The organism is Streptomyces sp. NPDC030995, assembly GCF_055571215.1.
Genome location: NZ_JBVIFS010000018.1, coordinates 61453 through 116576, shown reverse-complemented (window position 1 = coordinate 116576; position 55124 = coordinate 61453). Strand labels below are relative to the sequence as shown.

53 protein-coding genes and 11 pseudogenes (2 of these 64 only partly in view) are annotated in these 55124 nt (G+C 69.7%); 31 read left to right on the top strand and 33 right to left on the bottom strand.

The window, feature by feature from the left end; translation table 11 throughout:
- Both ACZ45T_RS25315 and ACZ45T_RS25310 read right to left on the bottom strand, forming a co-directional pair.
- Window positions 1-210, bottom strand: the 5' end (the start) of a protein-coding gene (locus tag ACZ45T_RS25315; protein ID WP_468444974.1) for a class I SAM-dependent methyltransferase. 420 nt of this gene lie to the left of the window's left edge; only the first 210 of its 630 coding nucleotides appear in the window; the start codon lies at window positions 208-210; its stop codon lies beyond the left edge, outside the window.
- A 303-nt stretch (window positions 211-513) separates the two neighbouring features.
- Window positions 514-903 (bottom strand): hypothetical protein, encoded by a 390-nt coding sequence (locus ACZ45T_RS25310; RefSeq protein ID WP_468444972.1) that lies wholly within the window; start codon window positions 901-903, stop codon window positions 514-516.
- A gap of 243 nt (window positions 904-1146) precedes the next feature.
- Between ACZ45T_RS25310 and ACZ45T_RS25305 the strand changes: the two genes are divergently transcribed.
- The 3 genes from ACZ45T_RS25305 (at window position 1147) to ACZ45T_RS25295 (ending at window position 2368) form a co-directional block, all read left to right on the top strand.
- Window positions 1147-1335 carry a DUF6381 family protein gene (locus ACZ45T_RS25305; protein WP_468444970.1) on the top strand — a complete coding sequence of 63 codons (189 nt, stop codon included), beginning with the start codon at window positions 1147-1149 and terminating at the stop codon, window positions 1333-1335.
- Between the two features lie 403 nt (window positions 1336-1738).
- On the top strand, window positions 1739-2158 hold the full coding sequence (locus tag ACZ45T_RS25300) for a hypothetical protein (protein WP_468444968.1): 420 nt from the start codon (window positions 1739-1741) through the stop codon (window positions 2156-2158).
- A 27-nt stretch (window positions 2159-2185) separates the two neighbouring features.
- A complete protein-coding gene (locus ACZ45T_RS25295) occupies window positions 2186-2368 on the top strand; it encodes a hypothetical protein (protein ID WP_468444966.1) in 183 nt (60 codons plus the stop codon).
- A gap of 86 nt (window positions 2369-2454) precedes the next feature.
- On the opposite strand, the gene ACZ45T_RS25290 is transcribed toward ACZ45T_RS25295, so the two are convergent.
- Window positions 2455-2685 (bottom strand): DUF6479 family protein, encoded by a 231-nt coding sequence (locus tag ACZ45T_RS25290; RefSeq protein WP_468444964.1) that lies wholly within the window; start codon window positions 2683-2685, stop codon window positions 2455-2457.
- Window positions 2686-2972: 287 nt separating this feature from the next.
- Window positions 2973-3968 (bottom strand): magnesium and cobalt transport protein CorA, encoded by a 996-nt coding sequence (locus ACZ45T_RS25285; RefSeq protein ID WP_468444962.1) that lies wholly within the window; start codon window positions 3966-3968, stop codon window positions 2973-2975.
- A 133-nt stretch (window positions 3969-4101) separates the two neighbouring features.
- On the opposite strand from ACZ45T_RS25285, the gene ACZ45T_RS25280 reads away from it, so the two are divergent.
- The 5 genes and pseudogenes from ACZ45T_RS25280 (at window position 4102) to ACZ45T_RS25260 (ending at window position 9029) form a co-directional block, all read left to right on the top strand.
- The gene (locus tag ACZ45T_RS25280; RefSeq protein ID WP_468444960.1) at window positions 4102-4863 is read left to right on the top strand and encodes a DUF1622 domain-containing protein; all 762 of its coding nucleotides are present in this window, start codon (window positions 4102-4104) and stop codon (window positions 4861-4863) included.
- The gene (locus ACZ45T_RS25275; RefSeq protein WP_468444958.1) at window positions 4749-5321 is read left to right on the top strand and encodes a flavodoxin family protein; all 573 of its coding nucleotides are present in this window, start codon (window positions 4749-4751) and stop codon (window positions 5319-5321) included. Before ACZ45T_RS25280 ends, ACZ45T_RS25275 begins: the two co-directional genes overlap by 115 nt.
- Window positions 5322-5369: 48 nt before the next feature.
- Window positions 5370-5942, top strand: a pseudogene (locus tag ACZ45T_RS25270) (SDR family NAD(P)-dependent oxidoreductase); the annotation flags it as partial.
- A gap of 154 nt (window positions 5943-6096) precedes the next feature.
- Window positions 6097-8331 carry a catalase gene (locus tag ACZ45T_RS25265; RefSeq protein WP_468444956.1) on the top strand — a complete coding sequence of 745 codons (2235 nt, stop codon included), beginning with the start codon at window positions 6097-6099 and terminating at the stop codon, window positions 8329-8331.
- Window positions 8332-8660: 329 nt separating this feature from the next.
- Complete coding sequence (locus ACZ45T_RS25260; protein ID WP_468444954.1) at window positions 8661-9029, top strand: PRC-barrel domain-containing protein; 369 nt, start codon at window positions 8661-8663, stop codon at window positions 9027-9029.
- Here the strand turns inward: ACZ45T_RS25260 and ACZ45T_RS25255 are convergent.
- From ACZ45T_RS25255 to ACZ45T_RS25240, 4 genes and pseudogenes are all read right to left on the bottom strand, one after another.
- Window positions 8990-9532: pseudogene (locus ACZ45T_RS25255) on the bottom strand (sigma factor); the annotation flags it as partial. The gene ACZ45T_RS25260 and the pseudogene ACZ45T_RS25255 overlap by 40 nt on opposite strands.
- 34 nt (window positions 9533-9566) lie before the next feature.
- A pseudogene (locus tag ACZ45T_RS25250) lies at window positions 9567-10562 on the bottom strand (pectate lyase family protein); the annotation flags it as partial.
- A 180-nt stretch (window positions 10563-10742) separates the two neighbouring features.
- Entirely contained in the window at window positions 10743-12503 is a 1761-nt protein-coding gene (locus ACZ45T_RS25245) for a glycoside hydrolase family 6 protein (protein ID WP_468444952.1), read from the bottom strand.
- Between the two features lie 15 nt (window positions 12504-12518).
- Window positions 12519-14042 carry a cellulase family glycosylhydrolase gene (locus ACZ45T_RS25240; protein WP_468444950.1) on the bottom strand — a complete coding sequence of 508 codons (1524 nt, stop codon included), beginning with the start codon at window positions 14040-14042 and terminating at the stop codon, window positions 12519-12521.
- Window positions 14043-14332: 290 nt separating this feature from the next.
- Between ACZ45T_RS25240 and ACZ45T_RS25235 the strand changes: the two are divergent.
- Window positions 14333-14623 (top strand): annotated as a pseudogene (locus tag ACZ45T_RS25235) (IS110 family transposase); the annotation flags it as partial.
- Between the two features lie 122 nt (window positions 14624-14745).
- Here the strand turns inward: ACZ45T_RS25235 and ACZ45T_RS25230 are convergent.
- Complete coding sequence (locus tag ACZ45T_RS25230; RefSeq protein ID WP_468445067.1) at window positions 14746-15561, bottom strand: Imm32 family immunity protein; 816 nt, start codon at window positions 15559-15561, stop codon at window positions 14746-14748.
- Between ACZ45T_RS25230 and ACZ45T_RS25225 the strand changes: the two genes are divergently transcribed.
- The 3 genes from ACZ45T_RS25225 (at window position 15556) to ACZ45T_RS25215 (ending at window position 19424) form a co-directional block, all read left to right on the top strand.
- Window positions 15556-17268, top strand: a complete 1713-nt coding sequence (locus ACZ45T_RS25225) for a hypothetical protein (RefSeq protein WP_468444948.1) — start codon at window positions 15556-15558, stop codon at window positions 17266-17268. The genes ACZ45T_RS25230 and ACZ45T_RS25225 overlap by 6 nt on opposite strands.
- Before the next feature lie 123 nt (window positions 17269-17391).
- Window positions 17392-18399 carry a helix-turn-helix transcriptional regulator gene (locus ACZ45T_RS25220; protein ID WP_468444944.1) on the top strand — a complete coding sequence of 336 codons (1008 nt, stop codon included), beginning with the start codon at window positions 17392-17394 and terminating at the stop codon, window positions 18397-18399.
- Between the two features lie 284 nt (window positions 18400-18683).
- Window positions 18684-19424, top strand: coding sequence for a class I SAM-dependent DNA methyltransferase (locus ACZ45T_RS25215; protein WP_468444942.1), 741 nt, complete (start codon window positions 18684-18686; stop codon window positions 19422-19424).
- A gap of 201 nt (window positions 19425-19625) precedes the next feature.
- On the opposite strand, the gene ACZ45T_RS25210 is transcribed toward ACZ45T_RS25215, so the two are convergent.
- Window positions 19626-20048 carry a DUF6223 family protein gene (locus ACZ45T_RS25210; RefSeq protein ID WP_468444940.1) on the bottom strand — a complete coding sequence of 141 codons (423 nt, stop codon included), beginning with the start codon at window positions 20046-20048 and terminating at the stop codon, window positions 19626-19628.
- Between the two features lie 197 nt (window positions 20049-20245).
- On the opposite strand from ACZ45T_RS25210, the gene ACZ45T_RS25205 reads away from it, so the two are divergent.
- A complete protein-coding gene (locus ACZ45T_RS25205) occupies window positions 20246-21373 on the top strand; it encodes a sensor histidine kinase (protein ID WP_468444938.1) in 1128 nt (375 codons plus the stop codon).
- The gene (locus ACZ45T_RS25200) at window positions 21370-22053 is read left to right on the top strand and encodes a response regulator (RefSeq protein ID WP_468444936.1); all 684 of its coding nucleotides are present in this window, start codon (window positions 21370-21372) and stop codon (window positions 22051-22053) included. The genes ACZ45T_RS25205 and ACZ45T_RS25200 overlap by 4 nt, the downstream gene beginning before the upstream one ends.
- Window positions 22054-22369: 316 nt before the next feature.
- Here ACZ45T_RS25200 and ACZ45T_RS25195 read toward each other — a convergent pair whose 3' ends face one another.
- Window positions 22370-22966, bottom strand: coding sequence for a hypothetical protein (locus ACZ45T_RS25195; protein WP_468444934.1), 597 nt, complete (start codon window positions 22964-22966; stop codon window positions 22370-22372).
- A gap of 10 nt (window positions 22967-22976) precedes the next feature.
- Between ACZ45T_RS25195 and ACZ45T_RS25190 the strand changes: the two genes are divergently transcribed.
- From ACZ45T_RS25190 to ACZ45T_RS25175, 4 genes and pseudogenes are all read left to right on the top strand, one after another.
- The gene (locus tag ACZ45T_RS25190) at window positions 22977-23162 is read left to right on the top strand and encodes a hypothetical protein (protein ID WP_468444932.1); all 186 of its coding nucleotides are present in this window, start codon (window positions 22977-22979) and stop codon (window positions 23160-23162) included.
- Between the two features lie 436 nt (window positions 23163-23598).
- Window positions 23599-23754, top strand: a pseudogene (locus ACZ45T_RS25185) (N-6 DNA methylase); the annotation flags it as partial.
- 25 nt (window positions 23755-23779) lie between these two features.
- The gene (locus ACZ45T_RS25180; RefSeq protein WP_468445071.1) at window positions 23780-24418 is read left to right on the top strand and encodes a hypothetical protein; all 639 of its coding nucleotides are present in this window, start codon (window positions 23780-23782) and stop codon (window positions 24416-24418) included.
- A gap of 475 nt (window positions 24419-24893) precedes the next feature.
- A complete protein-coding gene (locus tag ACZ45T_RS25175; protein WP_468444930.1) occupies window positions 24894-28865 on the top strand; it encodes an AAA domain-containing protein in 3972 nt (1323 codons plus the stop codon).
- 119 nt (window positions 28866-28984) lie between these two features.
- Here ACZ45T_RS25175 and ACZ45T_RS25170 read toward each other — a convergent pair whose 3' ends face one another.
- Together ACZ45T_RS25170 and ACZ45T_RS25165 are read right to left on the bottom strand one after the other, a co-directional pair.
- Complete coding sequence (locus ACZ45T_RS25170; RefSeq protein ID WP_468444928.1) at window positions 28985-29143, bottom strand: hypothetical protein; 159 nt, start codon at window positions 29141-29143, stop codon at window positions 28985-28987.
- A gap of 371 nt (window positions 29144-29514) precedes the next feature.
- Window positions 29515-30771 carry an esterase/lipase family protein gene (locus ACZ45T_RS25165; RefSeq protein WP_468444926.1) on the bottom strand — a complete coding sequence of 419 codons (1257 nt, stop codon included), beginning with the start codon at window positions 30769-30771 and terminating at the stop codon, window positions 29515-29517.
- 249 nt (window positions 30772-31020) lie between these two features.
- Here ACZ45T_RS25165 and ACZ45T_RS25160 point away from each other — a divergent pair.
- Together ACZ45T_RS25160 and ACZ45T_RS25155 are read left to right on the top strand one after the other, a co-directional pair.
- Window positions 31021-31299: pseudogene (locus ACZ45T_RS25160) on the top strand (transposase); the annotation flags it as partial.
- Between the two features lie 119 nt (window positions 31300-31418).
- A complete protein-coding gene (locus ACZ45T_RS25155; RefSeq protein WP_468444924.1) occupies window positions 31419-32027 on the top strand; it encodes a hypothetical protein in 609 nt (202 codons plus the stop codon).
- A gap of 17 nt (window positions 32028-32044) precedes the next feature.
- Here the strand turns inward: ACZ45T_RS25155 and ACZ45T_RS25150 are convergent, their stop codons facing one another.
- The 3 genes from ACZ45T_RS25150 to ACZ45T_RS25140 form a co-directional block, all read right to left on the bottom strand.
- Window positions 32045-32281 (bottom strand): ATP-binding protein, encoded by a 237-nt coding sequence (locus ACZ45T_RS25150; protein WP_468444922.1) that lies wholly within the window; start codon window positions 32279-32281, stop codon window positions 32045-32047.
- Window positions 32223-33473, bottom strand: coding sequence for an ISL3 family transposase (locus tag ACZ45T_RS25145; protein WP_468445065.1), 1251 nt, complete (start codon window positions 33471-33473; stop codon window positions 32223-32225). The genes ACZ45T_RS25150 and ACZ45T_RS25145 overlap by 59 nt, the downstream gene beginning before the upstream one ends.
- A gap of 230 nt (window positions 33474-33703) precedes the next feature.
- Window positions 33704-34261, bottom strand: a complete 558-nt coding sequence (locus ACZ45T_RS25140) for a dihydrofolate reductase family protein (RefSeq protein ID WP_468444920.1) — start codon at window positions 34259-34261, stop codon at window positions 33704-33706.
- Between the two features lie 174 nt (window positions 34262-34435).
- Here ACZ45T_RS25140 and ACZ45T_RS25135 point away from each other — a divergent pair, with 174 nt between their 5' ends.
- Both ACZ45T_RS25135 and ACZ45T_RS25130 read left to right on the top strand, forming a co-directional pair.
- Complete coding sequence (locus ACZ45T_RS25135) at window positions 34436-35350, top strand: LysR family transcriptional regulator (RefSeq protein ID WP_468444918.1); 915 nt, start codon at window positions 34436-34438, stop codon at window positions 35348-35350.
- Window positions 35351-35627: 277 nt separating this feature from the next.
- Window positions 35628-35819, top strand: coding sequence for a Tn3 family transposase (locus ACZ45T_RS25130; protein ID WP_468444916.1), 192 nt, complete (start codon window positions 35628-35630; stop codon window positions 35817-35819).
- A 139-nt stretch (window positions 35820-35958) separates the two neighbouring features.
- Here the strand turns inward: ACZ45T_RS25130 and ACZ45T_RS25125 are convergent, their stop codons facing one another.
- Window positions 35959-36534 carry a TetR/AcrR family transcriptional regulator gene (locus ACZ45T_RS25125; RefSeq protein ID WP_468444914.1) on the bottom strand — a complete coding sequence of 192 codons (576 nt, stop codon included), beginning with the start codon at window positions 36532-36534 and terminating at the stop codon, window positions 35959-35961.
- A gap of 176 nt (window positions 36535-36710) precedes the next feature.
- Here ACZ45T_RS25125 and ACZ45T_RS25120 point away from each other — a divergent pair, with 176 nt between their 5' ends.
- Entirely contained in the window at window positions 36711-37859 is a 1149-nt protein-coding gene (locus tag ACZ45T_RS25120; protein WP_468444912.1) for an FAD-dependent oxidoreductase, read from the top strand.
- A 121-nt stretch (window positions 37860-37980) separates the two neighbouring features.
- On the top strand, window positions 37981-38127 hold the full coding sequence (locus tag ACZ45T_RS25115) for a hypothetical protein (RefSeq protein WP_468444910.1): 147 nt from the start codon (window positions 37981-37983) through the stop codon (window positions 38125-38127).
- 271 nt (window positions 38128-38398) lie between these two features.
- On the opposite strand, the gene ACZ45T_RS25110 is transcribed toward ACZ45T_RS25115, so the two are convergent.
- On the bottom strand, window positions 38399-39130 hold the full coding sequence (locus tag ACZ45T_RS25110) for an SDR family NAD(P)-dependent oxidoreductase (protein ID WP_468444908.1): 732 nt from the start codon (window positions 39128-39130) through the stop codon (window positions 38399-38401).
- A gap of 95 nt (window positions 39131-39225) precedes the next feature.
- On the opposite strand from ACZ45T_RS25110, the gene ACZ45T_RS25105 reads away from it, so the two are divergent.
- Both ACZ45T_RS25105 and ACZ45T_RS25100 read left to right on the top strand, forming a co-directional pair.
- Window positions 39226-40074, top strand: a complete 849-nt coding sequence (locus tag ACZ45T_RS25105) for a LysR family transcriptional regulator (protein ID WP_468444906.1) — start codon at window positions 39226-39228, stop codon at window positions 40072-40074.
- A 33-nt stretch (window positions 40075-40107) separates the two neighbouring features.
- Window positions 40108-40521 (top strand): annotated as a pseudogene (locus ACZ45T_RS25100) (alpha/beta fold hydrolase); the annotation flags it as partial.
- Window positions 40522-40700: 179 nt separating this feature from the next.
- Here ACZ45T_RS25100 and ACZ45T_RS25095 read toward each other — a convergent pair.
- Window positions 40701-41108 (bottom strand): RidA family protein, encoded by a 408-nt coding sequence (locus ACZ45T_RS25095; RefSeq protein WP_468444904.1) that lies wholly within the window; start codon window positions 41106-41108, stop codon window positions 40701-40703.
- A 143-nt stretch (window positions 41109-41251) separates the two neighbouring features.
- Between ACZ45T_RS25095 and ACZ45T_RS25090 the strand changes: the two genes are divergently transcribed.
- Window positions 41252-41632 carry a winged helix-turn-helix transcriptional regulator gene (locus ACZ45T_RS25090; protein ID WP_468444902.1) on the top strand — a complete coding sequence of 127 codons (381 nt, stop codon included), beginning with the start codon at window positions 41252-41254 and terminating at the stop codon, window positions 41630-41632.
- Between the two features lie 116 nt (window positions 41633-41748).
- On the opposite strand, the gene ACZ45T_RS25085 is transcribed toward ACZ45T_RS25090, so the two are convergent.
- Window positions 41749-41955 (bottom strand): YozE family protein, encoded by a 207-nt coding sequence (locus ACZ45T_RS25085; RefSeq protein ID WP_468444900.1) that lies wholly within the window; start codon window positions 41953-41955, stop codon window positions 41749-41751.
- Window positions 41956-42349: 394 nt separating this feature from the next.
- Between ACZ45T_RS25085 and ACZ45T_RS25080 the strand changes: the two genes are divergently transcribed.
- Window positions 42350-42565 (top strand): three-helix bundle dimerization domain-containing protein, encoded by a 216-nt coding sequence (locus tag ACZ45T_RS25080; RefSeq protein WP_468444898.1) that lies wholly within the window; start codon window positions 42350-42352, stop codon window positions 42563-42565.
- Window positions 42566-42622: 57 nt separating this feature from the next.
- Here ACZ45T_RS25080 and ACZ45T_RS25075 read toward each other — a convergent pair.
- The 3 genes and pseudogenes from ACZ45T_RS25075 to ACZ45T_RS25065 all read right to left on the bottom strand — a co-directional run.
- Window positions 42623-42814 (bottom strand): annotated as a pseudogene (locus tag ACZ45T_RS25075) (SbtR family transcriptional regulator); the annotation flags it as partial.
- Window positions 42815-42923: 109 nt separating this feature from the next.
- Window positions 42924-43874: an EF-hand domain-containing protein gene (locus ACZ45T_RS25070; protein WP_468444896.1), complete on the bottom strand. Its 951-nt coding sequence runs from the start codon at window positions 43872-43874 to the stop codon at window positions 42924-42926.
- Window positions 43875-44018 (bottom strand): hypothetical protein, encoded by a 144-nt coding sequence (locus tag ACZ45T_RS25065; RefSeq protein WP_468444894.1) that lies wholly within the window; start codon window positions 44016-44018, stop codon window positions 43875-43877.
- Window positions 44019-44337: 319 nt separating this feature from the next.
- Between ACZ45T_RS25065 and ACZ45T_RS25060 the strand changes: the two genes are divergently transcribed.
- Window positions 44338-45090 (top strand): ASCH domain-containing protein, encoded by a 753-nt coding sequence (locus ACZ45T_RS25060; RefSeq protein WP_327180600.1) that lies wholly within the window; start codon window positions 44338-44340, stop codon window positions 45088-45090.
- Window positions 45091-45129: 39 nt separating this feature from the next.
- Here ACZ45T_RS25060 and ACZ45T_RS25055 read toward each other — a convergent pair.
- The 5 genes and pseudogenes from ACZ45T_RS25055 to ACZ45T_RS25035 form a co-directional block, all read right to left on the bottom strand.
- Window positions 45130-45740, bottom strand: a pseudogene (locus ACZ45T_RS25055) (transposase); the annotation flags it as partial.
- A gap of 242 nt (window positions 45741-45982) precedes the next feature.
- Window positions 45983-46294, bottom strand: coding sequence for a hypothetical protein (locus tag ACZ45T_RS25050; RefSeq protein ID WP_468444892.1), 312 nt, complete (start codon window positions 46292-46294; stop codon window positions 45983-45985).
- Complete coding sequence (locus ACZ45T_RS25045) at window positions 46291-46620, bottom strand: hypothetical protein (protein WP_468444890.1); 330 nt, start codon at window positions 46618-46620, stop codon at window positions 46291-46293. Before ACZ45T_RS25045 ends, ACZ45T_RS25050 begins: the two co-directional genes overlap by 4 nt.
- 327 nt (window positions 46621-46947) lie before the next feature.
- Complete coding sequence (locus ACZ45T_RS25040; protein ID WP_468444888.1) at window positions 46948-48024, bottom strand: tetratricopeptide repeat protein; 1077 nt, start codon at window positions 48022-48024, stop codon at window positions 46948-46950.
- Window positions 48021-49448, bottom strand: coding sequence for an ATP-binding protein (locus ACZ45T_RS25035; RefSeq protein ID WP_468444886.1), 1428 nt, complete (start codon window positions 49446-49448; stop codon window positions 48021-48023). Before ACZ45T_RS25035 ends, ACZ45T_RS25040 begins: the two co-directional genes overlap by 4 nt.
- 533 nt (window positions 49449-49981) lie before the next feature.
- Between ACZ45T_RS25035 and ACZ45T_RS25030 the strand changes: the two genes are divergently transcribed.
- Window positions 49982-50257 (top strand): hypothetical protein, encoded by a 276-nt coding sequence (locus ACZ45T_RS25030; protein WP_468444884.1) that lies wholly within the window; start codon window positions 49982-49984, stop codon window positions 50255-50257.
- A gap of 205 nt (window positions 50258-50462) precedes the next feature.
- Here ACZ45T_RS25030 and ACZ45T_RS25025 read toward each other — a convergent pair whose 3' ends face one another.
- From ACZ45T_RS25025 to ACZ45T_RS25010, 4 genes and pseudogenes are all read right to left on the bottom strand, one after another.
- Window positions 50463-51035 carry a YceI family protein gene (locus tag ACZ45T_RS25025; RefSeq protein ID WP_468444882.1) on the bottom strand — a complete coding sequence of 191 codons (573 nt, stop codon included), beginning with the start codon at window positions 51033-51035 and terminating at the stop codon, window positions 50463-50465.
- 94 nt (window positions 51036-51129) lie between these two features.
- The gene (locus tag ACZ45T_RS25020) at window positions 51130-51564 is read right to left on the bottom strand and encodes a hypothetical protein (protein WP_468444880.1); all 435 of its coding nucleotides are present in this window, start codon (window positions 51562-51564) and stop codon (window positions 51130-51132) included.
- A gap of 107 nt (window positions 51565-51671) precedes the next feature.
- Window positions 51672-52031: a UBP-type zinc finger domain-containing protein gene (locus tag ACZ45T_RS25015; protein WP_468444878.1), complete on the bottom strand. Its 360-nt coding sequence runs from the start codon at window positions 52029-52031 to the stop codon at window positions 51672-51674.
- A gap of 824 nt (window positions 52032-52855) precedes the next feature.
- A pseudogene (locus ACZ45T_RS25010) lies at window positions 52856-53017 on the bottom strand (pirin family protein); the annotation flags it as partial.
- Window positions 53018-53659: 642 nt separating this feature from the next.
- Here ACZ45T_RS25010 and ACZ45T_RS25005 point away from each other — a divergent pair.
- Window positions 53660-54082: pseudogene (locus tag ACZ45T_RS25005) on the top strand (response regulator); the annotation flags it as partial.
- 60 nt (window positions 54083-54142) lie between these two features.
- Here ACZ45T_RS25005 and ACZ45T_RS25000 read toward each other — a convergent pair.
- Window positions 54143-55124 carry the 3' portion of a glycoside hydrolase family 27 protein gene (locus tag ACZ45T_RS25000; protein ID WP_468444876.1) on the bottom strand. It continues 650 nt past the right edge of the window, so the window shows 982 of its 1632 coding nt (coding positions 651-1632); its start codon lies off the right edge, out of view; the stop codon is at window positions 54143-54145.

The following is a 55124-nucleotide window of genomic DNA, read 5'->3' as shown; positions in this document are numbered from 1 at the left end:
CCCCAGGTCGTGCAGCATGGCCGTCAGATGTCCGGGCCCGCACCCGACGTCGGCTGCCCGCAGGATCCCCGTCCCGCGCACCAGCTCGGCGAAGGTGCCGATCATGGCACGCGCGAACGGCTGCGTCTCCAGACGATCGGCGAACATCGACGCATACAGTTCGACGATCCCGTCGTAGGCCGCCCTGGTCTCGTCCTGGTGCTCCGCCACGGGAGAGAAGCTAACATCCGGGATTGACTGTCCCGTCACGTAGCTCGGGCCACATGGCGGTAACCCGATGACGGCGTCCAAGTACCGCTGCACCGGCTCGAAGAGCCCGTACGGGATGTACCCCGGAAGCTCTGCAAGGGTCACCCAGGCAACCTCGGCCATCTCAGCCGGGGCGGCGGCACGTGCGGAACCAGCCACAACATCGCATGCGGCGTACGACATCAGGCGTCCGGCGAGAGGTTCCCCTCCGCCACTCGACGCCGCACCAGAAAAGACCGCACGCCCAGGCTGCGCTACCCGCCGCTACCCGCCGCTGCGCTTGCCGGGCGGGTCCTGGGGGTCCACGCCCGTCGAGGCGGAAGCATCCTTCGTTCCGCTGGGACGCTGCGACCGGCCCCTGGGGCCCAGGTCGTGCATGCCCTTCTCCCCAGAGCCCTTGCTCTGGTCCTCCCCGCGTGTGCCCCTGCTCTTCACCGGTTTGCCGTGGGGGTTTCCGGCCTCTTCCTTGGAAACCGTCCGGCCGGGCCCCTTGTCCGGGGCGTACTGGTCCGGGTGGAAGGAACGGTGGGCGCTCGGGTTGTCCTGCTGACGGGTCTCGTCCACGTCCGGCGACCAGCCGTGCTGCTTGGTGCCCTCGTAGCGACTCGGACCCTTGCCGTGGGTGGGCTGGGACGGCTTCGGCTGCTTCGTCATGGCCTGGCCTGCTGTCTGTCTCGGGATGGGCGCACAGGTACGAGCGCCCTCTACCGATGGTCCTGCCATCGTCCCACCGTTCGCCCGAGTGGTCGCGTCGGCTCCGGAGGCCTCAAGTGCGTTACTCGAGTCTGGGCACGGCCTTCGGGTCGCCAGAACGTGCCGGACCGGAAGGCTGCGGTGGCGCGTCAGCCCTCCCGCTGTTTGCCTGGGGAGACTTGCACCCCGACCCGAGGAGTGATCATGAGCGGCGACAGCAGGCCGAGCGAGCGTGCCCAGCAGATGCGCGACAAGGCTCAAGAGCTGGAGCAGGCGGCACAGCACGCCACCGATCCGGCAGAGCGGCAGCGGCTGAAGGACAGGGCCATGCGCATCCGGGAAAAGACCGAGCAGGAGTACGGCAGGGGCAGCGGAACCATGGACCCCATGTAGACCAAGCCCACGGGCGATCTGCTCCTGTCCGGAGGCGGGCAGGTCGGGCGGCGGCCGCCCCGTCGAAGAGGGGCCCGGCGCGAGGGCCTGACCGCGCCCGGCACCCCGACGTGGATGTGGCAGCCGCGCACCATCCCATCGTGCGAACCGACCGAGGAGTGCCACGGGCGGCCATCCACCCGTAACGCTCTCCCTGGGTCACGGTCGGCGGACTCCCCTGTGGGATCCGGCCGCCGACGGCGTCACCGGCCGCTCCCAGGATCCAGAGAGCGGCCCCGATGACGAGGAGAATGACGCCGAGGACAAGCATGACGTCCTCCGTATTGGCTTGACGGTTCACCACCGGGGTAGGCGCCAGCCGTGTCCGGCCGCAATTCCGGGCGCGGATCCAAGGAGAAGTTCCATGATTCTCATCCTCGGTCTCATCATTCTGATCGCCGCTATCGTTGTCGGCTTGGCCGGAATATTCGGCAATACCGGTGCGGGGCACGATCTCGGCGTCGGCGGCGATTTCTCGATTTTCGGCTACCACGCAACTGGTTCGACCGGATCTCTCTTTCTGAGCGGGATCATCGTGGGAGCCGTAGCCCTCTTGGGCTTGACTCTGGTCATGATGGGCGCCCGCCGTTCGGCCCGTCGCTCGGCGCAGGCCCGACGGGAACTCGGCACATCACGCCATGAAGCCGCCGCCGTCGACCGCGAGCACGAGCGCGACGATCTGATCGAGCAACGTGACGACGCCCGCGCCGACACCGGTGCTCCAGTGGCGGACGCCCCCCGCAGGCGAGGCCACTGGTTCGGCCACCGAGCCGCGCCCCGCTGAAAACAGCGCTGCCCTGGGGGGACGCCAGTGTCCGGAGTCGTCGAGGCGGACTCGGGTCTGATCCGGCTCCTCGTGCAGGCGCATCACCGGCTCCCCAGGTTCACGGTGGCGGGCCCTCTTCCGCCTCAGCTGCGCCGATTCCTGGAGCTCAGCGGCGCGGCGGGGAGCCTGCGCATCACGCCGGACGTCGAAGCGGCGCGCCGGGTCTGAGGGCGACGCCCCGCTCGCCGTGGCCGGGGGCCCGTCCGCACCTCACAGCCCCCGCAGGGGCGACTGCCGGATCGCACCGGGCAGGCTCACGCGCGGGGCCCTTGGCCACTGTCGTTGTCGTCCGGCGTCTGCCAGGAGTCCTCGCGCCGCTGTGCCGCGGGATTCTGCTCGGCCGACCGGGCAGGGGCCAGGCGCCGCGCGCTACGTCGGCTGCCGTACCAGAAGGCACCGATCAACAGGGCGACCAGCACGACGCCGGCGACCAGGAGGAAGAGTGCTCCTTGGCCTTCGGCCGCAAGAATTTCAGTAGGCATCATGGCTGGCGTCTACCCGCATTCTGCGGGCTTACGAGAAATCCCCGTAATGCCGCTCTCCAGGAGCGTGCGGGCAGGTCCGAAAGCTGATCCGGCGCCCGCTCCTCGCCCAGATCGCTCGGGCCGGCGACGGCGTTCCGCTCGGTGTCGGCACGCTCACGGTCGCTGCCACGGCCTCGGTTCGGTCGGGGCGTCATACGCAGCGGCTTTCCACCACAGCGCCACTCATGCCCGTACATCACTCGGAAACGGATTTCCTCGCGCGGCGCGCGGCTCCCGGATCCGGATCTCTACAGCCAGCCGTTGCGGCGGAATGAACGGTAGAGGAGGCCTGACGCCACCGCCATGACGCCGACGGCGAGTGGGTAGCCGTAGCTCCAGCCGAGCTCCGGCATGTGCTCGAAGTTCATTCCGTAGACACCGGCGACCATGGTGGGGACCGCGAAAATCGCCGCCCAGGCCGAGATGCGCCGCATGTCGTCGTTCTGCCAGGTGCCCACCCGGGCCTGCTGGGCATCGAGAACCGAATTCAGCAGCTCATCGAGAGTCCGTACCTCGGTGTCGGTGCGGTGCAGGTGATCGGCCACGTCGCGGAAGTAGGGCAGGACCTTCGCCCGATGCTCGTCCTCGGCCAGGCCGCTCAGCAGGCCGGGTAGGACCGGGACCAGTGGTTGCACGGCGTCCCGGAACTCGCGAACCTCTCGCTTCAGCGAGTAGATGTCCTCGGTGTGGTCGACGCGAGAGGACGAGAAGACGTGGTCCTCCAGCCGGTCGAGTGCGGTGCGCACTGTCTCCGCGGCCTCGCCGTAGGCGTCGACGACGACGTCCAGGACGGCGTGCAGAACCGACAGGGGGCCGAAGCGCAGCATCGACGGGTCGGCTTCCAGCCGGCGGGCCGCCTCGGCTGCCGGATCCACCTCGCCGTGTCGGACGGTGAGTACGAAGCGGGGGCCGACGAAGAGCATCAACTCGCCGGTCTCCACCGCCGTTTCCTCCTCGACGTACCAGAGGGTCTTCAGCGCGACGGCCAGTACGTCACCGAAGCGCTCTCTCTTCGGCCGCTGGCGCGCCTGAACCGCGTCCTCGACGGCCAGGGGGTGCAGGCCCAGATCCTCGGCCAACTGCACGAGCTCGCCCTCGGCCGGGTCTACCAGACGTACCCAGCCGAATTCGCCGCCTCCCAGCCCGCGCAACCGTTTCAGCACCAGTCGGCAGGCCTCGTCGTCAAGGCCGCACTCGACCGTCTCCGAGCGGCCCGACCGCTCCTCGTACACCACGCATTCCATACGCCACGCATGCCTCGGAACCCTGATTTCATGCGCCCCTGCGGGCCGCGCGCGGTCATGCTTCCAGCTTCGACGTCTCCTCTCCGGGCCAGGATCCGCCCATGTAACGGCTGCAGGCGGGTATGCGGGCCGAATGACACTGTCAGGGGAAGTTCTGTCCGAGTCTGCGGTGCGGGAGGCGATCGGGTGGCTCGTACATGCCATCGAGGCAGCCGGCGCGCTGATCATTTTCGCGGGCGCCGTCTGGGCGTTCGCGCGATTCGCCACGACCGGAATCCGCAGGCGATCGCTCATCGGTGAGTTCAACAAGATCCGACTCAGCCTCGGCCGCTTCCTCGTCCTCGGCCTGGAATTCCAGCTCGCGGGCGATGTCCTGCGCACAGCGGTCGCGCCCAGCTTCACAGAGATCGGACAGCTGGCAGCCATCGCCGCCATCCGCACCATCCTGAACTTCTTCCTCACCCGGGAGATCGCGCAGGAGCGTGCAGAGATCGAGCGCGACCAGCGCGACCAGAAGGTGCCCGTACCGCGCTCCGCCGACGCCTTGAACCGTCTCGTTTCGGCGTCCCCGCAGCGCCGGCCGCCGGAGAAGGCGGACGCCGTCCCCGCGGTCGAGTGGCAGCACGGAGTGGGCCGTGCCACCCGTACTGCGTCTTCGCGGAATGAGCCAAAGGGGATGAATCGGATCGCTTGCGACATCAAAGAGGGGTATCCGGGTAGCCGGACACCATGGACCCCAACAATCACACCCCGCTCCGCGCTGTCGCGCTCGTCTGCACCTTGTCCCCCTCCCCCGCTCCGTCGAGCTCCCACCTGCTGGCCGAGCAGACCATGGCCGCCCTCTCCGAGCACGGCGTCACCGGGAAGACCATCCGGATCGCCGACCACGACGTGAAGCCTGGTGTGAAAACCGACATGGGCGACGGAGACGCCTGGCCGGAGATCCGGGACACGATCCTGGGCTGCGACATTCTGGTCCTGTCGACGCCGATCTGGCTCGGGCACCCGTCCAGCATCGCCCAGCGGATCCTGGAGCGCCTGGACGCGGAGATCTCCGAGACGGACGACGAGGGCCGCATGCTCACCTACGGCAAGGTCGCCGCGGTCTGTGTCGTCGGCAACGAGGACGGCGCGCACAAGGTCAGCGCCGACCTCTTCCAGGGTCTGAACGACGTCGGCTTCTCCCTCGCCCCGAACGCCGTCACCTACTGGGTCGGCGAAGCCATGCAGGGCACCGACTACCAGGACCTCGACAAGACCCCCGAGAAGACGGCCGGCACGACGGCCACCCTCGCCGCGAACACGGCCCACCTCGCGCGCCGCCTCAAGGCCGCGCCGTACCCGGCGAGCTGACCTGCCGCTTCGCCCCTCCGTACAGCGCATCCCGGACCGGAGAAGTGAATGTCACCCCAGGAAGCACCCCGCGTTCCCGACCCAGTCACCCGCTGCCCTCGCCCGCCGTTCCCTGATCAGCAACAGGGGCATCCCGGCTCGACCGAGGAGATGGATCCTCGGCCGGACCACGGTGAGCGCTCCCATCAGGGCCACGACGTACTCCTCGACCGGGCGGCCCTGGTCACAGGAGGCGATTCCGGGATCGGCCGGGCCGTATGTCTGGCCTTCGCCCGGGAGGGTGCGGACATCGTCTTCACCCATCTGCCCCAAGAGGCGGACGAGGGGGACGAGACCGCGCGCCTGGTCCCCGAGGCAGGACGTAGGGCCCTACCCGTCCCATGCGACATCCGTGACGAAGCCCAGTGCGCATCTCTCATCGACCGGACCGTGGGCGAGCTGGGGCACGTCGACATCCTCGTCAACAACGCCGCGTACCAGATGTCCCAGCCCGACGGGATCGAGGCGATCACCACGGAGCAGTTCGACCGCGTGATGAAGACCAACCTGTACGGGATGTTCTGGCTGACCCGTAAGGCCCTGGCACACATGCCGCGCGGCGGGTCGATCATCAACGCCACCGGAGGTACACCCCTGCCGTGAGCCGTGGCGATCGGTTGCGCGCACCCGATCCGATCCCATCAGCACCTATCGCAGGGGGCGGGAACGAGAGGTCAACGGGCCCCATCGAGGCACCGCCTTACCGCCCCCCTCGGCGGCCCTAAGGAGAACGACCATGACGAAGCGACGACCAGCAACCGACACCGCCAAGAACGAGCTGCCAGGTAAGCCCGGCCCGGAGTCACCGCCTCTGATCGAGCCGACGGAGCCCACGGAACCCCTTCCCCCCAAGCCCGACCAGGACGGACCCGAGACGGTGGGTCCGACCGGGCAGGCGACGGGGGTGGAGCAGGCGCGCGTGGCGCAGAGCGGGGCGTATCTGACGACGGCCCAGGGGACACGTCTGCCCGACAGCGATCACTCCTTGAAGGCCGGAGCGCGCGGTCCGGTCCTCCTACAGGACCACCATCTGCGCGAGAAAATCACCCACTTCGACCACGAGCGGATCCCCGAGCGGGTCGTCCACGCGCGCGGCGCCGCCGCGCACGGCGTCTTCCAGGGCTACGGCACGGCCGGTGAGGTGTCCAAGGCCGCATTTCTCGCCAAGGACGCGGAGACTCCCGTATTCGTACGGTTCTCCACCGTCCTCGGTTCGCGCGGCTCGGCGGACACGGTGCGCGACACCCGTGGCTTCGCCACGAAGTTCTACACGGACGAGGGCACCTTCGACCTGGTCGGGAACAACATCCCGGTGTTCTTCATCCAGGACGCCGTCAAGTTCCCCGACATCATCCACGCCGGCAAGCCCCACCCGGACCGGGAGATCCCGCAAGCGCAGAGCGCCCACGACACGTTCTGGGACTTCGTCTCCCTGCACACCGAGGCCACCCACCACACGCTGTGGAACATGTCCGACCGGGGCATCCCGCGGTCCTACCGGATGATGGAGGGCTTCGGGGTCCACACGTTCCGCCTGGTCAACACGGCCGGTGACACCGCCCTGGTGAAGTTCCACTGGAAGCCGAAGCTGGGCGTGCACTCCCTCGTGTGGGAGGAGGCTCAGATGATCAGCGGGATGGATCCCGACTTCCACCGCCGGGACCTCTTCGACGCCATCGAATCCGGCGCCTTCCCGCAATGGGAGCTGGGTATCCAGGTCTTCCCCGACACCCCGGACCAGACGTTCGAGGGCATCGACCTCCTCGACCCCACCAAGATCGTGCCGGAGGAGCGCTCGCCGGTGCAGCCGATCGGGCTGATGACCCTGAACGCCAACACCAAGAACTACTTCGCCGAGACCGAGCAGGTCGCCTTCCACCCCGGCCACCTCGTCCCGGGCATCGACGTCACCGACGACCCGCTGCTCGCCGGCCGGCTCTTCTCCTACCTCGATACGCAGATCAGCCGACTCGGCGGCCCCAACTTCGGCCAGATCCCCATCAACAGGCCGCACGCCCCCGTCAACGACATGCTCCGCGACGGCATGCACCAGAGCGCCGTGCACACCGGTGTGGCCCCCTACCGGCCCAACAGCCTCGACGGCGGCTGCCCGTTCCTCGCGGGAGCCGACACGAGCGCCTTCATCGAGACACCCGTCACCGTCCCCGAGGCGAGAAAGGTCCGTGAGGCCCCGGCCTCCTTCTCGGACCACTTCACCCAGCCCCGCCTCTTCTGGCTCAGCATGACCCCGCCCGAACGCGAACACATCATCGCCGCCTACACCTTCGAACTGAACAAGTGCTACGAGCAGGCCATCAAGGAACGCACCCTGAAGGTCCTGGCGAACATCGACCCGCAGCTGTGCGAGCAGGTCGCCACGGGCCTCGGACTGCCGGTCCCCGCGGCCACCGTGCCGCTCGTCGCGGCCGACCCCAGCCCCGCCCTCTCCCAACTGGGAGGGACCTGGCCCACCGACGGCCGCGTGATCGGCATCGTCGCCGACTCCGCGGCCGACCTGGAGGGCGTACGGACCGCTCGCCAGGCGATCTCGGCCGCCGGCATGGTGCCCCTCGTCGTCGCCCCGACCGGCGGCACCCTCGACGGCGACGGCGACTCGATCACCATTCAGCGAACCTTCGCCACCGCCCGCTCCGTCGAATTCGACGCCCTCCTGCTTGCCGGCGCACCGGAGGCCGGCGCGGACGCGTATGGTGCCCGCGACGCCAAGGCCGGCACGGCCCGGCCGCCGGAGGCCCCCGACCCGCGCGTACTGCTGCTCGTCACGGAGGCCTACCGGCACGGCAAGGCCATCGGCGGCTGGAACGGCGCAGAGCGGCTCCTCGAGACCGCCGGCATCACAGCAGACGAACCAGGCATCGCCGTCGCGGACAGCGGTACCGCGGTCGTGGACGCACTCGCGACGGCGCTGGGCGGGCACCGATCCTGGGAGCGGTTCCCCGCCGACCTCTGACCAGTGCCGAACCGGCCCGCGCCGGGGCCGGTTCGCCCCGATAGGCCGGAGAAGCGTCAGCGTTCGGCGTAGGCAAGGTCGCCTGTACGAGGCACCCCGCCCGCAGAACAAGAGTGCACTTCAGGCAGTGCATGGCGGTGGCTTGCTCACCTCCACGATCGACGGCCGTCCCGGCCCCACATATCGACCGGGTGCGTGAAGCAGTGAAAGCGGGGCAGGCGAAGTCCAGGCGGAAACGCAGGACCCGCCGCGCATGACGTACGGAACAAGAAGGATCGACGGAGAAGCATTTCCCCGCCGTCCCCAATTGACCGAGGAGTTGTTTTCGCGTGACTGAACATGTGTGGAGTTACCAGCCGACCGCGGGCCACCTGGCCGGTACGGACCTGACCGGCTACAAGGTCGAGGCCACCGACGGCAGCATCGGCAAGGTCGACAAGCACTCCGACGAGGTCGGTGACGCCTACCTGGTCGTGGACACCGGCGTATGGATCTTCGGCAAGGAGGTCCTGCTGCCGGCGAGCACGGTCGTCAGGATCGACCCGGAGGACAAGAAGGTGCTCGTCGACCGCACCAAGGAACAGATCAAGGCCGCCCCCGAGTTCCACCGGGAGAAGCACCTCGGCGACGCCGGCTACCGGGAAGAGCTGGGCACCTACTACGGCCCCGGCGGCCCCTTCGGCGGCCGCCCCGTCTGATCACGTTCCCCGCATGACGACGCCGGTCCCGGCACCCCCTGGGTGCCGGGACCGGCGTCGCTGCCTGTTCGCCACCCAACCCGAACCCCGGGCCGGGGGGTGCTCATCCACGGGCACGACTGCCCACGCGCGGCCGGCTGCCCGGTGCCGACCGATGTCCCCGGGGCGAGTGCGGTGTCCTTCTCCGACAGGTCCAGTGCGTGGCGCAGTACGACGCACGCGCGTTTGCGGAAAGGCGGTCGCGCCAGCGCGCGGCGCACGTCCATGACGGCATCCACGTCGGGGTGCTGCGCGCGGCCCGGGAGGGCCGTCCAGAAGAGGTGGATGCGGCGCCGTTCGCGGGTGAGAGCGCGGATGCGGGCGCGGGCCATGTTGGTGACCACGCCGCGGGCGTACGCCACCGGGTGGTCGGCGTGCTGGACGCGGTCCCAACGGTGCCAGAGCGCCACGAAGGCGTCGGCGGCCAGGTCGTCGGCGGTGTCCGCCTCGCCGGTGCCCGGGCGGGGCAGGCGCGCCCGCGGGCACCGGGACGGTGGATCACTTCAGGACGCCCGCGCCCGCACGGCGGGCGAGGGACGTGGGCAGGCTCGCAGCAGAGGACTCCAGTCCCCTGGCGAGGGCGGGCTTCCACGCCGCCTCGGGCTTGATCTTCTTCTTGTTCGCGGCGTTGTGGGCGGCGACGAGGTCGGTGACCGTGCCGTTGACCATGTTCCCGCTGCCGGCGAAAGCGCCCGTGCCGTCGCCCGACAGGAGTTGGGACGTCTTGCGGTCGGAGGAGAGCGTCCAGTGGTTGTTCTGCGCCACGATCTGGACGCCGGCACGCGCGTTCACGCTGTAGCTGTGGGTGTAGCCGTAGCGCGGGGTGGTGTCGAAGGCTCCGTCGTGGACCTGGTATTCGCGGCCGAAGTGGCGGGGGTTCGAGGCGTCGAAGTGGGGGCTGTCGGTGAACGAGTTGTGGTCGGCCCACACGTGCGTCGCCCCCCGCAGGGTGACGGCATCGTACGCGGAGTTCCAGTTGCCCTCGGAGCCGTCCGTGGGGTCCCACTGGGGGAAGCAGTCACGGGTGTCGGCGAAGGTCAGGTTGCGGATGATGACGTTGTCAGCCTTCTGCACCAGAAGACTGCCTCCGTTGATGCCCGCGTCGGTGCCGGGCACGCCGATGATGGTGGTGTTCGACGGCACGGCGATGCCCACCCGCTCGGCCTGCTTCGCCTGCGCCGCCGCCCGCGCGGACTCCTGCGCGCCGGACGGCAGCTTGGACCGTCCCCATACCGCGGGGTCGTAGGCCTTGAGGTAGGCGGCGAGCGTGTAGCCCGTGCCCTTCGCGTAGTCGGCGCAGGTCAACGGGCGGCCCTGATCGTCGGTGTTGGCGTCGATCCGGCCCTTCACCCGGATGATCCTCGGAACGCCGGACGGGCCTGCGCGGAGTGCCTTGACCAGTTCGGCCCGTGTGGTGACGGTGATGTCGTGCTCGGCGTCGGCGGCCTGTCCGCCGGTGGTGCCGGAGCCGCTCGACGAGTACTGCTCTGTCGCCCTTCAGTTGCCGCCGTACCCGCCGAAGTTGCCGGGGACGGGAAGAACGTCGTGCGATGTGCGTCGCACGGCTGACCGGGGCTCCTCCTGCACGAACGAGGAACGCCTGGACGCTGCGGAGTGCGTGAACCGTACGGAACCAGGAGGTTCCGTACGGCTCCCGTCCTCATGGGCGGTGCGTCACAGCGCCGGGTGGGCGTTCTTCAGGAGCTCCTGGAACTGGGCCGAGAACCACTGGCCCGAGAGCGGCGCGTTCGGGAGGGACCCCGACATGCTGTTGCCGTTGCGGGCGTTGCCCGTGTACGTCGGGTCGCACATCCGGTCGAAACCCTTGCCCTCGTTGTTCGGGATCTCCTTGCTCGCCCCGTCAGACTCGCCCGGCGGCTTGATCCACACGTACGCGTCGATGCCCGCAGCCGGTGCCGCCTGCGGCCTCTCGCCGAGCCCGGCGCCCGACTGGTTGCACCAGTTGCCGAGGTGGATGCGCCGGTCGTAGCGGCCGCCGTTGACGTACGTGTCGACGTTGGTCAGCGCGCCGGGTCCGGTCGGCCTGGCCGTGCCGCCCCAGCCGTTGCGGGAGGTGTCGATCAGCATGCCGAGGTTCGCGTCGAAGCCCAGGGAGACCAGCTTGGCCCGCATGGCCTGGGCGTACGACAACTCGTCGGTGTACCGGTTCCAGTCGACCCATTTCGACTGGCGTACGGACGTGCCGTTGACGGAGTCTTCGATCTTGAAGTGGTCTTCCTTCAGGGCGCTGTAGTTGGCCGTGTTCACGATGAAGCCGTGCACCTTGGAGACCGTGGAGCCCTCGGCGGTGGCCGCCTGCTTGAAGATCTCCGCAGAGGCGCCGAAGTTGTCGTCCCAGCCGAGCCAGCCGTGGTGGCCCGCGTCCACGTAGTTGTAGACGTTGGCGATCGAGCCCAGCTTGTTCAGCGCGTAGCCGACGCCCTTGATGTAGTTGCCGTTGTTCTTCATCACATCGCAGTTGGCGGTGGCCGTCGGGCGACCGGAGACGTTGGTGACCAGGTTCGGCAGCGAGTCGATCTCGACCGTGGTGACGATCCGCAGCCCCGCGTACTTGGCGTCGGCGAGGATCGCGGCGATGGGATCGACGTACTGCGTCTTGTACTTGTCGATCTCGGTGGGTCCCAGCTCGCCGTTGGAGGCGAGTGCGGCGCAGTCCCGTCCTGGCAGGTTGTAGATCACCAGTTGCACGACGAGCTCGCCGCTGCCCTTCTGTGCCAGAGCCGCGTCCAGGTGGGCGCGCAGACCCATCCCGCCGTTCACACCCTGGATGGCGGCGGTGCGGTCCAGCCAGACGCCGGTGGGCTGGTTCGACACCTTGGTGCCGCCCGGCTCGGCGGCCGCCTTCGCGGACCACTCGGGGTTCACGTACACCTTGGCGCCTGCGTACGGGTTGTCGGCCTTGCTGCCGGAGGGCGGCGGGGTCGTGGGTGGCGTCGTCGGCGGAGTGGTCGGCGGCTCCGTCGGCACGGTGGTGCCGTTGCAGGTGACGCCGTTGAGCTTGAAGGTCGCGGGGACGGTGTTCGTGCCGCTGTACGAGCCGTTGAAGCCGAAGGACGTCGAAGCGCCCGTGGCTAAGGACCCGTTGTAGGAGACGTTCCTGGCGCTCACGGCCGTACCGGACTGGGTGATGGTGGCGTTCCAGCCCTGGGTGACCCTCTGGTCGCCCCCGTAGGACCATTCCAGGGTCCAGGCGGCGACCGGGTCGCCGGTGTTGGTGACGCTCACATTGGCACCGAACCCGGTGTTCCACTGGCTGGTGACCTGGTACTCGACCTTGCAGCCGGCGGTGGCGGCGCCGGCGGCGGTGCCGAACACGGTGGCGGTGGCGCCGGCGGCCGTGACGAGGCCGATGGCCGCCAGCAGGGCGGTGCTGCTGGTTGTGCGGCTGGTCGTGCGTGGGGCTGTGCGGCTCATTTCGTGGGGTGCCTTTCAGTTCAGGGCGCGCAGGTGGTCGCGCAGCCCGGTGCCGAATGCGGTGGGGGTGCCGTCGTACGAGGTGATCAGGGCCGGACCGGAGTTGCAGTTCCAGGTGTTCCAGGTCCAGCCGAGATACGAGAGCGAGCGGTCGTCGAACCACTTCATGACGTGGTCGATGAACGCGTGTCCGCAGGTGTTCTCACCGATCTCGCCCGCCACCAGGGGGACCCGGGCGGCGACCGGGGCGAGGGTGGACTGCCAACATGCCTCGTTGGAACAGGTGTTGAAGTTGTAGACGTGCCAGGCCGCGGCCAGATTGCCCGTCGGGTCGACCGGGGAGTGGGTGAGCCACTCGCTCAGGTCATTGGAGTACGCGATGCCGGGCACAAGGACGAGATTGCGGGCCCCGGTCGCACGGACCGCGTCCACCAGGTCTTGCATGCCGGCGACCTCGTATCCGATGCCCGGGCACGTGCCGCCGTCGCGCCAGCAGGACCAGGCCTGCCCGGTGGTGGGGGTCGCCCGGTCGGGGTACGGCTCGTTGAACAGGTCGAAGACGACCCGCCGGTCGTTCTTGAAGGCGTTCGCCACCGAGGTCCAGAACGCCGGGGTGTACTGGGCGTCCGGCATCGGCTTCTGGCAGGAGGCGTGGACGTCCGAGCACCCTGAGGAGTTGCCGGTGTACTGGCCGTACGTCCAGTGCAGTTCGACGACCGGAGTCATGCCGTGTGCGAGGACCCGGCTGACCAGGCCCCTGACGGCATCGACGTAATTCTTGCCCCGGTACTCGGGCTTGATGTTGTCGAGGCCGAGCCAGCACTCCTCGTTGAGGGGAATGCGGACGGTGTTGGCCTCCCAGTCGGCGATGGCGCGCACCGAGGCGTCGTCGACGGGACCGTCGAAGATGCCGTGGCCTTGGATGCACATGAACTCGGCCCCGGACCGGTTGACGCCGAGGAGGCGACGGGTGGCGCCATTCTGGTCGGTGAGGCGGTTTCCGGTGACGCTCAGTTCGGGCGCCCCGGAGACCGGGTCGGGGGGATCGGTCGGGCCGGTGGATGTCGGCGTGGGTGCGGGGGGCGGGGTCGGGGTCGGGGCCGGGTTGGTGGGGCCTGGCACGGCGCTGCAGGCCGCGCCGTCGAGCGTGAACGTGGTGGGCGCACTGTTGGAGCCTGACCAGGAGGCGATGAAGCCGACGGCGACGCTGGCGCCCGTGCCGACCGTCCCGTTCCAGCTCTCGTTCACGGCTGTGGCGCTCGCCCCGGACTGGGACCACTTGGCACCCCAGCCCTGACTGATCTCCTGACCGCCGGAGAAGTCGAAGCCGAGGCTCCAACCGTGCAACGTCGCACTGTTGTTGGTGACGGTGACGGACCCTTGGAAACCGCCGGCCCAGGAGCCGACGACGGAGTACTCAACGGTGCAGAGGGGTGCGGCCGCTGCTCCTGAGGCCGTACCAGCCACGGCGAGAGCGGTGCTCGCCAAGGTGAGCACCGCTCCGCCGAGCAACGCGGACAGACGCGGGGGGTGTCGCATGAGCGACTCCTTGCAGCGAGGGCGCGCTCTGACGGCGCGCCGACTGACGGAATCGCTCCCACTGGTTGGGGCCAGACCGTAGCGGCAACTGACGCCCCGCGAAAGAGGAGTTGTCGAAATTCCTCAGGGGCATGCCTTCGTTTCTTCGCGCGTCTTGACGTCGTTGCCCCGGGTCCGCACAGTGGGAGCGCTCCCACTGGTTCAAAGCTTGTGCTCACGCTCTTCGCACGCCCCGCACTTTCCCGAGTCGCGAGGAGAACGATCCGCATGCGCCAAACACCCGCCGCCCGGACGAGCCGATCGGCGCCCTGCCGCTGGTGGTCGCCCGGGACGTGGGCTGCCCGCTCCCCTACCTGCCGGTGCTGACGATGCGGCGGATCGCCGACCTCTACCCAGGTGAGGCCAAGACCGACGCGAAGGACGCGTTCGTCATCGCCGACGCCGCCCGCTCAATGCCCCACACGCTGCGGGCCATCGATGGCGAGGACGAGACGATCGCCGAGCTGGAGATGATCGTGGGCTTCGACGGCGACCTGGCCGGCGAGGCCACCCGGGTCGCCAACCGGCTCCACGGCCTGGTGCCCAGGGCATCCACCCCGCCCAGGCCCTGCCATGCCTCGCCCGCCGCCGGGCCGAAGTCCTCCTCGCGATGCTCCGCGACGGCACCTTCTACGAACGCCGGCCGGCGATTGCCATCGGTCGTTCAGCGAGTCGGCATACCCCCATGAGGGCTGTTCACCACCAAGGCCATTGATCCAGCGGCAAGGTAGTAGTGACCTGGGTAGTACTCGATGTGCTGGTGACCGCCGTCGTCCATCTCCGCTATCGACCGCAGTTCGTCAGCGAGTGCGCTCAAGCCCGTTCGGTCGCCCTCGATCAGTAGAGCGCGGTGTGCCGAGTCAACTCCGATACGGACACCCAGTCCGCTGCGGACCAGTACCTCGACTGACGCCAGTTCAGTACCACCGAAGCTGGGTTCAGCCGAAGCTGAAGTCTCCGTGATGCCCGTTCCCGTGCTGAGAGCGAGGGCCAAGCCGACGAGCTCCGTCGCGCCGCCGGAGAGGTCTACTCCCCCTTCGTCGGGGCGGCTGCTTGACCGACCACGGCGCGGGCCAGCAGCTGACGGTCGTCGCCTGCGCCTCGGGGAAGAAGGCCCAGCAGTGGCGGGTCCCGTAGCGCCGTGACGGAGGCGCGCCGTGACCGTGGCGTCGTGCCTTTGGCGCCCGGGCGGCCTGGTGCGGCGCTTCGCCCCGGGTGCGCCGGTCCGCTTGTCATGGCCCTCGGTGGTGCGCCCGAAAGCGGTCGCCGCGGCCGCTGTTGCCGCGGGGCGCGCCGCAGCACCCCGGGGGCCCTCCGCTGATACGTGGTTCCACAGCCGCGCCAACCAAGTTGGCGTGCTTGCGACTTGCGGGATGTGCCGATCCGCGCCGGTGACACTGATCGGCCACCGCGCGGGGTCCGGATCCGGTAGAACGCGCTGCCCCAGCGAGTTCCCCGACTGGAGAGGACCCTCATGCACCTGAGTCGTGAACACCACCGCCGGCGGAGCCCCAGCCGCACCGCGGTGCGCGCCGCCGTGTGCGGGCTGCTGCTGACGCTCGCCGGTGCGCCCGGCGGGATTCCGGCCGCGGCCGCGCCCGTCGGCGCCGCCGGATGCCGGCCGGCCGCACAGACGTACGCGGACCGCACCGACGAGCGCGGCCACTGCCTGGCCGTCACGCTGCACCTGTCCGAGGCCCCCGTCCTCGGCGGTTCCGCGCGGCTCGACATCGAAGTGGACACCGTCGGCGGCGACACGGACGTACGCCTGGACGTCCAGCTCCCCGCCGGTCTGGAATGGGTGACGGCGCCCGCCGGGCTCAGCACCTCCACGGCTGTCTCGCCCGTCCCCGCCCAGGGCGGCCGCGTGCACCGGGCCGAGGGCACCGGCCGGGCGGGGCAGCAGCGCCCGTGGCGGCTCAGCGGCACCGTACGCGCGGTCGCCGAGGGGCCGGCCGGCATCCGTGCCACCGCCACCTCGGCGGCGGACCCGGCGGACACCGACGCGGGCAGCGTCTTCCTCACGGTCGGCGCACGCCAGTCGGCCTTCGGCATCCCGGTCGGCAACGTCAGCTCCGCGGCCCCGGCGGCCGCCGGCGCGAGCCGGGCCCGCCCGGGCCTCGTCCACCGCCCCGCCGAGCCGGCCCCCGGACCGGCGGCGCCGGCGGCCGCGGCGGGTACGGCCTGTGCGACGGGCTCGTGGAACTACGTCGACCACGATGGCGTCACCCGGGTCTCCGCCAACGCCCGTGTGGCCGTCTACGACGACGACGCGCGCGGCGCGGACGATCTCCTCGCCACCGGTGTCACGGGAGCCGACGGCGGCTTCACGCTCTGCTTCGACAACACGGACGAAGAGGGCGGCGGTCAGGACGTCTACGTCCAGTTCGCCACCGAGAACCAGCACTGGGTGATACGCAACGGCAAGTCCCGTCAGCCGTATCGTTTCACCTCCCCGGTCCGTGCCGACGTACCCACCGGCTCCACCACCGGCATCGGCGCCTTCCAGCCGGCCGACGCGGCGCTGATGCGCGGGGTCGAGGCCTTCGACACGGTCAACACCGGCTGGAACTGGAAGCCCGGCAGCTGCTGGGACGCCCGGGACACCACCTGCCGCCGCGGCCTGGTCAACTGGGCGCCGGACTCCACCGACGGCACGTACTACTCGCTCCAGGGCAACGCCGTGCACCTCGCCGCCGAGGACCCCGACGCCCCCGTGCTCGTACTCCACGAGTTCGGCCACGCGATGATGGACGACGTCTACGAGGACGCCTTCCCCTCCTCCCCCAACTGCAGCCCGCACTACATCACCAAGACCAGCTCGGCGGGCTGCGCCTGGACCGAGGGCTTCGCCACCTGGTTCGGCGTCGTGGCGCTCGGCGATCCCACCTTCCGCTGGCCCGGCGGCCGCACCCAGGACCTGGAGGGGCCGACCTGGGGCACGTCCGGCTGGGACAACGGCGATACGGTCGAGGGCCGGGTCCTCGGCGCGATGATCGACCTGTCCGATACCGCGAACGAGCCCGGTGACACCTGCGCGGAGAGCCCGGCGGGGCCGCTGTGGAGCACCTTCCTCGGCCATGTCTCCGGTACCTTCAGCCAGTTCTGGAGCCACCGCGCCGCTGACGGCCACGACGTGGGTGCGGGCGCCCTGTCCTGTCTGTACCACAATACGATCGACTACTGACCCGGGTCCGGGCCGAGCCGGGCCCGGACCCGCGCCGAAGCAGTCCCGCGCGGCCGCACCACCACCCGGCCTTCTCCGGCCGAGGTGGTGCGGCCGCCGCACCGCGTTGGTACCTTGCCGTCCATGGCGACGGGGGAAGTCGGCGAGGCCCTGCGAAGACTGGGCATCGGCGTCGGGGCGGTCCGGCTCTATCTGGCCCTGCTGGAGCTGGCGCCCGTACGGCTGCCCGAGCTCGGCGCCGCCACCGGCCTGGATGAGACCGAACTGGCCAACGCCTACGAGGAGTTGGTCGAAGCGAGGCTGGGCAGCGCCGCAATCGGCGACGGCGAGGCGGTCGCCCCCCTGCCACCCGCCGCCGGCTTGCAGTTCCTCGGCCGCCTCCGGGCCGCCGAACTCGACGCCTCGTGCATCACCGTCGCCGGGGCCTTCGACACCTTCCGCCGCCGTCGGCCGGCCGCGTTCAAGAACGACCTGGTCGAGGTGGTCACGGGAGAGGACATCGGCCCCCGCCTGCGCCAGGCCTGGGCGGGCGCCTGCGGCCAGATCCGCCAGTTCGACTCCCCGCCGTACTTCCCGATCCCCACCGCCACCGACGAGGCCCTCGCCACCCTCGCCCGGGGCGTGACCCAGCGGGTGGTGTACTCCCGGGAGTCACTGGAGTACCCCGGCAACTTCAGCCGCAGCATCGAGCCGTGCATCGCCGCCGGCGAGCAGGCCAGGGTCGTGCACGCGGTCCCGGTGAAGCTGATCATCATCGACGACGCGTGCGCGCTGGTCTCCCTGTCGATCCACGAGGTCGACGTGCACCACACCCTGCTCATCGTCCGCCCGTGCGGGCTGTTCTCGGCGCTGGTGGCGCTGTTCGAGCAGACCTGGCAGAGCGCGCTGCCGCTGTACGCCTCCCGCACACCGCCCCCGCGGGGCGCCGCCGTCCCACCGCAGCGCCCGCTGCCTGCCGACCGCCGTATGCTCGCCCTCCTCGCGGGCGGGGTGTCGGACGAGGACATCGCACGCGAACTCGGCATCAGCCGCCGCACCCTGTTCCGCCGTGTGGAGGTCCTGATGGCCCGCCTGGGCGCCACGACCCGCTTCCAGCTCGCCCTCCAGGCCCAGCGCCGCGGCTGGCTGTGATCCCGATGCCTACTGCCGTGCGCGCCGAGTGAGCAGCAGCGTCGGGACGACTGATGATCCCGAGGTACTGGGTCGCTCGGCCGAAGCCATGGGAAGTCGACGACGAGCTGTGGGCGGTGCACGCTGCGCCGAGGAGAACGACCGCACCACCGCCGTGACGGTGCGCCCCGAGCCGGGCGGTGCCCTGAATGGTCTGTACCGGCCCGCCCCGAACCGTGTGATCGGAGCCGGTAGAAGGTAAATGCGTCGACAACGCCCCTCGGTACCCGGCAAAATGGCCGCCCGTGACGAGCAGTGAGCTGTGGACCCGCGCGACCGCCGACCGCTACGACGCCGAGGAGACCGAGACGTCCTCGGCCGCCGTTCTCGGACCGACTCTCGCCTTCCTCGCCGAGCTCGCCGGAGACGGCCGGGCACTGGAGTTCGCCATCGGGACCGGACGAGTGGGCGTCCCGCTCCGGGAGCGCGGCGTGCCGGTGGTGGGCATCGAACTGTCCGAGCACATGGCAGCGGTGCTGCGGCGCAAGATCGACGAGGACACGCTCCCGGTAGTCATCGGGGACATGGCCACCACCGTCGTTCCCGGCGGGTTCACCCTGGTCTATCTCGTCTACAACACCATCACGAACCTGCTCACGCAGGACGAGCAGGTCGAGTGCTTCCGCAACGCCGCGCGTCATCTGGAGCCCGGCGGCCGATTCGTCATCGAGCTGGGCGTGCCGCCGCTGCGGTTCCTGCCGCCCGGCCAGGTCGCGGTGCCGTTCGACGTCTCTGAGCAGCATCTCGGCTTCGACACCTTCGACCTCGTCGAGCAGATTCTCGTCTCGCACCACTTCACCCGCGACGGCGACGACGGCCGCTACCGCCGCGACAACTCCCGGCACCGCTACGCCTGGCCGGCAGAGCTCGACCTGATGGCACGGATCGCTGGGCTCGAGATGGAACGTCGCGTCGCGGACTGGGACGGGGCGCCGTTCACCCAGGACTCCGCGAAGCACATCTCCGTGTGGCGCAAGCCGACCTGAGGTCGGCCACCGGGCCGTCAACGTAAGCCGTGCCTGTCTTGAAACTCCTACCGGGAGTTCAGGCGGTGCCTACGGGCCCTCCCGGCCTCCTCGGTGAGCAGCGGCGCCGCAATCCTGGCCGCCGGAGCCGCTGCCTACGCGGTATGTCGCGCGGTGACCGCCCGCAGGGCGTGACCGCGGCAGAACACGTATTCGCTGTGTTCAACGGGTGCGGCGGGAGCGGGTCAGAGCCCGCCCGCCCAGGGCCGTACCGATCAGACCCAGCAGCAGGGCCACGTAGGCGCCGCCCAGCCCGTTGCCGGTGCCGAGTCCACCGTCGGCGGTGGCTGCGACCAGCCCGCCGAGAGCCATGGCGATCAGCCCCGCGACCACGGCCGCCGTGGACCCGAGCGACCCGTTGGCAATGCCGAGACGTCCGGCGGGTCGGTTCAGCGCCAGCACGGCGACGACCACGGCGGCCAGCCCCAGCAGCCCGCCGGTGGTGGCTCCGAGTCTCCCGAGGCTGAAGTCGGTGACACTGGCGGCGACCGGCTGGACCGGGGCGTGCGCTGCCGCTGGTGTGGCAAGACCGAGCCCGCCGAGCAGGGCGGTCGCGGAGGCGGCGAACAGGCGACGAGCGGACATCAGGGTGCTCCTTCTCTTCCCACGACTGGATGTGGTTCGAGCATGTCGGCCGGGCCCATGGCAGGTCGTCCAGCAGGCGCAGGCACTTCGCGTTACCGCGGACGCGGCAGGTGCCGCGGAGCTACTGCGCCTGCGGTAGTCGGGCGCTCGTCCGCGAGCGGGATTCGCCCGCGGCAGCCTCCGGCTACGGTGCGCGCATGAGCAATGGACGGTTCCACGTTCGAGCCGGTGTCAGAGACTCGCTGGTCGCCGTCGGTGTGGCGGCGGCGCTGCTGGTCACCGGGCTTTCCGGCCAACACGCCGCCACCGGCCTCGGCCTGCTCGGCTACGCGTTGCTGGTGGTCGGTGGCCTGGCACTGGCCGTCGGCCGGCGGGCTCCGGTCGCCGTCCTCGCCGTCACCGGGCTGTGCGCGGTGGGATATCAGGCTGCAGGATTCGACGTGGCAGCCGTCGCGTTCCTCTTCGCGGTGTACGCGGCCATGCGGGCGGGACATCGCCTCATCACGATGGCGGTGAGCGTGGCCGTGCTGGCCGCTCTCCCCCTCGCGGCCCTGGCATCAGGCCTTCACGACACGGGCGAGGCGTTCGCGCAGGCCCGGGGAGCCCTCGAAATCGCCTGGCTCATCGCCGCCGGCGCCGCCGGTGAAGCACTCCGGCAGGCCGAGCAGCGGGCCGATGAAGCCGAGCGCACCCGCGAGGAGACCGCGCGGCGCCGTGCCGACGAGGAGCGGCTGCACATCGCGCGGGAGCTGCACGATTCGCTCACCCATCAGATCTCGGTCATCAAGGTGCAGTCCGAAGTGGCCGTCCACGTGGCCCACAAGCGCGGCGAACAGGTACCGGAGGCCCTCCTGGCGATCCGCGAGGCCGGCCGCGAGGCGTCCCGGGAGCTGCGCGCGACCCTGGAGGCGCTGCGCGACGACGACACCACCCCGCCGCACGGGCTCGAGCACATCCCGGAACTGGTGGAGAGGGCCGGCAGGGCCGGTCTGGAGGCGACCCTGACGATCGAGGGCCATCGACACGACGTACCGGCCGCGGTGGGCCGCACGGTCTACCGGATCGTCCAGGAGTCCCTCACCAACATCGCCCGTCACGCGGACGCCACCACGGCATCGGTCCGTATCGACTACCGCCCGGACGCCGTCGCCCTCCAGGTCGACGACGACGGCAAGGCCACGCCGGACACCACCCCGGTGCCTGGCATCGGCCTGCTCGGGATGCGCGAACGCGTCACCGCCCTCGGAGGCCGGCTCCGCGCGGCACCGCGCGGCGAAGGCGGCTTCACTGTTATGGCCGAACTCCCCGTGGAACGAGCATCATGATCCGTGTCCTCCTGGTCGACGACCAGCCCTTGATCCGCAGCGGATTCCGCGCGCTCCTCGACCTCGAAGACGACATCGAGGTCGTGGCCGAGGCCGCCAACGGCAGCGAAGGCCTGGAGCTCGCCAGAGAACACCTGCCCGACATCGCGCTCATCGACATCCAGATGCCCATCATGGACGGCATCGAGACGACCCGGCGCATTGCGGCCGACCCGGCGCTGACCGGGGTCCACGTCGTCATCCTCACCAACTACGGCCTGGACGAATACGTCTTCAACGCCCTGCGCGCCGGCGCCGCCGGATTCCTCGTCAAGGACATCGTGCCGGAGGACTTCCTGCACGCCGTACGCGTTGCCGCGCGCGGCGACGCCCTGCTCGCGCCCTCGATCACCCGCAAGCTGATCAACCGATACGTCACCCAGCCGCTCCCCACCGACAATGGCACGGCGCTGGAGGAGCTGACCGGCCGCGAACGCGAAGCCGTCGTACTGGTCGCGCAGGGCCTGTCCAACAACGAAATCGCGGACCGCATGGTGATCAGCCCGCTCACTGCGAAAACCCACATCAACCGGGCCATGACCAAACTCCACGCCCGTGACCGCGCCCAGCTCGTGGTCCTCGCCTACGAATCGGGCCTGGTAAGCGCCGGGCGGACTACCGGGGCAGCACGCCGAGCCTGACTTCGCTGCGGCCGTACCGCACGAGACGACCTCCGAGGAGCGAGCGTCCCGGGACCGGATACACCAGCGGGCCACGGGTACGGCGCTCTCCGCCCGGAGGAACCAGCAGGCCTCCCGCTGAAGCGCCCACCGGGATCGCTCCGCCCGTCACCGCTGCAGCCTGACGAGACGTGCTCGGTACAACGCGTTGTACCGAGCAGCGTCAGGCTTCGATCGCCATCACGACCCAGGTTGCGGGACGCCACCAGTCCTGACGAACTGTCACCAAAGTCGGCATCGGGTCAGCATTGGTCCTGGCAAAGCTGACCCCACCTGGTTATGGATGGGAAACGTCGGGGCCGCGAAGTGAGCCTCCGGGAGCGCTTGCCGCGACCTCCGCCCGAACGATCTCCGCAGGAGCGTCGGCGTCTCTTCGGCTGGCCTCGACTGCGGCAGCCGCCGGATGAGCACCTTCGACCACAAGGTCGTGGACGGCTTCATCCGGACCATGGAGCGCAATGGCGCTGGCCTCGCCACCCAGTCCAACGCGTTCGACAAGGTGAAGTCGGTCCTCCTGGACGCCTACCGCCTTGGCATTTACACCGAGAACCCCGTCCTGGGCGTCAAGCCCCCGCAGTACGACCCCGAGCGCGCGGTGATCCCGTCCCCTGCCCAGCTCCGCGACATACGCACCGCCGGTGACGACCGGTTCCTCCTGATCGCCGACCTGATGAGCGGCTGCGGCATGCGCGACGGCGAAGCCTTCGCCGTCAACCTCAACAACCTCGTCGCCGGCGACGTCTACCGCATCACCGAACAAGTCAACCAAACAACCAAGACCTACGGCCGCCTCAAGCACCGCAAACCCACCGACTACCGCGACGTCCCCCTCCCGGGCCCGCATCCGCGAAACGATCGAGTGGTACGCCGACAAGCACGGCACGGTGGACGGCTACCTCCTCCGCCACTTCTTCGCGTCGAACTGCCTCACCAACGGCATCCCCATCACCGACGTCGCCGAATGGATGGGCCACAAGAGCCTCGACATCACCTTCAAGATCCACCGCCACCTCATGCCCGGCTCCATCGGCAAAGCCGCCAAGATCCTCGATGTGGGCCTGGCCGCATAAAGCGCTCCGGACGTCACGCCGGATGGAAGTGCGGCCACATCATCCAGTCGCCCTGGGGGGCCCGTCGACTGGGCCAGCGACCACATCAGCGACGAAGTCGGTCGCGCACCGGCCGCCGTCCCGGAAGCGCTAGCCCGAGTGCCCGCGGGATGAGGTCAGGCCCCAGACCCTTCCCCCGCTGGTGACTCCGGCCTGCTGTGGCGAAGGCCCTCGGCCTGACAGTCCGTCTCTTCCGATCAGCACAGACGTGGCCGTTGTACGACTCGGTGCGTCCCGTGCACGAGCGTCCCTGCTCCGCTCCGCAGTGTGCGCAGGGGACCGCGGTGATGTCCCCCTGTTCTCCACCAAGCAGGCAGCCGGAGCCGCGCGCCTGGGAGGGCGGGTTCTGGCGGTCGGCGGGGACCGGCTCCCGTACCGGGCCGGCGACCGCACGCTGATGCTCAACGGGAACCCGCTCGCCGAACCGTACCCGCCACCCGAGCCCCCGCCCTCGGCAGCGGCCTTCGACATCCCGGTGCTCGCCGACGCAGCTGGCAAGAAGGGGGGCGAGTTCTACACGCCTCGTTCCGTGGTCCAGCTGATGGTGGATCTGTTTCGGCGGCGTCCCCAGACACGAGGTGCAGGCAGAGGAGCCGAAGTTCCACGCCTTCGGCATCGACCCCGCGGACCTCTTCCAGCCAAGGGACCTCGACTATTTCAGCTTCCCGGCCGAAGGCTGCGAAGCGACGGCCGCTCGCATCCCGGATCTCGCGACCACCCAGGAGCGCGGGTTCATCGACCGGTGCTGCTGGTGGTGGGAGGGCGCGGGAGCGCAGATCGCCGAACTCGCGGGCACGAAACAGCTGTTCATGTCACGCTCCCGCCTCATGGCTTCCTTCCGTGAGGCGCTCCTGCCATTGGGGATCCTGGACCGGTACCAGTTGACCGGTGTGTTCGCGGCATGGTGGTCCGACCGGCAGGACGACTTCAGAAGCCTGGAGCACCGCGGCTTCCCCGGAGTGATCGACCGATGGGCGGCGGCAGACGGCGAGGTCTCCTGGCACAGCGGCCCTGCGCGTGAACGAGTACTCGAGGTCCTCGGTGACGATCTCTGCTCACGCGTCACGGGACGCGTAGCTGCGCAGCGGCAGGGGCTGGTCGCGCTCTACCGTTCGTGGGGCGACCGGTACGAAGCCTCGTTCGCAGACCTGGAGCAGCAGAGTCAGGCAGCGGCAGAACGGCTCAGATCCCGCCTCCGGGGGCTCGGCTACCGCTGACAGCCCATGCAGGCACCGGGCCCATCGAGGTCGCCGGAGCGGACCGTGCCCGCACCGGCCAGCGGGCCGGTGGGCCGTGCCCCGGCCCACCGGCCGTCCCCCGTTGTCGTGTCTCGGGTGTCAGCCCGACAGGCGGGCGATGTGTGAGGCCAGTTTCTCCGGCGTGGGGTGCGCGAAGAGACTCATGTCCTGCCGTAGCCCCCCAGTCCTGTCGGCGCTGGTAGCCCTCGCGTCAGGCAAGCACGCACCGACCCTGACTGCTCCCGACAGTCGGGGCCCACAGGAGTTCCACCACGCCCCTGGCGCCTTCCCGCCCCGGGCCCGAGTCGGTCGAACCGACCCTGTGTCCCTGGGCGTTCCGGCGCCGCAGGCCCCGCTGATCGGGACTCGGCCCGCTGACGGTCCGGTAGATTCGGCGGCACGGCTGATCTTCAGGGAGCGGCAGAGTGCCGCGCGTGCGACACGGGGGCAGAGGGTGCGGAACGGACACGCGCAGGACCGTCGACGGCGGGCCCTGCTGGAGTGCTGGCGCGCGATCGAGCTGTTCAGCCCGCCGACCATCCCGGCGCTACCCCGCCGACGCTCCGCCGCCCGCTCCGGGCCGAGGGACGAGTACGTAACCGACCTGACGCCGGAGCCGGGCCGGGTACCACCGCTCCTGCCGTGGGCTCCGGACCATCCGGAGACGGGGGCACGGCGGGCACCGTACGGCCGCATGTGGCGGCACGAGGTCTACTGCGGGGTCTTCGACCTGGAGCTGCTCCGCCAGGCGATGATCGCGGTACTGCCCGCGGGGACCGATCCCGACCCCGGCGTGCCGCAGACCGAGCTGGTGCTGTCGGGCCAGAGCGCGATGTTCGCGCTGGTCCTGGACGACGAGGGCCGACCGCTCGAGGACACGTCCGTGATCTCCGCGTGCGCCTGGGCGACCGGCCGCCTCTTCGATCCGGGGCCGTCCACACCTGGCTGGCTGGACGGATTCGAGGAGCTCGACGACGCGTTCGGCGGGGCGATCGACGAGCTCACGGCCACCGCGATCCCTTACGGCCCCACCGCACCGGCCGCCGGAACGGCGTACGAGCGGTGGCCCGGCTCCGAGGGTGCGGCGGGAGCGCCGGGCGCGGCCGGCGGCGGCTGGCAACGGCTGCTCGCCGAGATCCTGGGCGGCGCTGCCGTCGGGGCGGTCGGGGCCCTGTTCGGCGAGGTCGCCGGCGCCGCGCTGCAGGGCGCGGCGGAACCCCTGGTTCGCCGCGCCGCGGACTGGGTCGCGGCCCGCCGCCCCGCCGAGGAGCAGGTGGAGTCCGGGTGGCCGGACGGCACCGGGGGCGTTCCCGTGGGGGCGTCGACCGACGGTCCTGACACGTCGGCGGAGTACGGGGCCGGCGCCGGTCCCCGTGCGCTCGGGTTCGCCGATCTGGTCGCCCTGACCGCGCAGATCGCCGACCTGTGCGGGGTTCAGGACCACCTGCGGCCGCAGGTGGTCCGGGTGCGCAGCAGGCTGGTCCACCGGCCGCGGGACCCGCAGGCGAAGGTCGCCGCCGCCGCGCCGTTCTTGAACAGTCTATTTCCCCCTGATCTGGCCCGGGTGTCCGCAGCCGTCGGGAAGGGGATCGGCCCGGCGCTGGAGGCGTACCTGACCGAGCTCGACGCCGTCGACGTGGGGGCGCGGACGGACGTGCGCCGGGAGCGCGGGGTCGTCCTGGACGGGGTGGCTCCGGACCTGGTTCCGGCCGGCCGCTGGCCCGCACCGGCTCGGTTCCCGCTCGCGCTGAGCCAGCAGTTCGCGGTCGACCGCATGCTCGCCGACCGAGCGGGAACCGAGGGCGGGATGTTCTCCGTGAACGGCCCGCCGGGCACGGGCAAGACCACGATGCTGCGCGACCTGGTCGCCGCCCTGGTCGTCGAGCGGGCGGCGGTGCTGGCCACGTTCGACCGGCCCTCGCAGGCGTTCACCGGTCCGGCGTGGCGGGGCAAGGACCGCCAGGGCAGGCACGCCCGCTTCGTGTCTCGGCTCGACCCGCGGCTGACCGGGTTCGAGATCGTGGTCACCTCGTCCAACAACGGCGCCGTGGAGAACATCACCGCCGAGCTGCCCGGCATCGGTGCGCTCGGCGAGCACTGGCAAGCAGGCACCGACCACTTCTCCGACCTCGCCTCCGCGCTCCTCGGCGGGCCGGCCTGGGGTCTGGTCGCGGCGGTGCTCGGCAACAAGGCCAACCGCAAGGAGTTCGGGGACCGGTTCTGGTGGGGGCGGCTGCCGGAGAAGGAGACCGACGCCCGCAAGGCAGCGGAGCTGCCGCCGCTGCGCGGCATGCGGGAGGTCCTGAGCGACTGGATCCCGCCCAAGCCACAGCCCGGTGGCCGTGGTCCCGTCACCCCGGCGGACCAGGTTGCGGCCGCGGCCGCCGGGCCCGCCCGGCCCGTGCCGTCGTGGACTGACGCCGTCGCCGCGTTTCGTACCGCCCAGGCCGAGGTCGAGCGGCTGCGCGCCGGGCGCGCCCGGCTGGCCGGGGCCCTGGCCCCCGTCGAGTCCCCCTCGGCCGGGCAGCGGATCGCGGACCTGGAAGCCGCCGTGTCCCGGGCCGACCAGCAGATCGCCGCCGCCGCTGCGGTCCTGGACCGGGCCACCGCCGCCACTGCCGGCGCCCGGACCGCCACCGCGGCGGCCGAGGCCGGACACCGCACGGCCTCCGAGCACGTACCGCGGGCCCGCCAGGAGCTGGCCACCGCCCGCGCGGACCTGTCGGCCGCCCGTGAACTGGCCGCGCACCACCGCGAGTACGTGACTGCCCTCACCGCCCGCCACGACACGCCCCCGGCCGTCGAGCGGGGCCTGCGCGGCGGGCTGCGCCGCCTGCTGCAGAGCACGGCCGACCGGCAGGCCGCCGAACGGCAGCAGGAGCACACTCAGGCCGAGATCGCGTACCTGCTCGTCCAACAGCGCGCCGCGCTCGAGGACTCCCTGGAGCAGGTCGCCGCAGCCGTGCGCACCGAATCCCTGGCCGCCAGCCGGCACGCCCGGTCCGGCAGCGCCGTCGACGAGGCAGCCACCGGCCTCACCGCCGCCCTCGCCTACGAACGGGCCGCGAGCGCGCGGGAGTCCGCGGCAGCCACCACCCTCCGGCAGGCCCGACAGATCGCCGACTCGTCCCGCCGCGACCTGCGGGGCGCCGTGGCCGAACTCGACGGCCGCCACCGCGAACTGCGGGAGGCGGCCCGGACGCTGCCGTCCCTGCCGCTCGGCTGGGCTCACCTCGACGAAGCCGACCAGGAACTCGGCTCGCCCTGGTCCGACGAGACGTGGTCCACCGCGCGCAGCGACCTGTTCCTGCGCGCCCTCGACCTGCACCGCGCGTTCGTCGCCGGGGCCGCGAAGAAGGTCCGCGGCAACCTCCAGGTCCTCATGGAGCTGATGGCCGGGACCAACGGGCCCGTCCCCGACGAGGAGGTCGCGCGCACCTGGCAGACCCTGTTCCTCCTGGTGCCCGTCGTCTCGACCACCTTCTCCTCCGTCGGGAGCATGTTCGCCCGCCTCGGCCGGGAGGCCATCGGCTGGGTCCTCGTCGACGAGGCCGGGCAGGCCACCCCGCAGGCCGCCGCCGGCGCGCTATGGCGCGCCCGCAGGGCCGTTCTGGTCGGCGATCCGCTCCAGCTCGAGCCCGTCGTCACCATGCCCGAGGCCCTCCAGCGCCGACTGCTGCGCGCCTACGGCGTCGACGAGCACTGGCTGCCGTCGGCCACCTCGGCCCAGGCCGTCGCCGACCGGACCAACCGCTACGGCACCTACCTGCCGGCCCCGGACACCGGCGACGAGCACGTCTGGGTGGGCTCGCCGCTGCGCGTGCACCGCCGTTGCGAAGAGCCGATGTTCACGGTCAGCAACGAGGTCGCGTACGGCGGCCTCATGGTCCACGGCACCGAACACAAGGCGTTCCCCGATGCGGAACGGGACGGCTTGTTACCCAGCCGCTGGCTCAACACCGACGACCCGTCCCGCCCGTCCGATGCACCGTGGGGCGAACGCGACCGCCGAGCCTTCGAGTTCGTCCTCGACCACTTGCACCGGCACGGCGTCGCCGTCGAGCGCGTGCGCGTCATCGCCCCCTTCCGGGCCCTCGTCGCCGAATGCCAGAAGATCTGCCGCGGCCGTGACGGCTGGACGTCCGAACTGATCGAGGAGCGCTGCGCCACCGTCCACCGGGCCCAGGGCAAGGAAGCCGACGTCGTCGTCCTCGTGCTCGGCGGCGGTCGGCCCGGCGCCCGCGACTGGGCGGCCCGCACCCCGCACCTGCTCAACGTCGCCGCGAGCCGCGCCAAACGCCGCCTCTACGTCATCGGCGAGCGCAGCCTGTGGGCCCCGCTCCCGCACTTCGACGTCCTCGCCTCCGAGCTGACGGAGTTCCACCACCTCCGCGACCGCGCCACCTGGCCGCCCGCCATCGAGTGACCGCCGACGGGGCGGCAGGGCGGAGAGGTACATGCCCGTCACGACGCGACGCCACAGGCCACCGGCCGAGCCATGGCGCTGTCTCGCCCGAGACGGCCTCGCGAGTGAGGTCGCCGACGCTATGCCGTCCTGCCGCCGACCAGTCCCACGATCGCCCCGAATCCCATCATGTAGGTCGTGGAACATGCTTCAGCCGCTGATTTCACCTGCTCGGAGTCGCCGCCGAAGGCCGCCAGCAACACATTCAAGATCAACGCTACGAATGTCAGCGCAGCCACTGTAGAGAAGATCAGTGTGAAACGGGCATCGCCTCCCACTTGCTGTGCGCCCGTCGCTCGGGCTCAAGCCGCCTACTCCACCCCGTCTCGTCGGCAGCGCTGACGCCCAGGCGGACAGAGGCGCTTCGCCCATGGCAGACGCGCATCCGCCGCAACGACTGGCGAGGAGTCGGCTGCCCATGCGAACGTCCGGTACCCGCCCTGTGCATCCCACAAGACCGCGCCACGGCTCTGGATGAACTTGTCGTTCTCCTCGCTGACGGGTAGCACGTGGCCGTACACGTCCGCGACAGCCATGCCCCTCGGCGACATCCCGGGGCGAGCCGGGGTGGGCGGGACGGCCGTCGGGCCAGCCCCGCCCACCCCGCTGGTCACTCGGCCGCGATCTCGTTCACGAGCCACGCCCCGAGTTCTTCGGTCATGGTGGTGTGGCCCTCATTGCGGCCGGCGCAGTGGAAGGCGTCGAGCGCGCTGTCGCCCGCGGCGATCGGGCGGTGCAGCGCCTTCGGGTCGTTGATGTCGCCGGACGCGACGGCGCTGATGGCGGGGATGAAGCAGGACGTGGCGATGACGTCCGGGTCGACCACGTTGCCGAGAAGGCTCATGAGGAGGGCGGCGAGGCCGAAGCTGCCGGTGTCGCCGTCCGGGGACTGCATGGTGAACAGGCCGCCGGGAGCGCCGTCGATGTCGGGCAACCCGCTGGTGCGCACCATGGTCGCCTCGTCGCCCGCCGTCTGCAGCCTGGCGACGATCTGGTCACCCTGGGCCTGGATCTTCAGCCAGGTGTCCTGCAGCGTTTCACCGTCGCCCCTCACCGCGATCGAGCCGGCCTCGGCGCCGTTTCCGACGCCGGTCTTCACGCCGTTGGCGACACCGATCTTGCGGACGTTCCGCGGCCATCCCCCGAGTTCGTCGAGCTTTCGGAGGAACGCCAGCCGCTCCGGTGCCTGCTCCGGCTCGGCATCGACCTTGCCGATGTGCCACCGCGCCATCTCCTTCGCCGCGGGGCTGTTGAGCAGCCCGGAAAGCTGGCGCAGCACGGGGCCCAGCGTGGGAACGTCTCCCCACTGGTCCGTCGCGTAGTGGGTGAAGGCCTGGAGGGAGACCGGGAACCACGCCCCCTGGTGAGGGGTGTCGTAGGAGAGGTAGGTGGCGGTCTCGTGATCCGGAAGGCCGGGGTCGTTCTCCATCCTGGCCAGCGCGTAGCGGGTGATGAGCCCGCCCATGCTGAAGCCGCCCACGGCCAGCTTCGCGTCACCCACCCGCTCGGCGACGGCCCGGCGGATGCACTCGATCGCGGTCTCGGCGTTGGCCGTGATCGAGGCTGTCCGGTCGTGGTAGCCGAGGATGATCACATCGCGGCCGGTGGCGTGAAGTTCGCTGATGAAGCGGTAGTTCCCATTCTCTTCCAGCCCGTGCCAGAGCTGGTCCAGGTTGGTGGATCCGCCCGAGAAGCCGTCGGAGAGGATGACGGGCCGAATGAGCTGCCCGCGGTTCAGCGGGCTGTAGTACACCCAGGCCGTTCCGCCCTCCAGGGGCCACTCGTCGTGCGCGTCCGGCGCGGGAGGAAAGGAGGAACGGGCCTGCGGGGAGGCAGGCCCCCAGATGTCAACGACGGTGTTGGACATGCTCGGTCGACTCCTAGCGTAGTCATGGAACCACCGCGCTCACGCGCAGTGACCCTGGGCGGGCAGGGAGCTCCTGAGGCCCAGCAGCTCCCTGCCGCACGGCATCCTCACACCGCCCCCTCGGCCGCTCCCCGTTCCTCTGACCAGGGAAACCATCCCTCCGAGTGATCATCTTCAGCATTCGGGCGAGACACGGCACGCCAAAATCGTTTCGCCATCAGGGGGTTACCCAAGGGATCCCTACGGCTCAACCTCAACACCCACCTGGCCGCCGGGCTGAAACGGTACGAGGCCGATCACGACTGGCTCACCACCGTCCGCCTGCCGCCCTATGCACCCGACTTGAACCCCGTCGAGGCCGTCTGGTCACTCGTCCGCAGAGCGATGGCCAACACCGCCTTCGACACACCCGACGACCTCGACCGCAAGCTCCGCCACGAGTTACGCAGAATCCAACTCCGGCCCCACCTCATCGACGGCTGCCTCACCGCCACTGGCCTGACCCTCGCACCACCGACTCCACCCTGAAAACCTCAGTAATTGATGTCGAGTCGGCTTACCAGGGACTGCTTCAGGCGTTGTCAGCCGTGGATGGGATGATCCCCGCGGCGGGCGCGAGCACGCCGATATCTGGCTCGGGGGCTCGAATGGACGCGTGGCAGGACCTCATAGCGCTGGTGAACGCGCGTTTGGAGGCCGCGTCGCCCAGTGAACGCGGCGTTTTCGCCGCGGGCGTTGCTGAGCGTCTGATGGGCTGGCACGAGGCTCTGTCGGAGGATGAACAGGCAGACTTCACTCTGGGCCTGAGACCGCTCCTGAACTCGGTGTGGGAGGGCGTCCTCGGCGATCCGGCGGCGTATACCGCCGTCAACCGCGGCCTGGCGGAGTACATGCTCAGCGACTACTGCCACAACGACCGCATGGTGGGACCTGACGATGCGTACGAGCCCGCCGCTGCCGCGACCCTCAATGCCGCGTACGCGTATCTCTTCGGGTGCACCGACTTCGCAGTCTGGGCCAGTCGCCGGGCCATCGATGATCAGCACCTCGAGTACCTCGCCGGCGCCGGGCTCGAAGAAGGAGACTTCCTCGACACCGACAAGGCACTGATCGACGAGCTCAAGCGCCAGCTGCGGGACCTCGACCTCATCGCCGCGCGTTCGACGGAACTGCGCCACGGCCTTTCCGGACTACCCATCCTCACGTCCGTCCGGCTCCGCGTGGAACTGCGCACTCCTCTGTCCCGCCGTGGCTGACCAGGAGAACTTCTCCGTCACCCGCGTCCTTCGGCTTCGGTGATGCGGAAGCGGTAGGACTCGGTGCCGGTCTGGATAAGGGTGCAGCGGAAGGTGATCCGGTCGGCGATGGCCGCGCAGAGCCGCGGGTCGCCGAAGGTGTGGCCTTGGCGGCTTAGATGCAGTCGGGCAGTCGTTCGCCGGTGAGGGTGGTCATCATCTGGGCGAAGTAGCGGACCTGTTCGGCTCCGGCTGCGAGTCCGGGCAGCGGCCAAGGATGTGCTTGAGCTGGAGCTTCTCGTCGCTGTCCAGGGAGTCGGGGTGGCGGGTGAGCCATCCGGTGACCTGCCGGACCGTGGGCGCGTCGGAGATCTTGAGGGCCGGGCTGGGCCGGGTTCGCAGGGGTTCCAGCCAGCGGCGGACGGTGTGGTCGCTGCCTCGGTAGCCGAGTTCGCGGATCTCGGCGTGGAGCCGGCTGGTGTCGGGTTGCAGCCCTCGCTCCAGCGGTGGGTCAGGTAGGCCTGGTAGGGGCGGAGGGGCTGGTGTCACTGCGCGGCCGGACGAGCAGTTCTTCAGGGCTGGCGGCCTGGGCATAGCGGCGGACCGTTTGGGGTCCAAGTGCAGGACCTTGGCGATCGTGTAGGTCCCCACGCCTTTGTCGGACAGTCGGTGGACGGCGGCGTACCGCTCGTGGGTGTTGGTCGGGTACTTGCCGGCGCGCGGTTGCTCGACGCGCTCGGCTTCGTCGCCTGGGTCTTCACCCACCGGCTCGGGACCCGGGGCTTTCAGGCAGGCCCGGTGGGCGGCGACGCACTTCTCGACGACTTCGGCGAGGTTCTTCGAGAGGTGGAAGCGGTCGGCGACCTGGATCGCGTCGGGGGCGGCTGTGCGTACGGCCTCGGCGTAGGCGCTGGCTCGGTCACGGCAGACGATCTCGGTGCCGGGGTGGTCGTTCAGCCAGGTGGTGAGCGTCTCGGCGGTTCGGTCTGGGAGTACGTCGATCGGGCGGCCGGTCTCGATGTCGATCAGGATCGTCGCGTAGACGTGCCCGCGGCATAGAGCGAAGTCGTCGACGCCCAGGACGCGCGGGCCACTGTTCGTGCCGGGTTCGGGAAGCGCGCGTAGCAGCCTGAGCAGGGTGTTCCCGCTCACCGCGGTACCGAGTGAGTTCGCCAGCCGAGCGCCTGCCCTGCCGGCCAGGGCGAGGGCGACGGCCTCCAGCACCGACCGCTGCAGCACGCTGCGGCGGCCGTACCGGTAGGTGAGTCCCTCGATCTGCTCGGCGAAGGTCCGTCGCGGGCACGTCTGGGTGAGGCAGCGAAACCGGCGGATCAGAAGCCAGATCGCGACCGGCTTCCCGCCCGCCGCGGTATCCGCCAGCCGACGCCGGTACCGGCCTAGCACCCGCACCGACCAAGTCCCGCAGCCAGGGCACGACGCCCGATCCCCGGCCACCCGGCCGACCATCCGAACCGTGTGGCCGACATCGACCACGTCCTCCACCACCATGCCACCCAGATGCGGCATCAACGTCCGCAGATCACCATTGCACAACCGACCACGATCTCAGCCCTACTGACAGGCCGATACCGAATTGGCCAGTCTCATACGATCTTGACCATGGGCAAGGGTGCCCGTGTGGGCACGCTGGGATGGGGCTGGTGCTTCGATCCCCCATCCCAGCGGAACCCGTGCCTCTACTCCTGGGTCTCCTGGCCGGCGGGACGGAGGTCCAGGACCACGGTGCCGGAGCCGAAGCTGGTGGTGCCCGCGAGAGTCCACGAGGTGGTGGGGACACCCTCGGGGAAGAGGCGCTTGCCCTTGCCGACGATGACGGGGTGGATCCAGAGCTTGAGTTCGTCGACGAGCCCGCGTTCGATCAGAGAGTTCGTCAGGTCACCGCTGGCGTATATCAGGATGTCACCCGCGTACTGGTCCTTGAGCTTGGTGATCTCGGTGGCCAGGTCACCGTGGACCACGGTGGCGTTCCAGTCCGCCTTCTCCAGGGTGGTGGAGACGACGTGCTTGGGGAGGGTGTTCATTCGGACGGCGAACTCGCCCTCGGATGCCTCCATGTGCGGCCAGGCGGCGGACAGGCCCTCGTAGGTGAGGCGGCCCAGCAGCAGGGCGTCGGCGACGAACAGCTGGCCGTGGGCGTACTTGGCGTGGTCGCTGTTGAAGTACGGGCCCGTCCAGGCCGGGTTCTCCATGACGCCGTCGAGCGACAGGTAGGTCAGGGCGACGATCTTACCCACGGAAAAATCTCCTTGGTTCACGGACAGAGCAGAGTGATGCGGCGACTCGGCTGCGGAATCGTGCCGTGTGCGCCGTGCCGACCAGGCTGCCCGGCGGGAACACGCCGAACAACGCCCGATAATGGAACCCACGTTTAGCCGGGCTCAACGCCCGGATCCAGAACAGGGGGCCTGGTGCTCGAACGCCTGGAACTCGAAGCGTTCCTCGTCCTGTCCGAGGAACTGCACTTCGGACGCACCGCCGAACGCCTGCACGTCACCACCGGCCGGATCAGTCAGACCATCAAGAAGCTGGAGCGGCGCATTGGTGCACCGTTGTTCGAGCGCACCAACCGCAGTGTCAGCCTGACCCCGCTCGGCCACCGGCTGCACGAAGACCTCCGGCCGGGCTACGAGCAGATCCGAGCCGGCCTCGATCACGCGATCGACAGCGTCCGGCAGACCCGCAGTGCACTGCGCGTCGGCTTCGTCGGCGCCGCCGCCGGACAGGTCGTCCACCAGGCCCGCGACCTGTTCCCTGAACGCGAGCCCGAGTGTCCCGTCCATGTCCGCGAGGCACAGATCATCGACGCCGTCGCCCGGCTGCGCGAAGGCGACGTGGACGTCCTCGTCCTGAGTCTGCCGCTCCCCGAACCCGACCTGGTCATCGGCCCGGTGCTCATCTCCGAACCTCGCATGCTGGCCGTCCCGACCGGCCACCCCTTGGCCCGCCGCAAGACCCTGACCATGGAAGACCTCGCCGACATCGCGCTCCTGCGGCTGGCCGGCGCCCTGCCCGGTGACTGGCCGTCAGACCGCTGGCCCGAGCGCACGCCCCGCGGTCGGGCCGTCCCCGGCGGCCCGTCGTTCGAGACCTTTCAGGAAGCCCTGCAACTCATCGGAGCCGGAAGCGGCGGATGCATCGTCGGCGCACAGGTCACCCGCTTCTACACCCGCCCCGACATCGCCTTCATCCCGTTCTCCGACGCCCCGCCTATCGACTGGGCCCCCGTCTGGCTGAAGTCCAACAACACCCCACTCATCCGCGCCTTCGCCCACACCGCCCAAGAGGTCGCCAACCGCATCTATCTGGCCGCCACCCACCAATGACACCGATCTCGGCCCTCCGCCAAGAGGATCGACCCGCTCGTATGCGCGACCGAGGAGAACGCGTCCGTGGACCCGACGGGAAGGCGGCGTTCATCAGCTCTCCAAGAAGGTCGAGCATTCCGGTGCCCATGCTCTGAGCCCTGAAGCTGCAGATGTTCGGCCGCGCCAACCTCGACTTCCTCCGCCGCCGCATCCTCCTCACCCGATGACGCATCGTCACCGAATCCCGAAATGTGGATCAGAACCGCCGGGTACCCGGGCCGCGTCGCCCGGCAGGGTGCCGCCGCAAGCAGACAAGGAGCACGCCGAGACCTCGATGCTTGCCCCGCACCTGCTGCAGTCCGCGCTCGTCCACGTCAACACGCCGCCGGTGCAGCAGGTCCTGTCCGAACCGGCGTGGGCTTCGAGGCTCTCGGATGAGGACCAACGCGGCCTGACCGCGTTGGTCTGGTCGAAGATCAACCCGTAGGCACCTTCCGCCTGGAGATGGACACCCAGCTGGACCTGGAGCCGGCAGTCGTCGTCCCCGGCCCCGCACCACTTCGAACATCGCCGAGCGGGTGGCCCCAGCGACGCGGGGGCGTTGACCTCCTTCGCCGCGTGATCCGTTATGCGGCGCCCCAGCCGTCTTGGAGGAGAGCGAAGGCGGCGTCCATGGCGCGTTCGGGGTCGTCGGTGCGGTGGGCGAAGGCCGATGTCTCCAGGGCGAAGCGGGCAAGGGCGGCGCACCGGTAGTCGTCGGGGCGGCTCCCGGTGGCCTCGGCGATGGCACCGGCGAGGGCGTCCTGGTGGCGCATCCACATGCGGTGCCCGTACTCGCTCAAGGCCGGCGTGTCGTTGACGAGGCGCACGAAGGCGGCGAACCGTGCATCCCAGTCGCCAGCGCTGGTCCGTACCCGCTTGATGTGCGCGCACAGCGCCTGGGGGATGCTCTGGCCTTCCGGCCGGTCGCGGACGGCGGCGACGAGGGCGGCCTCCTGCTCGGTGTCCTCGTCGAAGACGAGCGCTTCCTTGGTGGGGAAGTACTTGAGCAGCGTGGTAGTCGACACGTCCACGGCGTCCGCGATGTCGCGGATGGTGACGTTGTCGTAGCCGCGTTCGAGGAACAGGTTCAGGGCGGTGTCGGCCAGCGCCTGGCGGGTGGCGGCCTTCTTGCGCTCGCGGCGCCCCACGGATGCAGTCACGCTTGCATCGTACACAAAAAACTCTGACCTAAAAAGTTGGGTGGTTGCAGTTTTTGAGTGAGTGTGTTTTTGTGGTTGCGCGGTCGGCGAGGCTAAGCCCGTGGCCGGCGCCCACCGGCGCATAGCCCTTGCCCCTCGACAAGTTCACGTGCATCAGCATGAGAGAAGGCACCACTATGAACGCCACCACCCCCCGCATCGCGATCGTCGGAGCCGGCCCCGGCGGACTGACCTGCGCCCGCATCCTCCAGCGGCACGACATCCCCGTCACGGTCTACGATCTCGACGCCTTTCCCGCCTCCCGCGACCAGGGCGGCACCCTGGACATGCACCCCGATACCGGCCAGTACGCCCTGCGTGCGGCCGACTTGCTGGACGACTTCCTCGCCCTGGCCCGCCCGGAGGGGCAGCAGATGCGCATGGTCAGCGCCGACGGCCGGATCGTGTTCGACGGCATCCCGCCCGAGGCCGACACCACCGAGGGCAACCCTGAGATCGACCGCAGCCAGCTGCGCAACCTCCTGCTGGACTCCCTCAAGCCCGGGACCGTGCACTGGGGCCACAAGCTCACCCGCGTCGAGCCCGTCGGCGATGGCATCCACCGCCTGCACTTCGCCGACGGCACCACCACCGACGCCGACCTCGTCATCGGCGCCGACGGCGCCTGGTCCAAGGTCCGCCGCCTGCTGACGGATGCGACGCCCCTCTACACCGGTGTCACCTTCGTCGAGACCGGTTTCAACGACGTCGAAACCCGCCACCCCCGCCTCGCGGCACTCACTGCCGCCGGCACCATGATGGCCCTCCACAACCAGCAGGGCTTCGTCGCCCAGCGCAACAGCGGCGGACACATCCGCGTCTACGTCGCCATGCGAACCGACGAGGACTGGCACCACCAGGCCGGGCTCCACCTCACCGACACCGCTGCCGTTCGCGACGCCCTCCTGGACCGGTTCACCGGCTGGAGCGACCACCTGATCGGCTTCATCACCGACACCGACACGGGCTACGTCAACCGCCCCCTGTACGCCCTGCCCGTCCCACACACCTGGACGCACACGCCCGGCCTCACCCTCCTGGGCGACGCCGCCCACCTCATGTCCCCGTTCTCCGGGATGGGCGCCAACCTCGCCATGCTCGACGGCGCCGACCTCGCCCAGGCCCTCATCGACAACGCCACCGTCGACCAGGCCGTCACCGCCTACGAGAAGATCCTGCTGCCGCGCTCCGTCGAAGCCGCCGAAGGGGCAGCCGGGGCCATCGACGACGCCTTCAGCCCCGACGGCGCCGCCCAGGTTCTCGCCCACATGACCCAGCACCACTGACCAATCACCCGCGTGCACTTGCCCAGCGTCCTGGACCGGAGAAGGAGACGGCGTTTCACAGGTGGTCGCGTGCCGACCCCCGCCGTGCGCAAGCCAGGCCCTCCACCTGCGCGGCCAGGAGATGAGCCTGCGTGACATCGCTGCCCGGCTCGTCATCACCACGCGCAAGAAGAAGGGCCGCCACCCGTCGCCCGCCACCGTCATGCGCATGCTGCGCGAACACGCGCTGTTTTTCGGCGAGTACTACCGGGACCCCTCCGAGCCGTGATTTGATCCACGACCAGGACAGGTCCGGCACACGGACGAACCCGGTGCACAAGCCATCGGGCTCGCCATCCGCGTCCTGCCTCCGAGCCCCGCCACCGCCGCGGCCGACACCAGCAGCCCGGCCCCGACCGCTACGCCGCCGCCAGCGGTGCGGCGCGAGCCCTCGCCCGTCTCCCATCAGGCCCTGCGGCCCTCCAAACCGGACCCTCGATACCTGTTGGAGACGCGCGGGGGAAGCCGCCTCACCCGGCGGGTGATGACCGCGGTGCACATCACCAGGGCACTACGCCGGCGTCCTCGAAGAACTGGCCGGTCGGGCCGTCGTCGGGCAGGGTCGCGAGTTGGAGGGCGATCGCCGCGCCCTGTTCGGGGGTGCGCACGCCGCGGAAGCCGTTGAGGTCGGTCGCGACGTAGCCGGGGCAGCCGGCGTTGATCAGGATGTTCGTGCCGCTCAGCTCCCGGGCGTACTGGAGGGTGACAGCGTTCAGGAACGTCTTGGACGGCGAGTACGCCACGGCCACCGGACCCGTCGTCTGCTCGGCAGCGGTTCCTGACTGCCGGGTGAGGGAGCCGACACTGCTGGACATGTTCACGATCCGCGGTGAGGCAGAGCGGCGCAGCAGCGGCATCATCGCGTTGGTGACGCGGATGACGCCGATCACGTTGGTCTCCACGACCGTCCGGATGGTGGCGGGGTCGACCCGGGTGGGCTCCTGCGGCATGCCGCCGGTGATGGCGGCGTTGTTGACGAGCACGTCGAGGCGCCCGGCCTGTTCCTCGATCAGCCGTGCGGCGGCGGTCGCGCTCGCGTCGTCGGTCACGTCCAGTGGTACGCCGAACGCGTCGACGCCGGCCGCGCGCAGTCTCTCCACGGCGGCCTTACGGCGCTGATCGTCGCGGGCGCCGACGCCGACGCTCCAGCCGAGGGCGCCCAGGCCCGCGGCGATCTCGTAGCCAATTCCCTTGTTCGCGCCGGTGACCAGCGCAATCGTCCGTTCGCTCATAGGGGTAATGGTTGCCTCGGAGCCCGGCGGGGGTCCAACACCGATTGGGTGGGTAGCGATACCGTCCAGGTATTGATCCGGAGTAACGTCGCCGGATGGAGACCCGGGAACTGCGATATTTCGTCGCTGTCGCTGAAGAGCTGCACTTCGGGCGCGCCGCGCAACGGCTCGGGATCGCACAGCCGCCGCTGTCACGGGCGATCCAGCAGCTCGAACGCCGGCTCGGGGCAACGCTGCTGGATCGGACCAGCCGCACCGTCACGCTGACCGAGGCCGGTTCGGTGCTGTTGGTCGAGGGCCGGGCGGCGCTCGACGCGGTCGACGCCGCTGAGCGCCGGACCCGCCGCGCCGCCCTTTCCGCGACCGGGGGTCCCGGCCTGGTCCTGGTGACGAAAGCCAGCGCGTCCCGCGAACTGCTGGCGAAACTGCTCGACGCGTACGCCGCCGAACCCGGCGCGGTCGCCGTCGACGTCATCCTGTGCGGCCCGGCCGAGCAGGAACGACTTCTGCGCGAGGGCCGGGCCGACGTGGCGCTGCTGCACCGGCCGTTCGACTCGACAGCCGGGTTCCACACCGAAGAGCTCAGCACGGAGGGCCAGGTTGCCGTCCTGCCGGCCGGGCATCCGCTCACCGTCCGGGCCCATGTGCACATGGCCGACATCACCGGGCTGCCGGGCCTGCCCCTGCCACGCTGGCCCGACCCCAACGGCACCTACCCGCCCGGCCCTGGCCCGCGGGTCCGCGACCACGCGCAGTTGTTGCAGCTCGTCGCCCTCGGCCGTGCTTGCGCGGTCTCACCGGAGTCGTGCCGAGCCCAACTGCCCGGCGACCTCGCCGCCGTGCCCGTACTGGACGCGCCAACAGTCACCACCGTGATCGCCTGGCCACCACACAGCCGGTCCAGAGCCGTCGCCGACCTCATCCGGACTGCGACACGTCTCTAGTCCCGTACTTCGCGGGTCGTTGATTCGTATGGTGTGACCGGTCCGGGAGTGTCCCGGGCCGGTCGTTGGCGTTGGTCCGGGTGTGTCGATGACTTCCCGGTCCCCGCGGCCACGCTCCCGCACCTGGTCCCCTACGACGGCCCCGACGGCACCACGGGGACCGCTCTGTACCTGGAGCCCGACAAGTTCCGGGCCGCGTTCGCAGCCGACCTGCCGATCGCCACCACCCGCCTCATGCAGGCCACCCAACGGCCCTTCAGCGCCACCTGCTTCACCGACTCCACAGCCGCCGTCGCCTGGCGCACCATCCCCTCCTGGGGCCTGGTCGCCGACACCGACAAGGCCATTCCGCCGGCCCTCCAGCGCTTCTTCTACAACCGGGCCCGTGCCCGCCAGGTGGTCGAGGCACGGGGGGCGTCCCACGTCGCCATGATCAGTCATCCGCGCGCCACGGCCCGCCTCATCGAGCAGGCCGCCCGCGCCACCGGCTGGCCTCTCCCCCACCGTCCCGGTTCGCACCCTGGCGAGCCGGGGCGAGGCCCCTCCAAGAGCCTGGGGCTCTACGGCGAAAGAGACCGACCAGGAGGGCCGAGGTCGAGAACCAGCCCGGGGCGCGGCACGTCTGTTCAGTCGATGACGGCGGTGGCTTCGATTTCGACCAGGTGCTCGGGTACGTCCAGTGCCGCGACGCCCAGCAGCGAGGCCGGCGGGACCGGTGCGGTGCCCAGCTTGGCGGCCGCCCTGTTGATCCCGTCCATCAGCAGGGGCATCTTGTCGGGGGTCCAGTCGACGACGTAGAGGGTCAGTTTCGCCACGTCGTCGAAGGAGGCACCGACCTCCGTCAGGGCGGTGCGGATGTTGAGGTAGCACTGCTCGACCTGAGCGGCGAGGTCGCCTTCACCGACCGTGACGCCGTCGGCGTGCCAGGCGACCTGTCCGGCGATGAAGACGAGCTTCGACCCGGTCGCGATCGACACCTGCCGGTAGGCGTCGATTTCCGGCAGTCCCTTGGGGTTCACCAGGGTGATGGCCATGCTGTCCGCCTCCATTGGCATGGGCGCCCGGGAGCTCGAGTCCATCGAGCCACGACGCACTTGCTCTCTTGTGGTTACTCAGGAACCGTAGGAGAGTGGCCTCTGACATGGAAGAACGCACTTTTCAGTGACTGGGGAACCTCATGGTGACCAAGCAGTTCACGGGCTCGCCCGACGATGCGGACCTCAGGCGGGCGGACTCGCTGGGGCGGGAGATCTTCTCGGACGTCGCCAACAAGTGGGCGCTCCTGATCATCGAAGCCCTCGGGGAGCGCACCCTGCGCTTCAGCACGTTGCGTGACGAAGTCGAGGGCATCAGTCACAAGATGCTGACCCAGAACCTGCGGATGCTGGAGCGCTACGGGCTGCTCGAGCGAACCGTGCACCCCGTCGTGCCGCCGCGGGTCGAGTACACCCTCACCGAGCCGGGCCAGGCCCTGCGGGCGACGATCGACGGACTGTGCGACTGGACCCACCGGTACTTCGGTCACATCGAGGCCTCCCGCCGCCGCTTCGACGCCTGACGGAAATGAAGCACTCGCACGCGAAGCCGTCGGCAGGGCCGCACTCCTGGCGGCTCGATGGGCCGGCACGGGTGACCAAGCGGAGATCAAGCGGGTGCGGACATCACTGAAGACCCTCAATGGGAGGCGTACCGGATCCAGGCGTCCGTGAGGTTCTGCAGCGTCGTTCGGGTGGCACCGCCGCCCTCCAGGTGATCGGTGAAGGTCTGCAGCCTGTTCGGACCTTCGGGCCAGTTCGGGTCAGCGGCGGCCCTCCTGGCGAGTTCACCGATCGCGCCCTGATCCCCCGTGTGCCTCAGCAGCCACGGCGTGAAGCCCTCCATCGAGCCGCCCCTGTCTCTGAAGTCACGACCGCAGCCCAGGCATCGGCCGACGCATCGAGCACGACCTCACCCCCGGCGAAGACGTGCTGAGCGCCGGACACCGGATCGCCGACGGCGTCCTCGCCTCGTGCCCCTCGAGCCTGGCCCCGGCCGACGCACCACGCTGCTGCATCTGCTCAAGCGCATCGACGGTGGCGCGGGCCTGAGCCGACTGGAGGCCTCGGTGCGGTGACGCCAGCCACTCGGCCACCGCTGACCGTCGCAACGGGCGCAGCAGGTTCCAGCCGCGGGTACCGGCGAAGGCGGACAGAGCGGCGGAAGATCGACTTCCGGGGCGACGGCCGCTCCGCCAGACTGAGGAACGGCTGTCCCCGAAGGAAGACTGAGGTGCGTGATGGCGGAGTCGGAGGATGCCCTCACCATCCGCCATGTCGCGGAGCGACTGATGAAGGCCCACCCCGCATTGGACGCCGACCTGGTGGAAAGCTCAGTGCGGACGGCGTACGAAGAACTCAGGTATGCACGTGTGCGCACTTACCTGCCGGTCCTGATGGAGCGCAGGGCCAAAGACCTGCTCCCCTCCGACGAGCAGACGGATCGCCCGACCTGACGCTCGATGAGTGAGCGTGCCAGCCACGTCGACGCCGGCCGGGGGATCGCGAGCCGACTACGCCGGGCAAGTCTTCAATCCCTTGAGCAGCGCGGTCAGGTAGCGGTGCGCCGCGTCGGTCCGCTCTGCCGAGGTACCGCCGTGGACGTGCACGGCGTACGCGATGCCGCACATCAGCGGTACCAGGTCGGTGGGGGCGAGGTCGGCGCGGACCACCGTGGCCTCGCGGGCCCGGTCGAGGAGGGTCTTGCCGGCCGACCACGCAGACCCCTTGAGCTCGGGCCCGGGGGCACTTGCGACGGTCGGCGGGGAGGTGAGCTCATCAGTGGCTGCCCCAGGGCTTCGCCCGGATCGGCTGCTATGGGCGTCCGAGGAGTTGGTTGCCGGCCGTGTTGTCGGTGCGGGCGGTGAAGTAGTCGGTGAAGGCCTGGACGAATTCGTCTTCGGTGATGCGGCCGTCTCCGTCGTGGTCGAACTGGCGGAAGCCGTGGTTGAGTTCGGCTGGGTGGACCCGGGAGCCGCCGAAGATCGTGCGGTACTCATCGGCGCACAGGTGTCCGCTGCCGTCGGTGTCCGCTGCTTGGTAGATCGCCCTCACCGCGACATGGAGACCCTGCTCGAGATAAGCCGGCCCAGCGTCGATCCCGGTGAGCATGGCGGTGACCAACTCCTCACAGGTCACCTGTCCGTCCTCATCAGCGTCCATGCCGGTCCGCAGGTGTTGCCACCAGGTCTCGAAGGCGGCGTAGACGGGGGCTTCGCGTTCAGGGGCGAGTTCGAGCGGCCAGCACACGTTGTGCGCCATGGCCTGCAGATCGGCCGAGCCGATGCGGCCGTCGCCGGTCTGGTCCAGGACCTGGCGGAAGAAGGTCCACAGACGCGCCGGGCGGGCATAGGCACCCTTGCGGCGGCGTGGTGCGGGAAGCCGGACCGGGCTTGCCTCCGGCGGGGACGGATGATCGGTGAAGGCGGTGGGAGGCTGCGGAGTCGAGGGGATGCCGGCCAGTGGGGTGCGGTAGCGGCGGTGCTCGGGCAGCGCGTTCATCAGCACACGCATACCGCGGTGCAGGATGAAGGACAGCAGGGCCGCGCGGCGGGTGCGGGACAGGTTGAAGCGCTCGCGGAAGGCTTCCGGCAGGTCCGCGATGGTCAGCGCACCGATCACGTGGGCGGCCAACGTGCGCACAAGCGGCCAGGCCGGCTTCAGGCGGCCGAGGCGGCGGGGTGCGGGTGCTTCACGGAGCATGTCGAAGAGCAGGTAGCGCACGGGTTCGCCGTATTCGAGGCGCTCGCGGATCGTGCGGTCCACCTACGCGGGCACGTCCGCGGCCGTGGCCGGGAACAGGTCGTCGGACAGGCCGAACTCGGTACACACCGCGCGGAATTCTCCGCACATCTGGTCCAGTTCAGACGGGGCCAGCGGGCGTCCGGACAGTTCCCGCATCGTCGTCATGCACGAACGCAGCATGATTCTCGTCGACGCGGAAAGCGGCGTGGAGGTCCAGCCCGTAGTCTTCGACGCGGGACCGGCCGCTGGCTAGACGACAGCCGTGCCTACATCTTCGCAGGGAGCCCTGCGGCCAGCGACGCCATGCGCAGCCGCTACGCCCACCGGCGACCACTGCCAGTGGCCCCAACGGCGGGTACGTAAGCGGGCCACCGCGAAGGGCCGGTCGCCCGCACCCCGAGCCATCGCACGGTTGCTAGTGCTCTGACCGCGAACGTTCACCGGGTTACATGGCTTGGGGACGTGTATGAGTAGTGTCTGTTGGATGGACAGCACGATGAATCTGCCGACGGAAGAAGATCTGGAGCTGGTCGAGTTCGCCCAGCGCGTTGTTGAGACCAACGGTGACGGTGAGGTGCACACCGTCGGGGCAGCCGTGAGAGACGCACAGGGCCGGATGTTCGGTGGTATCAACCTCTATCACTTCACTGGCGGACCTTGCGCGGAGTTGGTGGCGCTCGGGCATGCGCGTGCTGCGGGAGCACGTGACCTAACGGCGATTGTTGCCGTCGGTGATACGGGGCGCGGCGTGCTCGCGCCGTGTGGCCGGGACCGGCAGGTCCTGCTGGACTACCACCCGGGTATCCGCGTCCTCGTGCCGGCAGCTGGTGGCATTCGCAGTGTCGCGATCACCGATCTCCTGCCTCATGCTTATGTCTGGGGGGAGCAGTCCGCAGCGTCCGACGGAGCGCTGTGCTCGGCCGCGATGCAGGCCCTGCATTTCCATCGCACCTATCTCGAGGCTGTACGCACTGGGCGGAAGACGACCACGGTGCGGTTCCGCGACCCAGTGGAGACGGGCCCGGTGAACATGGTGTTCGAGTTGGATGACGAGGTAGTGCTGTCCGGTGTGGTCACTCAGATCACTTCCAAGAGTGTTGCCGAGTTGACCGAGGCGGACGCTATCGCCGACGGGTTTCGTGATCTCGCCGAGCTGCAAGACAGGCTGCGGTTCCACTACCCCGACATCAAGTCAACCGATGACGCCACCATCGTTCACTTCCGTCTGACGCGTTGACTGCATCCGCCATCGAGCGAGCGAGGCGATCGGACTTGCTCATGCCGCTCCTTGCAGGGGTCTGCCGCCCCAGCGGATGGCTTTCTCGCTGCGGATGCGGGCACGTTCGCGTCGTTGGGCGGCGAGGATGTCGGGGTGGCGGGCGTTCTTGTTGCGCCAGCGCAGGTAGGCGTGCAGGGCCTCGTCTGAACGGTGTGGTTGGGGTGGTGGGAGTTGGCCAAAGTGAACTGCCGCAGCGGCCCGAAGTGAGCCTCAATGGGGTTGGCCCAGGACGCGTAGGTCGGGGTGAAGCAGAGCTCGACCTTGTTCTTGGCCGCCCACCGCTTCATCCGCCAGTTCGTATGGGCGGAGAGGTTGTCGAGGATCACGTAGATCGGAGCGCCGTCCGGACGAGCGGCCCGGATCGCCCGCATGGCCGCCCAGGTGTGGTCGATGCCCTTGCGGCGCCGGTTGACGCCCCACATCTGGTCGTCGCCGACGGAGTAGCAGCCGTGGAAGTAGGTAATGCCGTGGGTGCGGCGGAACGTCGCCGGCAGCCGGTCGGGACGGCCGCGTTCGGCCCAGCAGGAGCCTGCCGTCGGGCGGATGCCGAGCGGGCCGAACTCCTCGAAGGCGAATGTGCGGTCCGGCCGTTCGTTGATCGCGTAGTCGCACTTGGGTATCAGCCGATCGCGGGGTGTGCCGAGATCTCGTTCCTGCCCGAGAGGCCGGCGTTGTCATTGAAAGCGTCCGCCGAGCGCGACGCATTCGCCACCCCCGTGTGATGAACCATCAGCGAAGTCGGTCAGGGGCTGCCTCACGGTGCGACCCGTGCCGCTGCCCAAGGCCGGGTAGGTGCACCTGCACCGACTGCCCGTGAGGTCCAGACCCCGGGACGTCCGGTCAGATCCGGTCAGATCGAGCCGTGCGGCTGGTCGGAGTCGGGCAGAGGCTCGTCGTCCGGGCCCGGCTCGTTGACGGAGCGGGGTTCCTTGAGCTGTGTGGGCAGCGTGGGACCCGTGCCGTTCTCGGGCGTCTGATCGTCCGCGAGCTTCCACGCGCCGTCAGCGGCACGCTCGAACGTCAGTGTGTGGGGGAGGAGGTACGAGGTGTGCGTGATCTCGTCCCCCTCCTGGACGTCGGCGAAGTACAGGAGGGTTTCCTCCTCGACCGCCAGCGTCGCGGTGTCGCCGCTGACCGTGCCCTTGCCGGGAATCACGGTCACTTCGCGTGACTGAACCCGCTCCAGCGCTCGTCCAGCGCCTGAGCGTTCTCCCGCAGTGCGGCAATCTCGCCCCCGAGCTCGTCGGCCGCCTGCGCGGTCAGCGCAAGAGGTGCCGCGGCGCCCAGGCCTTGGGACCACGAGATGGTGACGGCGTCGGCTCGGCGTTGGAGGTAGGCGTCGGCGATCTGCGCCAGCTGCCCCTTCTCCGCGGTCGGCAGTTCGGCCTGCGCCGCCTGCGAGGCCGGCAGAGCCACGCCGAGCGAGAGCGAGGCCGGCGTCAGTGTCACGACGCCGGCGGCGCGTACGGAAACTCCGGTCCTACGCAAAGGATCTCCCGGGATGCGTCGAATGATCCGTCGAGGATATACGGCCACCCCTGCCTCGGCGGTGAACCGATTCGCGATTATCTGTCCGGTAGCGTGTCGGATGTGGCCGGTTGCGCGTGCCCAGGTACAACAGCCGAAGCCAACCGGAGCCGCGAAGCCGTCGCCGTCCCTCAGCCACATCCAGCGCGAGGGCACCTCGGGCAACGGCTACGTCACCGACCTCCCCCCGCCGACGCGGGGGCCAGTTGCCACGAGACCTCGACGACGAGGGCCGACGACTGCTGCGGATCGCCCGGTCACCCACCTCCGGATCACCCGGTCACCCGGTCACCCCGTCTTCCTCCGGTCGTACACCATCGTCGAGAACGGCACTGCCAAGCCGACCCAGAAGAGGACCTGGGGCACACTCCGATCGGTCCACGGGATCTGGGATATCACCAGTGCGCAGAGCATGGTGCACACGGCCTGTGCCAGGACGATCCGGGCCCAGCGGCCACGGCGTACGAGGGAGCGGATGTTGAGCTGCACTCCGGTACGCAGCCGGCGGTAGCGCAGCAGCGCGCCGAAGCCCCAGATCGCGGCCATGATCATCAGCACCCAGATCCGGTTGCCCAGCGGGACGGGCAGCTCCCGCAGGACCGGGTCCTTGGACGTGGCGAAGAGGTCGATCATCGTTCCCGCAGCTGCCAGGCAGACCAGCGCGAGCCAGCGTGTACCCCGCAGCAGGCGGTACGTGGCATGGTCGAGGCCGCTGTGCAGCATCGGGGACTGCGGTGCGCCCGCCAGGCCCGCGGAGTACATGTCCGCGGCCCGGGCGGCCGGAACGTCCGGGCCGCTGGCCATCGCGTCGGTGTACATGGCCTGGGCCGTCTTGTTGGACGGGTCGAGGCGCAGCCATTCGACCAGGGCCTGCTTCGCGACGTCCTGGCGCTGCGTGCGTACGGCCGTGAAGCACAGGGCCTGGTGGGCGTCGGGTTCGTGCGGGGCGAGGCGCACGGCCTCGTGGGCCGCCTCATACGCCCGTTCGTGGTCGGCGGGCGGGGCCGTCGCATGGGCGACGAGCACCTCGGACAGCGCGAAATGCGCGGGCCACTTGTCGGGCGCCCTGCGGACGGCCTCCTCTGCCGCCTCCCGGGCCTCGGACTGCCTGCCCAGGCGGAGCAGCACCCGGGACAGCAGGATGAGTGCGCCGACGTGCCCGGGCGTGATCCGGAGCATCTCGGTGGCTGCCCGCTCCGCGAGCTCGTACTCGCCGAGTTTCTCGTGGGCGACGGCGACCAGCTGCCAGGCCCATTCGTCGTCCGGCTCCTCGGCGAGGTGGGGGGCCAGCACGGCCTTGGACTCCTCGTACCGCTCCGCCGCCTGCAGCGCGCCGGCGCGCGCCACCACCGGATCCACACTCACAGCTTCCGCCTCTTCTTCAGGTACGTCACCAGGTCGTCGTACATGCCGCCCTCGTTGGCGAACATCGCCACGTTCCGCGCCGCCGCGAACCACGGTTCGGCCGACGGGACCACCGACTTCGCAGCGCCGAGCAGGTCCTTCGTTCCGATCATGCGGATCTGGCCGGTGCGTACCGAGTCGAGCAGCGCGCTCTCGGCCGCCGACTCGCACACATGGGCCAGGTCCGCGCCCGAGAGGCCGTCCGTCGCCTTGACGAGACGTCCCAGGTCGACTGCCTCGATGGGACGTTCGCGCAGGTGGTAGCGGAGGATCGCCTCGCGGGCGGTGGCGTCGGGCGGCAGGACGAGCAGCGTGCGGTCGAGTCGTCCCGGACGCCGTAGCGCGATGTCCACGTCCCAGGGGACATTGGTGGCGGCGAGGACGAACACGCCTTCATTGGCGGCGGAGTGGATGCCGTCGAGCTCGGTGAGGAGCTGGTTGACGGTGTTGCGCATGCCGCTGTGCTGCGTACGGCTGCGCTTGGCGCCGAGCGCGTCCAGTTCGTCGAGGAAGACGACACAGGGCGCCTGACGGCGGGCGGTCTCGAAGACCTCGTGCATGTTGCGTTCGGAGTTGCCCATCCACATGTCGAGGACATCGCTGACGGACACGGACAGGAAGTTCGCGCCGAGTTCGCCGGCGACGGCACGGGCGATGAAGGTCTTGCCGCAGCCGGGCGGCCCGTAGAGGAGGAGCCCGCCGCGCAGGCTCTTGCCGTACAGCCTGCGCAGTTCGGGGTTGCGCATCGGCGCGAGGAACGCGGCTTCGAGCCGGTCCTTGACCTCCTGCATGCCGCCGACGTCCGCGAGCCGTACGACGCCGGGAGCGGACACCTCCCAGGCGTCGGCGTTTCCGGGGTCGCCGCTGCCGTCGGCGCTGAGCGGGGGCTCGACGAAGCGGGGCTCGACGATGCCGTCGACCTCCTGCTCGGCCGCCCGCCAGTCGAATCCGGAGCGACGGGACGACTCTTCGGGGGCGGCGGCCGCCGGCTCCGACGTATCGGCCGGTTCGGCGGACGTCGCCGGTTCGGCGGACGTCGCCGGTTCGGCGGACGTCGCCGGTTCGGCGGCCGCGGCCGGACCGAGGGATGCTGCCGACTCGACGGACGACGACGCAGGATCAGCGACCGTCGACGTGTTCCGGGCCGCGGGCGCGGGGGAGGCCGGCAGGCCCATCGCCCGTACCATCAACTCCCGCGCCGCTCCGTCCCCCGGAGCATGCTGCAAGGCCGCCGCGGCCTCCGTCACTGCAGCGTCGTGCAGACCTGCAGACAGCAGCAACTCCGCGAGGTGCAGCCGTAGCGGGACGTCCTCGGGGGCAGCGGCCACGGCTGTGCGCAGGCTCTGTACCAGCGGGGATTCAGGGGCGGGAGACTCTTCGAGCATGATCCATGTTTACGCGGGACCGCCGACATGAGTCCAGGCGGGGCGGTGTGCGGTGGATCACCAAGGTGGCCGAGAGCCGGCTCCGAGGCGCCCAGGGGTCGCCGGAAGACTTCCCGGTCGATCCGGAACACGTCATGGACACTCGGCGCGGGCGGTCGTCGCGAACGGCGCCGTCGGGTATCGGACCCGATGCGGGGACGGGTAGCTGCGGTTCGGGGAAGACCAGCCGGAGCCACACCCCGAACGGCAACGGGACCGAGTACGCCGGAGCCGCCGGGTCCATGCCATCCCGGTCTGCGGGTGGACCGGCACAATTGAGCGGCGAAGGCCCGCGTAGTAGTTCTTGACGCCGGTTTGGCTGCGGGTGCCGTGCACGTCGTAGGGCAGCACCGAGCACGCCAGAACCGTGTCCATGCGGCCGGGGTCGTCGGCGTTGACCGCGTGGAACAGCTCCCGCACCAGCTCGTCCGCGCGTTGCGCCACCGCCTCGCCGACACCGACCCCAGGCCTTCACCGACCCGCCTCCCCAGGCCATGGTCGCCCGACGGCGGGCGAACCGGGAGGTCGGCCTGCCGCCCGCCTCATTCGCCTACCCCACCGCCGCGGCCGACCGCGGCTACGCCGCGCGCCGAATCGTCCAGCCGGAGATCCGCGTGGAGCGGTCGATCCTGTGGTCCGCGCGCACCCAGTCCGCCGCCGTCGCACGTCTCGTGGGGAGCCCCAGGCGATGCGCCGAGGAGCACGGATGGCTGCTGGCCACGCACAACGAGACCAGCGCCGATACCCAGGCCCCAAGACCTTCCACGTAAGTAGACACTGCTCAGCGCTCCTCTCACTGCCGAACTCCTCGGCACCCGGGCTGCCCACCTCGGCAAGCAGCCCGCCAAAGAGAGTTCGTCCGCTTGCACAACAAGCCAAGCCTCTTCACGCGCCGTCGTCCAAGACCTGCTACCGGCTTCAGCGATAGCCGCCCGCTATCAAGCTGTGTTCGGCTCGCAGCCCGAGTGGTCGTGCTCAGGCGGCCGTTTCGATGGGCTCGAGGACGGCCTCGACGTCGACCATGGCATCGACCATGGAGCTGACGACCACTCCGCCGCGGTCGACCACGTCGTTCCAACTCACCTTGAAATCATGTCGATTGATACGTGTCGTGGTGGTGAATCCAGCGCGGCGCCTGGGCCCGAGGTTCCGCCCCTCCTCCCACCAAGGGGTATCCCACTGTCCCAGGTAAGTGACGTCGAAGGTTACGGGGCGCGTCACACCGCGTACCGTGAGATCTCCGGTGACCTCGAACTCGGTTCCGCTCACCTGATGAATAGCCGACCCGACGAACGTCCAGGTCGGGTGGTGTGCGACGTCGAAGAAATCGGCACTGCGGAGGTGGGCGTCGCGCTGGGGCTGACCGGTGTACACCTGGGTCGCGTCGACCGTCGCCTCGACGCGCGCTTTCTCCGGCTCGTCGGGATCGACTTCCAGCAAGCCGTGCACGTTCTTGAGCTGCCCCCGCACGTAAGTGACCATCATGTGCCTGGCGCGGAACTCCGCCGCGGTATGACCGGGCTCGAAGAACCATTTGGTCATGGCCATGTGCGCCCCTGACTTACCCCTCCAACCAGGACGGATCCAATGGCGGTCACGGAGCGCGTACGGCAGCCGTGGGGACCGACGTGCTCGTGGTGCGTCACCGGTGTTCGTTCACGCCCTCGGCGATGAGGGAGACGCCGATACCCAGCAGCCATACGTCCTTGGCCAGCACGGTTCCCTGCTCGGTCGGGCGCAGGCTGCCTTCCTGCCGCATCCCCGGTGTACGCAGGTAGAGCCCGAGGGTGCCGACGGAGAATGCGGTGAGCGCAGCCCCGGCGACAGCGGCAGGGACGACCGGCAGGAGCAGTGTCGTGGCAATGGCGAGCTCCCCGGCGGAGAGCAGCCGTACGAACTTCTGGGCGTCGAGCTTGCCCAGGAACGGGTAGGTCGTGGCGGCGAACTGCTGCATCCCCTCGGCGGTGGCCTCGTCCGCACCGAGTTTCGAGAGCCCGGAGTTCAGGAAGAACGCGCCGACCGTGAGCCTGAGCGGAAGTTGCCGTACTGCGGAACATCGTGCCCAACCGGATGCCATGCCGAGCCTCCCAACATTGGCCCCAGATACCACCCTGCCATCCGTTCCAGGCATGTCAAACGGGGGCCGATTCTCCCCCACTCGCTGGCCCCGAGCCCCGGACCAGGTCAGTGCAGGTGAAGCTCCCAGTCCGCCGGGACTTTGCCCCGCGGCCCCGGGGTCGGCTGCGAGGTCGGGTGTGAGGTCGGCGGCGCCAGTGGCGGACCCTCGTAGTACTGCTCGGTCTCGATGCTCCAGAACCAGGACTCGCCGGGCTCGAAGCTCGTCAGGAAGGGGTGCCCGGCCGCCTGGGCATGCTTCGAGGCGTGCTGCGAAGGCGAGGAATCACAGCACCCGATGTGCCCGCACCCCGCGCAGCGCCGCAGGTGGAACCACCACCCCGGTCCATCGCCTGCAAGGCACTCCACACACCCGTCCCCACTAGGCCGCGCATTGGGATCAATACCGGGGATCTGCTCGTGGGCCATGCGCTGTGCCTCCCTCGTGAGGCTTCGCTCGGATGTCGTTTCGGACGGCGTTTCGGGGCACTTGGAATGAAAGTCGAGACGGTTGACCCCTTCCTCCACCGTAATCGGCGCGGATCAGGCTCGCAGGCCATATCAGCAGCTCAGTGCGGCGGACCCGCGCTCCTCGTACACGACCCGGCCATGGGACAGGTCTGGACTCTGGCCGAGGCGTGCCAGGCCTGCGCCTCGTAGGTCCCCCACACCTCACATCCTCGCGCGAGCGCAGAGTCCGGCCCGCGCAGGTGCGTCAACGGCCACCGCGGCCGCGCCGCCGGCCGCCCGGTCAGCGGTCTCGGGCGGGTTTTCCTCCCCACAGGCCGCTCCCGAGGAGCCGGTGGGACGGCGCCGTCCCCGTGCCGCGTCTGCTCGCGGATCTGGCATGCCTGCCGGATGGCGGCTGCCTCAACACCGCACTTTGTTGACTGTCCACAACACCGCACACCAGCTTCCACGACAGACCGACAGCGGGCTGCGGCCTCGAAGGAGAGCCCACCCAGAGCTGCCCGCGGCAGCCGAAGAGTCCCGGGACCAGACCTCTCGGCATGAGGTTCCTCTACCGAGAGGCGCGCCCATGCTTCCTCTTCAGGAATCTAACTACTCGTCAATAGAGTCTGCAAAGGGTCAGCATTCGTCCGACTAGACCTGACCACAGCCTGCTTCACATGAGACTCGACCTCAAGATCGGGAAGTGCTTCCAGAGGCTTCGTCGACGCCCGACGGACCTCCGGAAGCGGAGCGGCGGCGCGGCCACTACACCGGGCCCACCTTCAGGAGATACGCGCAGTTCAGCGTGCTCTTCCCCTAGGCTTAAGGCGAGTTGGGGGGAGTTCCGGAGCCGGAATCGGAGCGCCGTCGTAGCCCTTCACCTCGCCGAATCTCGTCCCGTTCATCCACTCCTCGCGGGCCTGTGCGATATCCTCCTGGGACCGTCCGATCCAGTTCCAGAACCATTGGATCGTTCGGCGTTTCTGCAGGTCAGAGCGCCACGAACCCCTGGAAGTCAGCAAGAGTCAGCATCAGAGCCCTCACCACCGGTTCTGAGCCCGCGCGAGATCCCGCCCGGACCATGCGTCGCAGTGAGTCTTGGTTGGAGACGATGCGGCCCAGCTCGACGAGGTCTGCGGGGCCTGCCCGGACATCGCTCGTGCCCGCGAGATCGCACAGCGGTTCACCGCCCTGGTCCGCGACCGCACCGGTCATCTGCTGCCCGACTGGATCAGCGATGGGCACAGTGCCGCACCGCAACCGATCCGCGGGGTTCGCCCGGTTCATGAAGTGCGACCTGGACGCCGTGACCGCCGGCCTGATCCTGCAGTACAGCTCCGGCGCCGTAGAAGGCCACGTCAAGCGCATTCAGATGATCGAGCGCAGGAGTACGGCCGCCCCTCATTCCAGGTCCGGCCGCTCCCGGATGCCCTGCCGGTCGGCGCGCTACCGGAGACGTACCGCCGCCTCCGCCGACTGGCGGGAACGGACCCCCCGACCGGCTGGAACCGGGCTCGCGACGTCGCCGGGGATGCCGAGGGAGCCTAGGGTCGGGTGCGACGGGGATCGATTGACGACGGGGTGCGACGCACGTGATTCGGGTAGTGGTGGTGGATGACGAGGCGCTGGTCCGATCCGGTTTCGGCCTCATCCTGGGCGCGGCAGAGGACATCGAGGTCGTCGCCACGGCGTCGGGCGGGGAGGCCCTCGCCGCGGTGCGGGAACACGGTCCGGATGTCGTCCTCCTCGATATCCGGATGCCGGACGTGGACGGCCTCACGGTTCTGGCTCAGCTGCGCGCCTTGCCCGCTCCCCCTGTTGTGGCGATGCTCACCACCTTCGACGCCGACGAGTACGTCCTCACCGCCCTCCACTCGGGCGCGGCAGGTTTCCTCCTCAAAGACACAGAACCGGATCACCTTCCCCAGTTGGTCAGGACCTTGGCCGACGGTGGAGTGGTGATGTCCTCCAAGGCCTCCCGGAGCCTGCTGCTCCGAGGTCCAGTCCACCTCGCCCCGGGCCCCGAGTTCGTCCAGCGTTCCTACTCGAAACCAAGCCGCTCGGGTGTCATGAGGGGAGCGCCACGGTCAGACTCGGCTCCACCGTTGGTTGGCGGCCGTGTTGCACGTCCAGATCTGGATGTAGACGCCGTTTGCCGTGGAGTTGCTGGGTACGTCCAGGCACTTGTTCGCGCCGAGGGCTGTGATGCTTCCGTCGGTGTTGAAACGCCACTTCTGATTGGTCTGGCCGTTGCAGTCCCAAATGAGCACGCTGGTGCCGTCGGCGGTGCCGTTGTTGTTCACGTCGAGGCATTTGTTTCCGTAGACCCGCAGTTCACCGGCTGCCGTGGAGGTCCACTGCTGGTTGCTCTGACCGTGGCAGTCCCAGATGTCCACCCGGGTTCCGTTCGTTGGGGAGGCTCCGGCGACATCGAGGCATCTTCCCGACCCCACGCCCTGGATCGTGGACACGGGGTTGGGCGTTCCGCCACTGACCCGGAACACCACGGTGCCGTGGGCCGGCACGCTCGCCGAGATGGCTCCGGTGGTCGAGGTGACGGCGTTCGTCCAGCTCTCCCGCAGGCTGAAGGAGTCTCCGGACATGCCGATCGCCGAGGCGGTGGTGCTGATCGTCGTCGCGCTGCCGCCCTGGTTGAACAGCGCGACCGCGACGTCGCCGTTGCTCAGCCGTTTGGCCAGGATGCGGCGGGTGCCGTCGTTGCTGACCTGGGTGGCCTGGAGGCCGAGCGGGTCCTGGTTGAGGGCGATCAGGTTCTGGTTCTTCATGATCGTGGCGGTCGCGGCGTCCATGTTCCGCATGTCGTTGCCCGCGATCAGTGGAGCGGCCATCATCGCCCAGAGGGCGAAGTGGCTGCGCATCTCGGTGTCGGTCATGCCGCCCCGGCCGACCACCATCATGTCGGGGTCGTTGAACTGCCCCGGCTTGGCGTAGCCCGACAGCGGCGCGTTGACGTTGACGATGTTCTGGACGCCCATCGGATAGCCGTTGGCCTGACCTGAGTTCCAGACGTTGGTGATGTCCTCGGTCGTGCGCCAGATGTTGGCGACG

Excerpts from the sequence above, each read along its gene's own strand:
- ACZ45T_RS25280 (WP_468444960.1), top strand. The coding sequence starts at position 4,102 with ATGACACTGTCAGGGGAAGTTCTGTCCGAGTCTGCGGTGCGGGAGGCG.
- ACZ45T_RS25305 (WP_468444970.1), top strand. The coding sequence starts at position 1,147 with ATGAGCGGCGACAGCAGGCCGAGCGAGCGTGCCCAGCAGATGCGCGAC.
- ACZ45T_RS25220 (WP_468444944.1), top strand. The coding sequence starts at position 17,392 with ATGGCGACGGGGGAAGTCGGCGAGGCCCTGCGAAGACTGGGCATCGGC.
- ACZ45T_RS25240 (WP_468444950.1), bottom strand. The coding sequence starts at position 14,042 with ATGCGACACCCCCCGCGTCTGTCCGCGTTGCTCGGCGGAGCGGTGCTC.
- ACZ45T_RS25080 (WP_468444898.1), top strand. The coding sequence starts at position 42,350 with ATGGCGGAGTCGGAGGATGCCCTCACCATCCGCCATGTCGCGGAGCGA.
- ACZ45T_RS25090 (WP_468444902.1), top strand. The coding sequence starts at position 41,252 with ATGGTGACCAAGCAGTTCACGGGCTCGCCCGACGATGCGGACCTCAGG.
- ACZ45T_RS25105 (WP_468444906.1), top strand. The coding sequence starts at position 39,226 with ATGGAGACCCGGGAACTGCGATATTTCGTCGCTGTCGCTGAAGAGCTG.
- ACZ45T_RS25205 (WP_468444938.1), top strand. The coding sequence starts at position 20,246 with ATGAGCAATGGACGGTTCCACGTTCGAGCCGGTGTCAGAGACTCGCTG.
- ACZ45T_RS25085 (WP_468444900.1), bottom strand. The coding sequence starts at position 41,955 with ATGGAGGGCTTCACGCCGTGGCTGCTGAGGCACACGGGGGATCAGGGC.
- ACZ45T_RS25020 (WP_468444880.1), bottom strand. The coding sequence starts at position 51,564 with ATGGCATCCGGTTGGGCACGATGTTCCGCAGTACGGCAACTTCCGCTC.
- ACZ45T_RS25155 (WP_468444924.1), top strand. The coding sequence starts at position 31,419 with ATGGACGCGTGGCAGGACCTCATAGCGCTGGTGAACGCGCGTTTGGAG.
- ACZ45T_RS25265 (WP_468444956.1), top strand. The coding sequence starts at position 6,097 with ATGACGAAGCGACGACCAGCAACCGACACCGCCAAGAACGAGCTGCCA.
- ACZ45T_RS25035 (WP_468444886.1), bottom strand. The coding sequence starts at position 49,448 with ATGCTCGAAGAGTCTCCCGCCCCTGAATCCCCGCTGGTACAGAGCCTG.
- ACZ45T_RS25115 (WP_468444910.1), top strand. The coding sequence starts at position 37,981 with ATGAGCCTGCGTGACATCGCTGCCCGGCTCGTCATCACCACGCGCAAG.
- ACZ45T_RS25060 (WP_327180600.1), top strand. The coding sequence starts at position 44,338 with ATGGACAGCACGATGAATCTGCCGACGGAAGAAGATCTGGAGCTGGTC.
- ACZ45T_RS25245 (WP_468444952.1), bottom strand. The coding sequence starts at position 12,503 with ATGAGCCGCACAGCCCCACGCACGACCAGCCGCACAACCAGCAGCACC.
- ACZ45T_RS25200 (WP_468444936.1), top strand. The coding sequence starts at position 21,370 with ATGATCCGTGTCCTCCTGGTCGACGACCAGCCCTTGATCCGCAGCGGA.
- ACZ45T_RS25120 (WP_468444912.1), top strand. The coding sequence starts at position 36,711 with ATGAACGCCACCACCCCCCGCATCGCGATCGTCGGAGCCGGCCCCGGC.
- ACZ45T_RS25300 (WP_468444968.1), top strand. The coding sequence starts at position 1,739 with ATGATTCTCATCCTCGGTCTCATCATTCTGATCGCCGCTATCGTTGTC.
- ACZ45T_RS25290 (WP_468444964.1), bottom strand. The coding sequence starts at position 2,685 with ATGATGCCTACTGAAATTCTTGCGGCCGAAGGCCAAGGAGCACTCTTC.
- ACZ45T_RS25165 (WP_468444926.1), bottom strand. The coding sequence starts at position 30,771 with ATGTCCAACACCGTCGTTGACATCTGGGGGCCTGCCTCCCCGCAGGCC.
- ACZ45T_RS25145 (WP_468445065.1), bottom strand. The coding sequence starts at position 33,473 with ATGGTCGGCCGGGTGGCCGGGGATCGGGCGTCGTGCCCTGGCTGCGGG.
- ACZ45T_RS25310 (WP_468444972.1), bottom strand. The coding sequence starts at position 903 with ATGACGAAGCAGCCGAAGCCGTCCCAGCCCACCCACGGCAAGGGTCCG.
- ACZ45T_RS25015 (WP_468444878.1), bottom strand. The coding sequence starts at position 52,031 with ATGGCCCACGAGCAGATCCCCGGTATTGATCCCAATGCGCGGCCTAGT.
- ACZ45T_RS25110 (WP_468444908.1), bottom strand. The coding sequence starts at position 39,130 with ATGAGCGAACGGACGATTGCGCTGGTCACCGGCGCGAACAAGGGAATT.
- ACZ45T_RS25095 (WP_468444904.1), bottom strand. The coding sequence starts at position 41,108 with ATGGCCATCACCCTGGTGAACCCCAAGGGACTGCCGGAAATCGACGCC.
- ACZ45T_RS25210 (WP_468444940.1), bottom strand. The coding sequence starts at position 20,048 with ATGTCCGCTCGTCGCCTGTTCGCCGCCTCCGCGACCGCCCTGCTCGGC.
- ACZ45T_RS25285 (WP_468444962.1), bottom strand. The coding sequence starts at position 3,968 with ATGGAATGCGTGGTGTACGAGGAGCGGTCGGGCCGCTCGGAGACGGTC.
- ACZ45T_RS25065 (WP_468444894.1), bottom strand. The coding sequence starts at position 44,018 with ATGACGACGATGCGGGAACTGTCCGGACGCCCGCTGGCCCCGTCTGAA.
- ACZ45T_RS25025 (WP_468444882.1), bottom strand. The coding sequence starts at position 51,035 with ATGGCCATGACCAAATGGTTCTTCGAGCCCGGTCATACCGCGGCGGAG.
- ACZ45T_RS25225 (WP_468444948.1), top strand. The coding sequence starts at position 15,556 with ATGCACCTGAGTCGTGAACACCACCGCCGGCGGAGCCCCAGCCGCACC.
- ACZ45T_RS25030 (WP_468444884.1), top strand. The coding sequence starts at position 49,982 with ATGGTCGCCCGACGGCGGGCGAACCGGGAGGTCGGCCTGCCGCCCGCC.